The organism is Pseudomonas sp. ArH3a (genome assembly GCF_022648765.1).
GTDB lineage: Bacteria > Pseudomonadota > Gammaproteobacteria > Pseudomonadales > Pseudomonadaceae > Aquipseudomonas.
In genome coordinates this window covers 5,265,732-5,319,327 of record NZ_CP080330.1, presented here as the reverse complement: position 1 = coordinate 5,319,327, position 53,596 = coordinate 5,265,732, and the positions used below count along the sequence as shown (strand labels likewise).

Below are 53,596 nucleotides of genomic sequence, written 5' to 3'. Positions count from 1 at the left end.
GCTCGACCAGGTGATCGACTGCACGGCTGCGTAGCGTCGACAGGTCGCCCAAATGTTCGGCTTGATGATGCTCAAGAAATGCCAGTGCAGCGTTCTGCATGCACTGTTGGTAATCCAGGGTATTTGTTTGCGTGTTCATTGGCCTTTCCCTGTTTTGGCGCGGTAGAGATCGATGGCGGCGTGGACTTCGGTAGTCCGTGCAGCTATGTGCAAGATATGAGCGTTCAGGATCAGTTCGGCTTCATCCTCGGTGATTACGCCGTCCTCAAGCGCCTGGGCAATGATCTGATCAACCGTGCCCTGCTTGGCCGAGGTCTGCATGGCCCGGGCGTACATCTCTACGTTGTCCAAGTTTTCTGGGTGGACGACTGGGACAAACATGCCGCCGTACATCGCGGCAACGTAGTTGGCCAGATGCTGGGTGCCCGTGACTTGTTCCAGGTTGAAAATCTGCACGTCCGTCAGCGGGCGGCAGTTGTTGTTCTCGTAAGCGTGGTTATCAAACTTCTTGAGCGGTAGGCCGATGCTGGCAGCGGCGCGTTCACGGCCACCGTCGAAGGTGCAAATAATTGCGCGGACGACTTCACGGCGGGTTTTTAGAACCTGACTTTTCATCTTCTGCTGTTCCCTCAGATGCTTGGCCATTACTGTGCGATTACGCCGTCTTTGATACCGAGCAACACGGCGGCGCGATGTGCCTCCCCCCGGCGACCTTTGATCCGACCGTTCAATAGGTCGCTGACTAAATTTTTATTCAAGCCGTGCTTACGGCTGAACTCCGCGATGCTCACTCCCTTGTGATCAAGAGCGGCCCGGGCTTGCTCGGGTGTAATGGTGGCGGGCATCATGTCTACTCTGTTTGTTTGTGGTTGTTTCTGTTTGTCTGTGGCAATTCTTGGTCAAATATTTGATCAGGTCAAGCGTGGTGAATAAAAAAATGCTCATAGCTGACGGAGTAGGTGATCGCCTAAGGGAAGAGCGCGAGCGCTTAGGTTTGAATCAAACTGATTTTGGGACGTTGTTAGGAGTTAGCCGTGGGACCCAGAAAAATTACGAGTTAGGGGCGAATTCACTGGACCTTCGTTATGTCTCAGCCTTGACGGAACATAAGGTCGACGCGGGCTACGTACTTTCTGGGCATCGATCCCCTCCACCTGGTCAAGGGCTTGATCCGGTAGAAGCGGATCTGGTCGAGCATTTCAGGCGCCTACCTCCTGATGATCAAAAAACTGTGCGGAGGATCGTTAAGTCGATGGCCGCGGAGGCCGATCAGCAGATCGATTAACTTGTAACAATTTGCGTATCTCCAGCGAAATGGCTGCGTCACGGTGGCGATCATTGCCCAATACCGTCGACAGCAAATGCAATAACGGAGCAGTACGCATGTTGGATCGCAAGAAATTGGAAAGCAGTTATCGCGACTCGGTTAGCAATGAATGGCTGGAACTGACGGCTTTGGAAGTACGCCTTATCAAGCTTTACCGACAGATATCTGAAAAAGACCGTAAACAGTTTCAGCGCATTGCTGGCTATCTCGCCGAACCTTCTGAAGCCGAATGACCGACGTGGCAAAATACTGAAAGCATGCGCCGGCCCTTTCTGGTCGGCGCTTTCGCTCTCATTAGGCTGCGCCGAGCTGGTCGAACAGCTCTCGTTGTTTTGCCCTGGACATATCTCTCAAACGATCAAATAACATTCTTTCGTAGGATTGAGCAGATGGGCTGAGCGTGTGCGAAAACGTCAAATTTGCTACCCAACTGTGCCCGCATGTTGCGTCGAGACACTGGCAATACAGTTTCGCAAAATCCCTTGATAGCTCTTCCCTCGAAGCAATCCGGCCCTTATTTCCACACTTGCAAACAACTCTCATCGTGTCCCTCCCCAGGGCAGCCAATAGCCACTATTCTGCCACAGCTTTTAGTGGTAATAACTGCTCTAGCTTGTAGATTGAGGGTTATCAGCTGCAGATCTAGCCTCTTTCCAGCTGATTATCCTGTCGTGTCGCAGGGTGTCATTCAACTGATTGAACAGCTGACAGATCGGTCTGATCTCATTGCTGGTGTAGACCCGATCTATCTTCTCGATATCACCAAACCCGCCGTTATTTTCCGGGATGATCCCGGCCAGGGCAGGGTTCATCCGCCAGGCAGCGATCACGTCATTGCGGGTGATGTTCTTCACCTTCTCCAATTCATCCTTGGCCTGGAAGTCGCCCACGGGGATGATCTGGATCGCGTTTTCTTTCCCGTTGGGGATGTTGACGAACATCGAGCGGAAGTTGCCCACGCCCTTGCTCGCGCTGATCTGAACGCGCAGATTTTCTTCGTCTTCTTCGGTTAGATCCGGGTCGTTGGTGTAGAAGATGTAACCCGCGTGCGCGCCGTTGCTGTAGTAGCGCCGGCGGAACAGGGTCGCGGCTTCATTGAGCAACAGCGCCTGCAGGCCGCCCAGGTAGTCGGGCACTCCGTAGATGTTCTGTTCCACGTCGTAGTCCAGGACATGTTCGATTTCGTCCTGGTCAAAGTCCATGAATTTGCTATCTGGCAGCAGCATCCTGAAACCGCCGTCGACCTTCACACGCATGTTGATCGCCGGCAGATGCTGCATCTCCAACACTTCGCCAAAGGCGTTGGTATCGCGATAGAAATACGCCTCGCCGAACACCATGTAGTCCAGGCTCGCCCGTCCCATGGTCTGCGTGCTGCAGCCCTCGGACGGGATGAACTCACGCAACAGCAGGTTGCGTTTGAACTTGGGAATGGCGCCATGGTGCGCGTTGGCGCGCAACAACTTGGCCAGACCCGCCCGCGACACCGGCGGCTTGTAGATCTCGCCGTCGTCGCTGAGAAACACGCCCAGGTACTCGCCGATGTTGCCGGACAGCACCTGTTCCGGCTCCCCGAACGTGAACGCCCGCATGGGCTGCTGCTGTCGTACCTGCTGACTGGCTTGGGGCTTTCTGCGTTGTGGTTTGGGCATTGTTTCCGCTCGTGACGTAGCGGCTACGGCGCCGCTTGTTGGTATTCAGGGGTTCGTTGGCCAGGGCGTGCATAACGGCCCAGGCGATATCGGCGTGACCGGTGGCGTCTGTACGCGAAGCGCTGTAGGTGACCTGGCCGCTGTTGGTGGTGCCGCGCTTGATGGTCAGGAATGCCTGGGCGATGTCCGTCCAGCCGGCGTCCCACTCAATGCGGCTGCCCTGGATCGTGTCCTGGGCCTTGAGTACCAGGGTGTTTTTGGTCTCAAGGCTGTAGTGAATCGGCGTTGCCTTCGCGTAGAAGTCGCGCACCAGGTCGAACACGCCATAGCCCACGCCGGTGATATCGATCCCGATGTGTTGGACGTTGAAACGCTCGGTAAGCTTTTTGACCTGGGCGGCTTGGTAGGTGAACGAATGCCCCCGCCAGCTGTGCTTCTCCAGGATTCGAAACTTTGCCCCGGGCTCCAGCGGCGGGGCGACCACCACGCATGTGGCGTCGTCGCGGGTCCGGCTGGGATCGTAGCCAAGCCACACCGGGCTGTTGCCGAAAGGGCGATCCAGTTCCGGGTTGTAGTCCTCCCACAACGACAGATCGGAATAGCACCGCTCCAGATCCTTGAGGCCGAAGGCGCTCTGGCTGCTATCGATGAACTTGCAGTGGAACAACTGCTGGAATTTGTCTTCGTCGTATTCCAGCTGCAACTGCTCGAGGTCGAACAGATCGCAGCCACCGGCGATGGCGTCGTCGATGGTGATGGTCTTGCGCCATTGGCCATCGGGACACAATGCGCCTTGGGTGTACGACGCCTCGGTGGGCCAGGTACCGCCGATCTTTTTACCGCGCTTGCTGTTGCGGAATTCCTCTCCGGACCAGAACGGGTATGCCTGGTGCGACACGGCGCTGGGCGTCGAGAAATAGGTTTTGCGCCACTTCTTGTGGGTGCCCATGGCGCTGGCCACGGTGCTGAGTTTTTCGAAGTCGCGGATCCAGAAATACTCATCCACATACACATGGCCATGGTAGCCCTGGGCAGTGCTGCTATTGGTCGATAGGAAGCGTAGTTCGGCGCCGTTGCTGAGCGTGATCGGGTTGCCGGTCAGCTCGATGCCGAACCACTGCTGGGCAAACTGGATGATGTAGCTACGGAAGATTTCCGACTGCGATCTGCTTGCCGACAGAAACACCTGGTTGTCGCCGCTGAGTACCGCGTCCATGAACGCTTCGCCGGCGAAGTAGTAGGTCAGGCCGACCTGGCGGCTTTTCAGGATGTTGCGGATCCGGCACGTCAGCGGGTTTTGCTTGGCTGCGAACAGCTCCTGCTGATAGCGGTACATCTTGCTGATGAACTTATCCAGGAAGTCGACTTCGGTCAGCTCGCTGATGTCGTTCTTCACCTTCTTTTCGCGCTTCTTTCCTCCGCTATCTCCACGGCCCGATCGTTCGCCACGCGGGCGCTGGCGACCTTCCTGGGGCTCGCCCGCGGATTCCCCGACCGGTGCCGGCGACGGCTTGACCGCTTGCTTTAGCAGACGCTCGCGAACGGTGGTCAGTCGGTCCAGCTCGTTCAGTTCGTCCTTGGTCAGGCTGCTGGCTTTGTCCAGGAGGAGGGTAATCCGCCGGCCAACGGCGGTCAGCGGTTCTTCGTCCGACAACATGTCTTCCCATCCGCCCTGACGTATCCAGTAGTAGACGATGCGGATGTTGGGCAGGTTGAGCTGCGCCTGAATTTCCTTGGCCTTACAGCGGCGTAGAAATAGGCGTTTGGCGGCTTCTTTAACTTCGGTCGAGTAGTACATGGGCCGCAGTCTATGCGGCGAAAACGCTGGAAACGCGGGGTTAAATTCCGCGTTTCTCCTACATCGTGAATATAGGAGAAACGCGCAGGTGAACCGTTTGTTTGAGTGCTGATGGCTCCCTATCTTGGCGGCTCATTCAACCGATTGAGCGCAGTCAACGCACATGCCCCGTTCCCTTGTTTCGTACTGGAAACGTGTCGCCACCAGCGGCACCACCGCCGATGGTCGCGAGATCCTTCCCCAGGAACTGCGCGACATCGCTGAAACCTACAAGCCTTCGAAATATACGGCAGTGATCTGGTGCGACCACGAACGTTGGAGCGGTTCCCACGGCACCGTCTTTGCCGTGCGCTTGTTGGAAGAGGGAGAAGATCTGGAGCCCGGGCAAATCGCTCTGGAGGCACAGCTCAAGCCGAATGATCGCCTGCTTTACCTGAATGATCAGGGCCAAAAGCTGTTCTCCAGCATCGAGATCACTCCCAATTTCGCAGGCAGCGGGAAGGCCTACTTGACCGGGCTGGGCGTCACCGATGAACCAGCCAGTCTGGGCACCCAGGAACTCTACTTTTCAAAGCAGACCCACCAAAACTCCTTCTACGCCGCATCCGTTGAACTGGGCTCCTTTGAGGCAGAACCACAGAGCGAGGTCAGCAAGCTGATCGGCTTGCTCGCCGGCCTGTTCAAGCGCTTTGCCACGGATGTCGAGCCCGCCGAACCCACCACCCCAACCGAGAGCAAACCCCCAATGGATGAAGCTACCGCAACGGCCCTCAAAGCCCTGCTGGAGCAGCTGCTTGTCGTCGCTGCCGGCATTCAGGCCGTGATTGAACCCGCCGCCGCAGATGCACCAGAACCAGACCAGGCACCAATCGACGACGTGAGCGCGGCCGTAGACGAGATCGTTACTACAGCCGAGGAAGAACGTGAGTTCCGCCGTAGCGGTGGTTCGAACAAGGCCGTTCTGGCTCAGTTGGAGAAGCTGCAAAAGCAGTTCTCCGCTCTGCAGAACACGTCGACCGGCCGCCAGTTGCCACGCAACCCCGGCCCGGTGACTACCACCAAAAAGCGGGTGCTCTGACATGGCCCAGCCATTAAGCGCCAAGGGCGCCAAACAGTATGCCGAACTGCAGGAAGCGATCGCCGAGGCCTACGGCGTTGAGCGATCGAGCCGCATGTTCAGCGTGGAACCGTCGATTGCCCAGGAACTGAACGACGCGATCACCGCAAAAGCCGACTTCCTGGAGCGCATCAACGTCACCCCGGTCAGCGAGATCAAAGGTGAGAAGGTGTTCATCGGTGTGAACGGCCCGGTCACTGGCCGCACCAACACCAAGACCACCGATCGCGAAGCCAAAGATGCTTCGGCGCTGGACAACACCCTGTACGAATTGGCCGATACCCAGTCGGACGTGGGCCTGCCGTACGCCAAGATCGATGCCTGGGCGAAGTTTCCTGACTTCAAAGAGCGCTATTCGGCCGCAGTGCAAAAACGCATCGCACAGGACCGGATCGTTATCGGTTTCCACGGCACCCATGCCGCCCCGCAGACCGACTTGGAGAAATTCCCCAAGCTGCAGGACGTGAACAAAGGTTGGCTGCAGCAGTTGCGCGAGCAGGCCCCGCAGCAGGTGCTGAAAGAGGGCACCACCGCTGGCAAGGTCACTCTAGGCGCCGGTGGTGACTACGCCAACCTTGATGCCCTGGTGCACGACACCAAACAGATGGTTGACGAGATCCTGCGCGAAGACGGCGACCTGGTCGCGATCATCGGCACCGACTTGCTCGCTGCTGACAAGGCCAAGCTGTACACCAAGCAGGGCGACACCCCGACTGAAAAAGAGCGCATCGAAAACGCGCAGGTCATCGCGACCTATGGCGGTCTGCCGGCGTTCAGCGTGCCGAACTTCCCGGTCAACGCGGTGCTGGTCACCAGTTGGGACAACCTGTCGATTTACTACCAGGATTCTAGCTGGCGTAAGCAGACGATCGAGAATCCGAAGCGCTCCCGCGTAGAGGATTACAACAGCCGCAACGAAGGCTACGTGATCGAGCAGTTGGAAAAGATCGCGTTCACCGAAAACGTGGAGCTGGTGAAGTGAGTCTGGCCCTGGCGCACAAGCGCCGTATCTTGGCCTTGGGCAGCACTGCAGTGGCGGCACTCGCCGCCGCTGCAGTCCTGGCCTATTCCCCGGCCGATGCCATGAGCAGCCCGGCCAACGCCCGCAAGCACTTGCTGTTGCAGGAAGCGGCATTGGACCAGGATCTGACCCGAATCAGCGCCATCAACGGCCTGGCCGGACGCCAGGCACTCAAGCGTGAAGAGCTGCTGCCCAAGTACCAGGAATACGTCCAGCGCTACTGCGAGTCGGGGCTGAATTTCCCCAACCGCGTTGCGGTGCAGGTGTTGGTTTGGTTGTTCGACACCGCTCAGTTTGATGACGCCCTGGAGCTGGCGGACTTCCTGATCGAGCAGGGCCAGGAAATGCCGGAGCGTTTCAAGCGCCGGGATATCCAGACCTTTGTGGCCGACGCCGTGTGCGAATGGGCCTACGCCGAATACAGCGCGCAGCGCAGCCCTGAACCATATCTGTCCGACATGCTGCCGCTTGTCGATGGCGAATGGAACCTGACGGAGCAGATCCCCAGCAAGTACCACAAGTTGATCGGCATGCGCGCCATGGAGGCAGAGCAGTGGGAAACCGCGCTCAAGCACCTTGAGCGTTCTACCGAACTGTACGCCCAGGCCGGCAACGACACTCGCATCAAAAAGGTCCGCAAGGCTCTGGCAAAACAAGCGGCCGCTACCCCGGCCACCGAATAACCGACTACCCCCCCCAGCGGGGACCTGTGGAAGTGAGCCGCCCATTTATGGACCGTCCCACTGAAAACAGGCTCCCCGCCCTATTTGAGCGGTCAGCATGAGCTTTTCAGGTAAACCCACCACCCTTGTGGAACTGGCGATCGAGAATGACGGCTTTTGGCCGAACCTCGATGTGGCCGAGTTTCAGAAGGGCTATCGCCTGCCGGCGGAATACCTGGTGGAACTGCTGACCGCTGAATTGACCACGGCGATGACCGAGGTCAACCGCGACTTGGCCACGTGCAAAGCGCGTTGGCAGAACCAAGGTGTCACCACCTTGGAATCTGCTGACCCTATGGTGCTGCCCGAGCGTACATTTCAAGCAGCGACTTACAAACGCGCCGTTTACTGCAGGGCCAAAGCCAGCCTTTTGCCCCAGTTCGTGACCATCATCCGCCGCGACAGCGCGGAAAACCTGGGCAAGGAATTGCCCGATCGCCCGGAAACCTTTCTGGCATTCAGCCAACAGGCTGTGCGCTCGCTGCAGGGCCGTGGCCGCATCACGGCGGCGTTGCTATGAACAAGCTGCGCGCCCTGACCACCTACCTGATCGGCCTGAACCTGGTGCTGCCCGAGCAGATCGACAGCTGGGCCGAGCAGGTCAACCTGGATTTGATCTGGAAAGACACCACCCAGGGCCTGCACATGGGCGATATGCGTTATCGCGCCGTGGTGGTGATCGAGCGCTTCGCCGGCAACCCGGCCTTGTTGATGGCGCTCCTGGGCGGCTGGCTGGAAACCAAAGATCCCGATCGGGACGACGACCTGCCGGCGCCGACGTTCGCCGTCGACCAGATCACCCCGGACGAAGCAGATCTGGAACTGACCCTGGAGTTTGTCGAGGCGCAGCACTTGACCGAAGACCCCAACGGCTTGGTCGAGGCGTTCGGCAAGAAGTGGGGCCTGGTCGACTTCGACCTGTGGGTTGCTGAGCAAGGCGAGGTCCGCGGCGGTGGCGCGTAGCACTTTCGAGCTGGACGTACGGGGCCACCTGGGCGTTCGTGAGCAGCTGGCGCTATTGAGTCTGCCCCCGCAGCTGCGCCGGCGTTTGCTCAACAACGTCACCAAGCGCGTGCGCACCATGAGCCGTAAGCGGATCCGCGAGCAGCGCAACCTGGACGGCTCGGCCTTCGATGCGCGCAAGGGCGACGGCAAGGGCAAAAAGAAGATGGAAGCCGGTCTGGGCAAGTTGCTCCAGGTCACCAGCGTGAGCGCGGACTCCGCAACCCTGGGATGGCGTAACGGCCTGACCGGCTGGGTCGCCGCGCAGCAACACCACGGCGCGACCGAGCGCCGTACAGCCGCGCAGATGCGCCGGTGGAGCAAGGTGCCCGAGGGCCTGGCCGCGACGGGCAAACAGGCAAAACGTCTGCGCCGCTTGGGCTTCAAGGTGCGCCAGAAGGGCAAGAAGAGCCTTTCCCGGCCGACCGTGGCATGGATTCAAGAACACGTGAACTACGCCAAGGCGGGCCTGCTGATACGCATCCTGTCCGACGAAAAGGCCGAGGGCAACGGCGCGCAAAGCTGGGAAATCACCCTGCCGAAACGCCAGTTCCTGGGCGTCAGTACCGACCGGGATACCAGCCTGCTGGTTAACCAGGTGCTGGCACAAATCCTCAACTCCCCCAAATAACGAGGCACTGCATGGCACTTGGCAAAGTCAGCGTTAACAATCTCAACCTCGGCCAGGGTGCCGTGACCGAGATCGAGCGCTATTTCCTGTTCATTGGTTCCGGCGCTAAGAGCGTCGGTAGCCTGATCGCTCTGAACACCGACAGCGACCTGGAAGCGGTCCTGGGCCAGCCCGTCAGCGACCTGAAAACCCAAGTCGCGGCGGCCAAGGCCAATGGCGGCGACCGCTGGGCGTGCCTGGCGGCTCCGATTGCTGCCGATGGTGACTGGCTTGTCGCCCTGGAAAAGGCCCAGCAGCAGGGCTTTTCTGTGGAAGCGGTAGTGATCACCAAACCGGTGGCCGCTGCTGCTGAACTCTCGGCCATGCATGACGCCGCGATCGCCGTCAGCAACACCTACGGCCGTCGTGTGTTCGTGATGGCCAGCACCGCCGGCATCACTGCAGAACAGACCTGGTCGGAATACCTGGCCCAGCAAAAGGCGATCACCAAAGACCTGGCGGCACCGCGTGTCCTGGTCGTGCCCCAGTTGCACGGCAATGACCTGGGCGTCCTGGCTGGGCGCCTGGCCAACGCCGCCGTCAGCATTGCTGACAGCCCAATGCGCGTGGCCAGCGGCGCCGTTTTGGCCTTAGGCAGCGTGCCCAAAGACAAAGAAGGCCTGCCCCTGCCGTCGGCCGTCCGATCGGAACTCGACAAGGCACGCTTCTCAGTCTCGCAAACCTACCCCGACTACCCGGGCGTGTTCTGGGGCGACGGCAACATGCTCGATGCGCCGGCGAGTGACTTCCAGGTGGTCGAGTACCTGCGGTTGGCCGACAAGGCCGCTCGCCAGGTGCGACCGCTGTTGATTCTGCGTGTCGCCGATCGGCGCCTGAACAACACGGCCAACAGCATGGCGGCCGCAATCAGCGCGTTTATGAAGCCGCTGCGCGTGATGGCCAAGTCCACGACATTCGCCGGCCAGGTGTTCCCGGGCGAGATCGAATCCCCGAAAGACGGCGACATCCAGCTGGTGTGGCACACCAAAACCAAGGTTGAGGTGTACATCAAGATCAAGCCCCTCAATTGCCCGAAAGACCTCACGGCGAACATCGCCCTGGACCTTTCCAACGACGATTCGGAGTAATCCCGTATGTCCCGTATTGGCGGTAAAAACTTCGACATCAACCTGGGCGATCTGCAGATCCACGTTGAAAGCTGCACCCTGGACATCACCGATAACACTGCCGTGGCGCAATCCCGGGGTGTGCCTAACGGGCACGTCGACGGCGATGTGTCGTGCAGCGGTGAGTTCGAATTCGACACCAGCAACTTCAATCTGCTGATCGAGGCCGCACGCACTGCCGGCAGCTTCCGCCAGTTGGAACCGTTCGACTCGGTGTTCTTTGCCAAGGCCGGCGATGAAGAGCTGCGCATCGAGGCCTTCGGCTGCAAGTTGAAGGTGTCCAGCCTGCTGAGTGTCGACCCCAAGGGCGGCGAGAAGTCCAAGCACAAGGTGCCTTTTGACGTCACCAGCCCGGACTTTATCCGGGTCAACGGCGTGCCGTACCTGGCTGCTGCAGAGATCGAGGGGCTGCGCTGATGGGCGATTGGCTCGACGACGCAAAGAAGATCGAGGAGTTGGAGCGCGAACGGTCGATTCAGGCCCAGCTCGCCCGGCCACGCCCTTCGGGGCCCAGCCTGATCGACTGCATGGACTGCGACTACGAAATACCTGCAGCGCGCCGAGCGTTGGAAGGCATTACCCGTTGCGTCCCGTGCCAATCCGTTTTTGAGAAAGGACAGCGCCGATGACCACACGCGCCAAGCCCAAAGGCACACTGGAAAGCCGCTTCGCTGTGCTTGAACACCGCGTCGGCGACCTGGAAGAACGTCATGAAACCGTGCCCACCCGCGTCACCCGGCTGGAAGGCGAGTTCGAACACATGGCGGTACAGCTCTCGGATTTGAACGATGGCCAGCGCGAGCTGACGGCCACCGTGTCCGACATCGGCACCAAGGTCACCCGCATGTTGGCGGTACTGACCGTGCTGGGTGTGGTCGCGCAGATGGTCGGGCCGGCGCTGTTGCGGATCCTGTTCCCATGAGCCTGCGCGGCAAGATCGCCGCCGGTGGCATCACGCTCTGCAGCTCCGCGTTGATCGTGTTCCTGGGCACTTGGGAAGGTAACGGCCAGAACACCGTCTACGCGGACAAGTTGGCCCGTGGCCTGCCGACCGTGTGCAAGGGCATCACCCGTTACACCAGTCCGTACCCGCTGATTGTGGGTGACTACTGGTCGCCGGCGCGCTGCGCCGAGGTGGAGCAGCTGGTGGTCGAGAAAGGCCAACTGGCCCTGGCTGACTGCCTTACCAATCAGGCGATCGGACAGAAGACCTTCGACGCCCTGAGCAGCCATGGCCACAACTTCGGTACGCCCAGCACCTGCGCCAGTCGCGCCGTGGGCCTGATCAATGCCGGCAAGATCGCAGAAGGCTGTAAGGCCCTCGCCTGGGGCCCCGATGGCAAGAGCCCGGTGTGGTCGTCGGTCACCGATGCCCAGGGCCGCAAGCGCTTTGTACCGGGCCTGCACGCTCGCCGGCGCGCCGAAGCGGCCATGTGCGCGGAGGGCTTGTGATGCTGCGCGAAATCCTATTTCCGCTGCTGCTGTGCGTGGTCGCATTTATCGGCTTCGACATCCTGGAGGGGCAACGCGACACCGCCCGCCAGGAGCGTGACAACGCCCTGTTCGAAGTGACGGGCCTGCGCGAAGCCGCTCGCATCAGCGGCGAGATGCTGGCCGACCGTGACGCGATCGATCTTAAACGAACCCTGGAGCTTGACCATGAACGCGCTTCAAACCTTGAGCTGCAGCGTGCTGTTGACGATCGCCGTCAGCGGCTGCGCATCAACGCCACCTGCAGCGCCGCCGGCACCGAAAAAGCTAGCGCCGGCGGCGTGGCTGATGCAGGCACCGCCGAACTCGCAACAGACGCTCGACCGGATTATTTCACCCTCAGAGATCAGCTTGCCCTCAGTAAGCAAATGATCCTGGGTCTGCAGGACTACGTGCACCAGGTGTGCCTGCGCTGACCTAAACCCCCTTTAAACCAACCACCACAACGGATACGAACAATGAGCCAGACCCAAGCCCGCGAAATCACCCTGGAAGTAGGCGAAAAGGAATTCACCTTCACCCTGACGCCCCAGGACGTGACCAAGTACTTCAATGCCATGACCGCCAACAACAAGGTCGCGCCGTCCTTCAATCTGCTGAGCAGCACCGTGTTGCCCGCTGAAAAGGCCGGTCTGCGCGAGGTGTTGGCCAACCCGGTGATGACCATGCAAATCGCCGGCGCGCTCCTCGAGGAGTACGCGCCTGATGTCGAGATCATCGTAAAAAAGCCCTTGAACACGCTGACCGCCTGACCGAAGACGGCCTGGGCCAGTTGCTGGCCCTGACCAACCGTTGGCTACCTGGTGCCGAGCCCACCATCGAGAACATGGGCACGGCCAAGTGGCTGGAAGACGAACACTGGAAACGCATGGAATTTGCCGTCGCAAGCGGCATTGCCCGTGCGTTGAACGGATAGGAACCACATGGCCGATCGTAGCGCCCGCCTGGACTTCATCCTGGCCCTGACCGACAAGGTCACCGCGCCCCTGGGCAAGGTGAAGATGGGCTTTTCCGAGCTGACCGAGCAAAGCGAAAAGAACATCAAGACCATGGGCATGGGCCTGGCCGGTGTGACGGGTGCTTTTGTTGGCATCAACGAATCACTGCAGCCCGCGTTGGAGATGAACCGCGCCCTGGGCGAGGTCAAATCCCTGGGTGTGGCCGAAGATGCGCTGGCGGCTTTGAATCAGAAGGCCCTGGATTTCTCGGTGAACTATGGCGAGAACGCCCGTGATTTTGTGGCGTCGGCCTACAGCATTGAGGGCGCTATCAAGGGCCTCACGGGCAGCCAGCTGGCGACCTTCACCAACACCAGCAATCTGTTAGCCAAGGCCACCAAATCCGACGCCGAGACCATGGGCGCCTACGTGGGCACCATGTACAACCTGTTCAAAGGCCAGGCTGACGCCATGGGCAAGGGCGAATGGGTTGAAAAGCTCGGCGGGCAGACTGCCCTGGCGGTGCAGCTGTTCCGCACCGACGGCGCCCAGCTCAAGGACGCCTTCAAGGAAGTGGGTTCTATCGCGACCGCTGCCGGCGTTGATATTGCCGAGCAGTTCGCGGTGATCGGCTCGCTGAGCAGCACCATGGAAGGCGGTGACGCCGGCGGGCGTTACAAGGCGTTCTTCGAAAACCTGGGCGCTGCGTCCGAAAAAATGGGCTTGAAGTTCACCGACTCCAACGGCAAGGCACTGCCCATGCTGCAGATCATGGACAAGCTGCAGGGCAAGCTGGGCGACCTGACCAGTGCGTCGGCCAGCGCCAAGCTGATGGAAGCGTTTGGCGGGGAGGGCGCGCAGGTGATCAGCTCCCTGGCCAAGGACACCGACCGCCTGCGCAACGGCATGGAAAAGCTGGGCAAGGTGCGCGGCCTTGAGGACGCGCAGAAAATGGCCATGGACATGGTCGACCCTTGGCAACAGTTCGGGGCGGCGGTCGAAGCGCTGCGCATCGCCTTTGGCCAGGCACTGATTCCGATCCTGACGCCGTTGATGGCCAAGCTGTCGGGCATCGCCGGCACCATGACCCGATGGACGCAGATGTTCCCCAACATCACCCGGGTGATCGGCATTGTCACGCTGACGATCCTGGCGCTGATCGCGGTCATGTCCCTGCTGACCTTCGCCGTCGGCGCCGGCCGTATGGCGTGGCTGGCCATGGTCACCGTCTGGAAAGTGGTGCAGATGATCAGTCTGCGTACCACCGCCGTGTTCCTGCTGCAGAAGCTGATCATGCTGACCTACATCACCGTGGTCTATGGCCTGACCGCCGTACTTGGCCTGGTGCGCGGCGTCATGCTGCTTTGGCAGGGCGCGATCTGGCTGGTCAACGCCGCGCTGCTGGCCAACCCCGTGGTGTGGATCGTAATCGGCGTTATGGCCCTGGTCGCGGCGGTGATCGCCGCCGTTGTGTACTGGGACGAGTGGACGGCCGCGCTGATGAACAGCGAGGCGTTCAAGTGGGTCAGCGACCAGCTGACTGCGCTGTCGGACTGGTTCGCCTCGATGGGCGGCTGGTCTGGGATGGCAAAAGCCGCGTGGGACGGGATCGTGGCGATCTTTCACACGGCAATCAACGGCCTGATCGAGATGCTGAACAAGATCCCCGGCGTCGACATTGAAACCCGCTTCGGCGCCATGCCCGAGGTGCCCGGTACCGACATTGGCGTCAACACCATGGACAGCGCTGCAGCCGCGCAGCGCGCCCAGCAGACCATCAATGCGGCCATTCCAAGCCTGTCACCGGCGCGGCCCAACGCCGTGCCCCAGGGTGGGCTGCTGACGAGCATCCAGAACAACAACAGCAGCCAGAGCAGGGGCATGCATGTGGAGAAAGTCGAGATCCACAACAGCAAGCCTATGACCTCCCTGGAGATGGAAAACATGGTTGCCATGTCGGTGGGCGGATGAGCGAGTACATCGATCTTTTGATTGTTGGCAATGACCTAGTGCTGGATCCGTCGCGTCAGCCGCTGCTGATCGATGACCGGGCCAGCATTGCCCAGGACATCGCTCACATGATCCGCGACAGCGGCCTGTTGGTCACCCTGGTGGCCGAGCGCGATCGGCTCAAGCAACGCGACTGCATCCAGCAACTGGAACTGCTGGTGGAGGCCGACGAGCGCCTGGTACCGGGCACGGCGCAGATCACCCAGCTGCAGCCAGGCCAGTACCTGGTCACGGCAACAACCCTGAAATTCGGCAATATCGAGGTGACTTTGTGAGTGACGTAGATTTCAAGCAGGCGCTGGCCGACGCCGGCATTCCAACCACCGAGGCGGGGCTCCTGCAGGCGTGGGAAAAGGAAGTGGCAGCCCAGGGCAGTAAGTTGAGCAACACCAGCGCCTATTCGCCGTTCTGGCGGGTGGTGCGTGCCCTGGTGACCAAACCGGTGCTGTGGATTCTGGATTTTTTCGTGGCCACGGTACTGCCCAACTTTTTCGTCAAGACCGCTGTAGACGCCTGGCTCGACATGCTGGCCTGGGCGGTCAACGTCGAGCGTAAGGGCGCTACCAAGGCCAAGGGCTTTTTGCTGTTCACCCGCGAAGCTGCCGGCGGCGCCCTGGAAGTCCCAGCCGGAACGTTGGTGCAGTCCGCATCAATCAACGGCCATATCTACCAGGTGGTCACCACCGCCGTGGGTATCTTCGCCGATGGGCTGATGCAGCTGCAGATCCCGGTCGAAGCGGTCGACACCGGCGCCGGTTTCAACCTGGCCCCGGGTTATTACGCGATCTTGCCGGTACCGGTACCGGGCATTGCCCAGGTGGTGAACACCGACGGCTGGTTGACCACACCAGGTGCAGATCCTGAGCCCAACGACGAGCTGCGTTTGCGTACCCGCAACCAGTTTTCAGCGGTCAACCAGTGGCACACCGACGCGGTGTATCGCGCCATGATCTCGGCCTTCCCAGGCGTGCGCCCGGATGGCGTGTATTTCCAGCACGGCGCGCCACGTGGCCCGGGCAGTGCAAATGCCTTTGTGTTGTTCGATGCGGACGTGCCGGCGGCGACATACCTGGAGCAAATCAACGCGCATATCCGCGACCAGGGCAACCATGGCCACGGCGACGACCTGTTGGTGATGGTCATGCCTGAAACCCAGCACGCCGTGAAGTTGGAGATCTGGCCGCGCTCGACATTGACCACTGAACAGCGGGCAACCCTCAAAGACAACGCTGCGCTGTTCGTGCGTGCCGCATTCCGTGACAGCACCGCTACGGATTTCCAGCCAACGCTGACCTACCCGCAGTCGCGGTTTTCATTCAGCCGCCTGGGCGAAGAGCTTCACCAGCAGTTCGCCGGCATCGAGTCATTGCGCTTTGCCAATGCCGACATCATCAGCGAACTGAACATTCCACGGATCCAGAGCCTGGAGGTGTTGTTGCGTGATTAAGATCAACTTGCCGTTCTGGCTCGATGGTACCGAGCTGACCAAGCTCAAGGCTGCCGCCCAATCCTGGTGGGAAAACGTCGAGTGCTGGCTGCGCTGGCCGCTGCTGCAGATGGACGCCGATACCTGTCACCTCACCGTGCTGGACCTGTTGGCCTGGCAGCGCGACATCACCCGCTTCAAGGGCGAGCCCGAGACCTTGTACCGCCTGCGGGTTAAGTACGCCTTTATCAATGCCGTCGACGCCGGCAGCACCGCCGGCATGAAACGCATCCTGGAGCGCCTGGGCGTCGGTTATGTCGAGATCGAGGAGCGACAGGCCGGTCGTGACTGGGACGTGGTGTTGCTGCGTTTCTCTGACTCCCAGCTCTCGCAGAACCCCGAGCTGCTGCGCGTGCTGATTCAGCAGTACGGCCGCACTTGCCGGCGCTATGACTTTTCCACCATCACACCGATCCCGGTGCAAATCGCCCTTGTCCACTTTCACGACGATCAGCAAACGCTGGTCGCCCGCATTTAGGAGCCCCCATGGGAGCCAGTATTACCCTTGCAGGTGAAAGCCTGATCGCGCAGAAGCAAGCCGCCAATGCGGGCTTGAAAGTCAGTCGATTCATCTTCGCCAACGTGCCCGGTTTGAACCCCGATGCGCCCGTGGACCGTGCCGCGCCGAAGCCGGCGGCAGGGCAGATTGTCTACATGCACGAGATCGCGACCGAACATGCGGGCTATGTGAATCCAGACCAGGTGGTGTACAGCGCGCAGATCGGTTCTGACGTTGGTGACTGGGACTTCAACTGGATCGGTCTGGAAACTTCCGAAGGCGTGCTTTTTGCCGTTGCCTATGTGCCGGCTCAGCAAAAACGCCGCAACGTTCCGCCTTTGCAAGTCGGCAACAACCTGACCCGCAACTTCCTTGTTGCTTTCGACGGTGCCCTGGCAGTCACCGGCATTACTATTGATGCAAGCACCTGGCAGCACGACTTCACCGTGCGTCTGGCTGGCATTGATGAGCGTGAACGCCTGAGCAACCGCGATGTGTACGGGCGCGCCTGTTTTTTCGGCAGTTCCCTGCAGTTGGAAAAGGTCGCCGGTGCCTATCAGCTCAAGCCTGGAACCGCTTACGTCGAAGGCATCCGACTAGTACAGACAGCGGCGTTGTCGGTTGTACCGCCGGCGTTGCCTGCCAAAGCCTGGTTGGACGTCGTTTTACAACGCGAACTGAGCGACCTAGTAGCCAGCTGGACGGTGGTTTTCGGTGCCGGTAAGGCCGATTACACGGACGCCTTGGGCGTGAGGCACTACTGCGTAGCCATTGCGGACTTGACCACCGCTGGTGTGACAGACGTCCGGCCTGTGGAAGCAATTAGCGGTCCGCTGGTGCAACAATTCGCCTTGCGTACCGGGGACTACGCACAACTGCGTGCCCGTGCAACCACCAAGGACGATGTGGAGCTGGGCAACATTCCCAATGCCATCAGCGACGATTTTGAAACCAACAGTAGTTCGATCCTGGCCACAACCAAGGCTGTTAAAGCGGCGGCATCAGTTATCTGGACTGCTATCGCAAATATCGTTTCCGGCGCGACAGTGGTGGGGAAAGCCGCAAGGCTTGCAGTTGCTCGCAGGATCACCGTGAACGGCGCCGTTAACGGTAGTGTCGACTTCGACGGCAGCGGCGACGTGGTGCTGACTGTATCGCAGGCGCAGGCATCCGAAGGCGTTGCGGGCACGGCCAGAGTAGCTACCCAGCCAGGGACAGACGCGGGCATCGATGACACAACCTTCATTTCTCCGAAAAAACTGCGCTGGGGGTTTAACGGGAGTTGGACGGTCAACGGTTTTATAGTTTTTCCAACATGGCTGGGCGGCGTGATTATTCAATGGGGCGAAGGAGTGGTGCAGACCGCAGCGGATTCGGTGCAGACCGTGGCTTTCCCGCTGACCTTCCCTAACAGCTGTTTTCAAGTGAATGCCGGAACCTCTGCGACTGGTACGACAGATGATGCGCATTACATTCTTACTGGCAAATCGCTCTCCAACGCCACTTTCAAGCAAGAGTCGGACAACTTTTCGGTCCATAACATCAAACCTACGTTTATGGCGATTGGGCGCTGAATGATGAAAACTTACTTTGCACCATCGACCTATGGCTTTTACCAACAGTCGTTCAATTCGAGTATTCCAAGCGATGCGATCGTGATTACTCAGGACACTTACAGGCAGCTCGCACTGACGCCGCTGCCAGACGGTTTTTCGATCGGTCTTGATGCTGTTGGCTATCCGGCGTTAGTACCGACGATTCCGAATCTTGAAAGCCTTCATGCGCAAAAAAGCGAATTGATAAATCGCAGCTGCGAAAGCGCCATCACTGCCGGGTTTTGGTCCGACGCGTTGGGCGAACCTCATCAATACGGTAGTCAGTTAGGCGATCAATTGAATCTTACCGGGACTATCCAGGCGGGTTTGGACTCCCTATACCCCTGCCGCGATGAGGCCGGTGTAAAGGATTTTAGAAGCCATACGTTCGCGCAGATTCGCCAAGTGGGAGACGATTTTACCGCCTTCAAACTGCAGATACTGCAGAAGGCTAACCAGCTTAAAAAACGGCTCGACCAGGCTTTGGTGGATTTGGATCTGGCCACGCTGGAGTCGTTGACCTGGGAGAGTGAGTCTTGATGACTTGGGCACCGGTGACCATGCGCTGGCCCGAGCAGTCCACCGAGTGGATGGGCCAACTGGCAGCGGCTCAGGATCTCGCCGGCGGCGAGCTGGCCAGCACAGCGAAACGCTTGGCGGGTTTGGACGGCATGACAAGCACCAACCCGGGGCCGGTGGGCGACGCGGCCAAGGACGCGATCGAGGCCGGCCGTGCCGCATTGGCCGGGCAGATGGGCGAGGCACCGGCCTGCCTGGCCGTGACGCCGTTTCAAAGCGGTGTAGGACAGGGCCGTGGTCACCAGCGTTTTCTGTCCGCGCCGAACTTGCTGCAGCAGCTGGCCGCCAAACTGGTCGACGCCACTGATAGCGGCCGGCCGGCTGGCCCTCAATATGCCTTGTCGCTGATGTTCCTGGGCACGCGCCTGGATCAGTTCGCCGAGACCCTGGCACGCTTCAATGCTCTGTTGCCAATTCCTGAACTGGTGCGCGCCGAACGCCGGGCGCGGAACCTGTCGCGCCTGGAGACTGAAAAGTGGGAGATCCCCAGCGCTGGACCATTGCCGCTCTGGTCGTCGCTGCCCTTGGAGCGCTGCACGGTGGTCAAAGCGGCCAAGCAATCCATGGCCGGCCAGATCGCCGTCCTGGAGAGCTACGCAGCCGACAGCTCGCCCATGGGGGACTTGGCGGCGCTGGCCGGCCGTAAAGCTGCCCAGCAGCAGGACCGCGATAAGCAGTTGAACGATCTGAAAGGGCTGCTGGCCGGCGGGAATGCCGATCACAGCATGCGCGCGCGGATCCTGGGCCCAGGCGACAACGGCGAGTTGCGCCGTGCGTTACTGCTGGGTGATGCACCAGGGCATGAGTGGGTGCTGTGCGCCGGCGTGCTATTGGTCGGTTCGCGGGATGGCCTGAGCTTTGTTCGGGAGTTGGTTGGCCTATGACGCTATTACTCGACGGTCAGCAGATCCTGGGCAAACGCCTGAAAATCACGGCCAACCTGCGTATCGAGAGCGACGATCTTTCGGGGCAAACCAGCAACAGCCAGACGGCGCACAAGGGCTTCAAGCCCAAAACCCTGACGGTATCGTTGGCCATCCCCTTTGTTGACCAGGTGCAACTGCGTAGCCTGATGCGCTTGGCCGAGGCCACTGCCGGCGGTGGGCAGCTCCACATGTACCGCATCGTCAACGACACCGCTGCAGCCTTCGGGATACGCGAGGTGCAGTTCTCCGACGGTGTGAGCGCTAGGGAGGACGACATCCTTAATCAGTGGCTGGTGCAGTTCACCCTATCTGAAAAACTGTCCAACCCTGAGCGGGTAGAAAACCGTCGTGCCAGCAACAGCGTTACGTCGCAATCCGGCCCAGGTTCGGCGGTCGGCGGCGCCCCTGGTGGTGACGGCACCGGCGCCCCTGAGGAACTGAGCGGCTTTGAACGGACCTTGAAAAAGGTCGACGACTGGCTGGCCCCCACACCATGAAACTGCACAAGGTACTGACGATCGGCGGCACGCCTTACCCACTGATCAAGGACGAAGTCCGGCTGGACATTAAAAGCCCCGGCCGAGCGACCTTCACCATCCAGGGCGGTACCCCAGTCAAAGGCTTGGTGATGCTCGATGTTGGTTACAACGACGGCCCGCTGCAGCGCCACTTCATTGGTTTTGTTGAGCGCTCGACCGCGATCAACAGCGTGCAGCAGATCCTGGTCTGCCGCGAACTGGCGGCGATCCTGTCGCAGCCTATGCCGTTGAACCTGCGTCACGTCGACCTGCAGGGCGTGCTAGCCGAAGTCAGCGACAAGACTGGCCTGCGATTCCGCGTGCCGAACAAGGCCTATGCCAAGCTCAAGGCCCCGTTTTTCTACAGCTTGGCTGCCGGCTACCTGGCGATGGACAGCCTGGCCAGCGTATTCAGCATCCCCGACTTTATCTGGCAGCAGCAGGGCGACGGAGAAGTGTTTGTGGGCAGTTGGGCCGACAGCTTCTTCGGGATCCGCCCGCCGCTGCAGTTGCCTATCGAACTGTTCGACGGCTACCAAGGCAACCAGAGCGCAATGATCGCTGCCCTTCCAGGACTGCGCCCAGGTGCAACCATCAATCAGGGCGAGAGGATCACCAGCGTGACCCTTGCCGGCAACCAAATGGCGATCAAATGGACGACGCAATCCGTCGCAGCGTAGAGCGGCAATTCCCCGAACTCACCGGTGGCTACCACCTTCCGCGCTTTGGCCGCGTGGTCGCCGTACCCGATGCGCCGACCGCACCTGGTCTGTGCGACGACTTCCGGCCGCGCTTTGGCGTCGATGTGGAAGTGCTGTTGCCTGATGGCGAGCCAGATCCTGACCTACCGATCCTGACCGGCCTGCCGCTGCCAGCGCCGATGGGGGGGCAAGAGGCGGGTATGTTCGGCTTTCCGGAGGAGGGCACCACCGTGGTGGTTAGTTTTGCCTACGGCCTGCCGCATAAGCCCTTTATCACGCAGATCCTGCCGCAAGGCCTGAGTCTGCCCCGGGTGCCGAAGGGGGACCAGCTGTGGCAGCACAGCGAGGCCTGTCAACAGCGTGTCGACGCCGACGGTAACTGGCTGCGCCAAACGGATGGCAAGATCCAGGACAAAGCGATCGAGCGGGAAGTGGAGGCGATGCAGAACACGGAGAGCTTCCAGAGTCACACCAGGACGGTGGATGACCATTCAACCGAGTCAGTGGGTGGGATCAAGAAGATCGAGGCACTGGGCGCGCTCAAGCTGATGTCAGGTGGATCCGCGAGCCTGGCGGCGGTGGATGATCTGCACCAGGCGACCGGGCGGGATTTCAACCTGGTGGTGGGGCAAAAGCATAACGCCACGGTGGGCGGCGACATGCAAGAGCAGATCCAGGGGCTGCGCAAAAGCGTAGCGGGGATCAGTCAGCGCCTGCAGGCGCCCAAGACTTGGTTGGGGTCGGAGTCGGTAAACGTGTTGCAGGTGTTGTGTGATTTGCTCGACCTGGTGCAGCAGATGAACACTCAACTGTCTGTGCATACACATGTACCAGGGCCGACACCAAGTCCTGCAGACGCTAGTCAGTTCACCACTAAAGCAGCCGCAGCAAAAGCGCTTGCGGCTAAACTTAAACCTATTACTGCCTAGCAGTTAAATTGGTACCTCTGCGTTGCCAGAGCGCGCCAGATTACTTCGATTCAGCCAAAACCAATTTTGGGTTAAGTAGTTTTCTCAGTTTGCTTTGCATAGGCAGTTCAAAGAAGTAATAGCTTGCAAAACAGATTGGAATGAGTGTTGCTATAAATACTATAAAGGATAGATTGGTGTAAAAAAAATCGCGATCAAGGCCTAACCATCCAGCAATGATTATGAAAAGTAATTGAAGTGGGAAGTGGATAAGGTATGACGAATAACTTAAGTGCCCGATAAATGAGACTCTGCGGCCCAAAGTGCCTCTGCGTGTTTCAATCAGCGCAAGCGATATAATAGTCATCGGGAACAGAAGGATAGATATCGCATAAATCCAAACTTTGCTGGCGAGTTTAATTACTAGGTCCTGACCTTGCTGTGGAAGTATGTGGCCTAGGATATCAGCAGAGATTTTAGACGGTAGCCCAGATTGAAACTCTAGGATAACCCATACCCACGCCGCCGCTGCAACGAGCCAAAATGTAGGAATCAATCGATCACCCGTAGGTGACTGTCTCAGCCAGTTATAGCCGTGGAAGGCGATCCCGCCAGCAAAGAACGACACAATGCCACGCCCAATTTCGGGGCTAACCTTGGCGACACCCATGCCCAGCAGCACCAGAAAAATTAGCATAGGGATACGTGCTGCTCCCCTGAAGCAAAGTATGAAGAATGCAACGTACAAAAGGACTTCTACCGACACGGACCAGATAGGACCGTTAAAAGATGCACCGTCTTGGAATCCCCAATTGGAAGCCATAAAGATGTTCAAGATTAAATGGAAGGTGTCGTTAGTTTTATATACGAAGAATTCATTATTTGATGAGTGGTAAATCCACTGTCCGACGATCACAATTGTCAGGGTTAGGATGTGCAGTGGGTATAGACGTGAGAGCCGCATCACGAAAAATTTGTACCCGCTAACTTTTCCGTCCGTAATAGACTTTGCATACAACCAAAAGAATACAAACCCGGACAGGGAAAAAAAGAAATCTACGGCGATCCAACCCCAGTGGTAAAAAAAAGACAACTGCTGATAGAAAGGTTGGTCACTCATTCTATAGCTGGCGTCTATCGGGCCTGCGTAAAGGAAGTGCTGCCAGTGCCAAAGTAATACAGTCAAGGCTGCAAGGCCTCTCACTGCATCTAGCGAATAAAATCGGGATGGGATGGGGTTAGGTAGCGGGGACATTTAAACGGGGCTCACTTCAGATCTAAACACGATGGGATGTGATGTCCCATGCATCCTTGTGCATGAAAACCGATACACAATAAAGCCTTTCCGTACAAACCCTAAGCACTTCTTGCTGGCGCCGCGCTATCACCATCGTCTACCTGGGCGAATCGGTGAGCTGTCGGTCGTGCTCTGGAATTTCTGCGCCTCGAAAAAAATTTCCTGAAAAAGCACTTATCCCCCTCCCGCCGACGGGCTTTGTGTCCCTTTTTTGTGCAAACGGCTAGTGGGTGCAAACGAGGCTCCCGCCCAAGTCCGCTGCGGGGTCTGCGGGATGTTTCGCAATTGCACAGAGTGCAAGGCTTTGCAAAAAAGTGCAGTGGCTTTGCGCATGCGTCAGGGGGCGGCAGGGGAGTGGTCACTTAGACGAGGTGCCCGGTTTACGGGGGCTATGGTTGTGAAAACCTGCTGCAGGCGGTGTTTTCGTTTTCGGAACCGCTCATATCAGGGGCCTACCAGCCGCTGTCGAGCCCTACGTAAAAACGACTGTGAGGCCCAGCCTGTAAGGGTTTCCGGCATTCTGAGACATTGCACAGCATCGCCATCAATTTCCGGTTGTCAGTACCCGTCAAGAGCGTGTGGAAAAAAACGCCAAGAAGGTTAGCGCATGGCTATTTTTCAGGCGAGGGGTGGGAAAAGGGTAATTTTAGTAATCGGTAGGTCAGAACGGGCTGTAGCCCTTACAGAACGGGGCTTTCAGCCATTACTTTGGAGGGTAATATAAGGTAACGAGAGAGGTAATATTTTATTCAAGTCCCCATTTTACTGGGTTTGGCGGCTCACTGACATTACTAGCCCTGAAAGTAATTTTCTAACCATTTACTTACCTTATTATTACCTCTATAAAACTATATCAACTACCTGATTTTATTAGGCTTTATCCGATTTTTCGCAGCTCATTACCAAAATTACCTTTTTCCCATGCCTCAACATAAATCGTTCAAAACGTCTGTTGTGACCGTTTTCTGCAACCTGGTGCATTTAAGCCATGGGACTGCCATGGGACAGATCCTGCGCGCACCACCGGGCTGCAGCCCTTATAAACCGGGGGCCTTGGTTCCGAAAATCGAGAACGGGTAGTTTCGAATCTCTCCTTCACCGCCACATTAAGTAAACACAAACCCCCGGTTTTCCTAGAGAAAGCCGGGGGTTTGTGGTTTCTGGCACCTGAAAAAAAGGCCATAAAGGCTCAATGTGGGGACTGGCGGTATTTCTTCTGAACTGTCCTCAGACATGTCTGCGCGATAGGTCCAGAATGGGTTAACAGCCTTCCTTACTTGTTGAGCAGGCTGTCCGTCAAAACTGATTGACCCCCCACCTACACATTCAAGGGCGATTCACACAGCATCGAAATCGTTTGTAATCCATCCGCCTACCCGGACTGCGTAAAATGACCACTCGACCGAAGCCTAAGCTCAATCTACGCATTCTGATTCTTATCTTTGTACTGCTTGCTGCAATCGCGACCCTCGCCAACAGCTTCTGGGTGATGTTCAAGATTCAGAAGCAGGAGTTGATTGAGAATGCGCTGCAAGTGAACAAAGCCTACGCCTCTCGGATCGCCAAGAGTGTCGAACAGGTGCTCAATTCCGACCTCGACAAATTGAAGTATGGCTCAGTCGTCATCGGCAAAGCGTTTGAAGATAAGCACGCTTTGGCAGAAGAAACGCAGCGGTTGTTTGGGCAGGATGCCAGTTTCAACTCCGTACTTGTCGCCGACTCAGCGGGAACTATTATTGCGTCAGCTCCCGAAAGCTTTCGCCTCAATGGCCGGGTTTTGCAACACAAGGAGCCACTCAACCTTCGCGTGCCGAGAATCAGCAACGCCTTTAAGTCCATAGCAGGCAATCTGGTGATCTTTATCAACCAGCCCGTATTTGGCACGAAAGGAGAGTACTTGGGCCTGATAGGGGGCAGTGTTCAACTTGAGCAAAAAAATACGCTCCAGGCCATGATGGACACAAATGTGCGTAAGGATGGCGCGAATGTCTATCTAGTCGACAGCAGCCGTCGGGTGCTTTATCACAGCCGTCCCGAACAAATCGGAAACATCACTGGAAAGAGCGTGATCGCCGATGCGGCACTTAGCCAGGACGCAGGTGTTTTGCAGGCTGCGGATGAAAATGGAGTGGAAATGCTCGCGGGCTTCGCCAAAGTGCCGAGCAGCGGCTGGGGGGTGATCTCGCAGCAGCCACTCGAAAATATACACGCTGTTCTACGTCAGACAATGGTCAAGGTTGCGTTGGGCACAGCCCCACTTGCCTTTTTCGGAATCGTTTTGATCTGGTGGCTGGGAGCGCGGATCTCAGCGCCGCTGTCCAGGCTCGCCGATTGTGCCAAGCGACTGGACACCCCCGACAGCTACGACCTTATCAGTGCAGTACCGGCGCACTATTTCGAGAGTTGGCAGATTCGCAGGGCGTTGCTGCTTGGCGCCACCCTGTTACAGGAGAAGATCGGCAAGCTTAACCTGCAAGCACAAACCGATGCGCTGACCGGGCTGGCCAACCGCCGGGCGATGGAAGATGTCCTGTTGCGTTGGCAAGATGCTGACAGAGCGTTCGCAGTTGTTTCCATGGACATCGACCACTTCAAACGGGTGAACGATACATTTGGCCATGGTGTGGGCGATCAAACGCTGAGGGCTATCGCAGAACTGATGCAGCACAACTCAAGGTCTAACGACTTGCCCTGCCGGGTCGGTGGGGAAGAGTTCGTATTGTTATTGCCCAATAGTTCGCTTCAAGCGGCAACGGATGTCGCAGAGCGGCTGCGTGCCTCGATCGAAGCCGCAGAGATCGTTACTGTCGGGCACATCACTGTTTCGCTGGGCGTCGCGCTATGGCAACCGGGAGGGGATTCGGTATCCGTTGTGCTTGAGAGGGCTGACAAGTTGTTGTACCAGGCCAAGCAGGGCGGTCGTAATCGCGTGGTGGCGCAGCAGCCTTGATGGCGCGCGTGATCTGCAGGGGAGCACGCTGTTTTGGAAAAGCGGCACTATTACCTCTCGACACGACGGCCACCGACTCGCCCGTCTTCAGCAAGAGGCTGGAATGGGTTTGCCGGCAATGGCTGGCCCTCACCATCATCGACTTTGTGCAATGTATCCGATCCATGAAGGACACCTACCGCAAGATGGGTTGTTCGTTTACCGTGGCATTTCCGGTGAGCAGTTCCATAGTAACAACGCTTCGTAGTCTTCTACCGTCGACACATGCGGTAGCCGCTCCAGTACGTGGCGCAGCCACGTATAGGGCTCTTGGCCGTTGATCTTCGCGGTCTCGACCAAACTATAGATCTGCGCACTGGCGCTCGCCCCTTTGGGTGTGTCGCTGAACAGCCAAGCCTTGCGTCCAATAACAAACGGCTTTATTGCGCGCTCTGCCGCGTTGTTGTCGATCGGTAAAAAACCAGCCTCAACGTAACGCTCCAGCCGACTCCAGTTGTTCGCCAGATAATTAACTGCCTTGCCCAGCGCACTTTGCGGCGTCACTTGGGATTGGGTTTTATCCAGCCAGCTTTTCAGTTGGGCCAGGATCGGCAGGCTCTTTTCCTGGCGACCGGTGAACCGCTGTTCATCGCTGATGTCCTTGAGATCACGCTCGACACCGTACAGCTTATTGATCATCGCCAGCGCGATATCGGCACGCCCAGTCTTGCCCTTGGGCTGCACTTTTTGTGCGTCCACGAACTTGCGCCGCGCATGAGCCATACACGCCAGCCGCTCCACACCCGGTTGCAACGCCAATGCGTTGTAACCCGCGTAATCATCAGTCATCAAGTAACCGCGATAACTTTCCAGCAGACGCAATGGCACATCCTGCGCTCGGCTGGAGGTGTAATCAAACAATACGACTTTGCGATACGGCGGGCCGCTGGCTTGTACCCACATCCAGGATTGGCTGGTCGGGTCTCGATCCGGTTCCTTGAGTACCTGGACGCGGGTTTCATCGCAATGGATCACCGGACTTTCCAGTAATCGATCACGCATCAGGTTCAGCAGTGGCTGGAAATGCTCGCTGCACTGGATCACCCAGCGCGCCAAGGTCTGGCGCGGGATATCGATGCCGTGACGGGCAAGGACTTTTTCGAATCGATGCAGGGGTAGGCCATCGACGTACTTGGTCGTCAGCAACATCGCCAACACGCTCGGGCTGGCCATGCTCTTTTCAATCAACTGAGACGGTTTGTCGGTGGTGACCGGGGCCGTTTCGCAGCCACGGCAGCCGTAAACCTTGCGGATATGTTTGATCACCCGGATCTGCCTCGGCACGATATCCAGCTGCTCGCTGGTTTCTTCGCCGATGGCATGCTTGCGGCAACCGCAGGCACAGGTCAGTTCATGTTCGGGCAGGTCATGGATGACTTCGATGCGCGGCAGGTCAGCGGACAGAGGCTTGCGTTTGCCACGGCGTTTCGCCGGGCCGACAACGTCCTCTTCGGTGTCGTCGGTGGCGGGTGCAGCAACATTTTCTGCTTCGTCAAACAGCACCAGTTGTGGTGTCGTCGAATCAGCACTTTGCTCAGACTTGCGCCCGAATAGACGCTGACGAAGCAGCGCGTTCTCTTCTTCGAGAACAGCGACCTTGGACTGCATATAGGCAAGCAATTGCTTGAGCGCAGCAGGGTCATCAGGCAGTTGATCGGGCAGGGAAATCATGCCGCGGATTATACCTGTCAGGCGACAAATCTTGGAGTCACAACCTGATGCGGACGGTTGCGCCAGAGGTCAAAGCCGTCGAGCAACCAGTTCAATTCCTGGACGCTCAATACGATAGCCTCATCGGTGGCCTCTGGAGAGGTTTTGAACCGTTCGGATTCAAGGCGTTTGAGCCAAAGGCAGAAGCCGTTGCGCTCCCAATAAAGGATTTTCACTCGGGTGCGGTGGCGATTCAGAAAAACAAAAAGAACGGGGTCGAATACCGCCACTTTAATATCCAGTTCGACGAGAGCGGCGAGGCCGTCAATGGATTTTCGGAAGTCTACGGGCTTGGGGTAGAGGTAGACTTTTTCGACTTTGGCGTCGGGACGCATCATAGGATGCTGGCTCCTGAAAAGAATCGGGAGGACAGCATCGGCGATCAACTCTGATCTTTGAATGTGGGGATCATGGATCCCTTACTTTTAAATCAACAGCACAGCTTTCCTCAGATCATCGGCGTGCTACTCACTGAATAGTCCCGGATTTTCTAAGCGCTTCCGACACTCAGTTTTTGGCCATTAACTGCCATTCTGGAAAGACAGAAATGTGTCGATACAAGGAGAACGGGGGCGGATTGACTTAATCTTCGTATTTTTGGCGAATTAAATGTATCTGTCGCCTGTTCTGCCTTTTCGGGTCCATTGTTCAGGCGTGCAGCGATAGCTTTACACTATTCACCCGCTCATGGTTTTTGAATTGGAATAAAGCTTATTCCGAATACGTATTGCCTACTGTTAATTTTGACAGGTATATGTTTTTTTTTAGGTGTGTACGTTGTTGTCTCTGTTTTTGATTTTTTCGTGGAGGCGTTATGAAGAATTGGGCGTATTCAGTTTTTTCTGAAAGTGTTCGGGGTGAACCGGTGTTCACAGTGTTAAAGGTAATGCAGTCGGATGCGAAACCTCCGGATACCAGAATATCTTATGACGAGTATAGTTTTCGAGAAGGCTGGGCTGAGTGTCCCCACGATGTGGGGGCGGGATGGATTCTTATGGGGGAGGACAGTTATTTTAATCCTTTATTTTTGGGGCGTATTAAACGTGATGGGTTTTCAGTTTTGCCACAAAGTAAAAATAATGTAAAATTTAAAGTTTACAATTTTTTTGGTATGGATAATTATCGAACGTGTTATGTGAATGTTGATGTTAATAGTCATGGTGTAGATGATGTTGCGAGAATGTTGTTGTCTTATTATAAAGGGGGGTTCAATCTCGGGGTCGGATTCCAAGGGGGGGATCCTGACTCACCCAATCGTTTGTTTAGAAGTATTACGAGATTAACGTATACCAATTTTTCAGCGGTTGAGTATATTGATCGGACGATCCGAAAAGGCGATATGGACTCGCGTCACTTTAAGAACTTACTGTGGGCGGCGGTTGCCGAAAATACCGTGGCTAAAATACCTGCGGCACAAAAAATGGCACTCACCAGCGCGGGTAAAACTTTATCGGAGTATAATCTTGATCCGACCTTTCCAATCGTTGCGAAATGGGCACTTGAGCCAGGTCAGGGGTGGGGTGTAGATTGGGCGGATATTGGTTTGGATTTTGTGTTCGATTTCGTTACGGAGTTGGTTGACGCTGCTGTATAAGTTTCTTGGTGAGTGAGGGGGTTATGCTCCCTCACTATTTTTAGTATTGGTATGGAAAGAATGGGGGCAGATTTATTTAACCTCTAAAGGACCTGTCACTCACAGTGAAATTGTTGGTGTTGAGATTGCTGTCCCCTCTCTTATTTTAATATCATCGACTTTTCGAAATTACACCCATCATGTATTGATTTAAATCGCGCAGATCGTTAATCGTCCAAGCGTGCGGCGGTACCTTCACGCCGTTCTCTCGCAACGTTCTTGGAATCAAGTCTCCATTGGGGCGGAGTATTACCGACGATACAATAACGCCCGGATAATCATTGAGTCGTTTCTTGAAAACAGGTGTTGTCAGGTTAGGTGTAGGAGGGTTGCTCTTATTCGCGAGTGGTCCTGTTCCCTTGAGATCTGCCCCGTGGCACATGGCACACCGGTGTAAGAACAGGTTTTTCCCATTGGCACTGTCCGCGAAGGACAGGGGTGTATGGATTAGCGATAACATTCCCAGCGTGGCGATGAACACTGTTTTCATTTTTATAGGGTCTTGTTGTATGAGTCAGGTCTGAATCGAGGGCAGGCCCCAGCAGGTGTACGCAGGCTAGTGTATAGACGAGCCGTTGAATTCTAAAGCGGGTGCTGTGGCATCAAATGCGAGACAAACAAAACCCCTGGTTTCGGGAGAGGCCAGGGGTTTTGTGATTTCTTTGGTTTGAAAACGTGGTGTTCTTAGATCATGTGCGCGGCATATCCATCCGCCGCGCTATGACATCCAGCAAGTCGCAACCGTCTCGCAGGGGAATTGAACACAGCAGGGCAAAGTCACTGAGCACAACCACATCACTACTTATTTCACTACGTAGTGCAAGATTCTCCATAACCTGAGTAACAGATTTGAACAATCTCGCTCAGATCCACGCAATTCCCTTGAATGATGGGGGGTAGGTGGTCAGCCGGAACCTACAATCGTAGGCATGCGCCTCGATTGAAGTAGTCTCTTTCTGAAACGTCAAAACCACCCCTGTACGCGTCTTACCTCCGCTATGGCGCCTTCTTATAGTCGTGCGCCTCAGTCACTTGGAGGTGCACGCATGCAGGGACCCTACGCATTTATCAATGAACGACCGCAGCCTTATCCGCTGCTCAAACTAAGCCTGGCGCTTGATCCGCATACACAGACCAAATTCGACACCCTCAACCAGCACATCCGTAACACGCTGGTGTTGCCTGGGCAGTTGGTGATCATCGGGGATAGCCGAACTGCCGCTTGCACCGCTGAAGAGGCGCAGCTGATGCGTTCGGCGCTGAATATAAAACTCGCCCTGTTGGCATACTCCGCAACCGACCAGTTCCTGATCAAAAACTATGATCAGTTGCAGGCCATCTTGTCCTATTCGTCCGTTGGTATCGGCAGTGCCAGCAGTGCTTGGAGCAAGCACTTGGCGCAAGTGGAGAAGACCCTTATGGAAATCGAGGATTTGCATCAGCAGTACTTGAGAAAGGGCACCACGGGGGCGCGGGAGGAGTTTCTGGTTAAGCGTAGAGCGCTGTTTGCGAGGTTGGATAGCCAACTCTCGGGGATGGCGCGCTTTGGTACGGGGTTGAGAAACCAAGGTTCGATTAAAAAGATGCTGGGGATTTCCAGTAAAAGCTACTGGCAGCATGGAGAAATTCGGGGGTATGAGGAGCGGGTCAAGCGATTAGCCAAGGCTTCGCAGGTGTTGAAGACGGGGACTTACATTGGTATAGCGCTGGATGTTGGGGCGACGGCGTTGGAGTTATCGGAGGCGTGTTCCACTGGGCGTGAGCAAGAGTGTATGCAGGCGAAGTATGTTGAAGGGGGTAAATTGGTGCTGGGGGTTGGTGGTGCATCCGCGGGCGGGGTGTTTGGTGCTCCTATCGGTGTCGCCGCCTGCATGATTGTTTTTGGCGTACCCACAGCAGGTGCCGGAGCGTTGGCATGTGCCATTGTCGGCGGTGCCGCAGGCGGACTTGCTGGAGGTAAGATCGGAAGCGCCTTGGGAGAAGGCACAGGGAAATTTCTCTATAGGGCTGTGAGGGCTTAAATGGTCTTTGAATATATCGGCATGTGCGCTGGGGTCGTCATGATATTAAGCTTCCCGCTCTTTTTTTGTGCCATGTTCAAAAAGCTCGACGCAGCAGAGCGCTATGTGGAGGGCAGCGCTTACATCGCTGTGCACAGGGATATTATTCGTCATGCTCCCTTTGATGGAAGGCCTCAGCGGCTGGTTGCTATGGGTATCATCATTCTTATTCCAAAAATATTTCAATGGAGGCGTTTAGTACGGGTTGAGGACGTTGAAAAAATCCCACGACATCTCAAGTACTGGATGGTCATACCGACACTGATTAGTTTCACATCCCTTACCGTGATGTGTATCAGCTGGCTTTTTATAGGGAAATAATCCGAACTGTGTAATACGAGCGACGCTCTGTCGCCCTCAATGCCTATGCCGATGATGCACATCTGGAAAATGCGCATGGCTATGCCGCATCACACTATGAACATGCACATGACTATGCGGCTGCGCCGGGTCCCACTCAAACCCATGCTCATGCTGATGATGCTCATCATGCACATGCCGGTGCCCGTGTTCCGTCGCCTCATGCAGATGCTCATGGGCATGCCGCTCCGTCAGGTGCAGCCACACGCCCACGGCCATTAACGCCGATGCAATCCAGAACGCCAGCGTCACTGACTCCCCGAAGGCCAGCAAGGCCACCGTAGCGCCGAGGAACGGCGCCGTCGAGAAGTACGCCCCGGTGCGCGCACTGCCCAGCCCGCGCAGCGCCAGCACAAACATGACCAGGCTGATGCCATACCCCAAAAAACCCACCAGCAAGATAGGCGCGAGCTGCGCCGCGCCCGGCATCTGCGCCCCGAGGTACAGCGCCAAACTGCAATTCACCGCCCCGGCAATCAACCCTTTGGCGCCAGCGATAAACAGCGCGTCCGACGCAGACACTTTGCGCGTCAGGTTGTTATCAACCCCCCAGCACAAACAGGCCACTGCCACGGCAACCGGGCCGATCCAGTCGTGGCTTACGCCGCCGCCGTCGGACCATGACAGCACCACGCCGCCCACTACTATCGAGATCATCCCAAGGACGATGCGCCGGTCGGCGTTTTCTCTGAACACCAGCCAGGCGATAACGGCGGTCAGCACCGATTCAAGGTTGAGCATCAGGGAGGCGGTCGCGCCTGCGGTGCGGGTCAGGCCGAACATCAATGCAACCGGCCCGAGGATGCCGCCGAACGCGATGGCGCCGATCAGCCACGGCCATTCAGATTGCGTCAGCCCGGTGGGTTTCCAGCCGCGATCACGAATAAGGCGCACAGTGGCAAGGCCGATGCCGCTACCGAGGTAGAGCAGGCCCGCGAGCAACACGGGCGAGAGGCCCAGGCCGAGGCTTTTGGCGAGCGGGGTGCTGGCGCCGAAAAGGGCGGCTGCGGCGAGTGCGTAAACAATGCTGAGGTTCATGGGCCGTCCTCGGAAGTCAGGCCCATGATACGTCGCTTGCCAGGGTCAGCGCCCTGACAACTTCCTACTTACTGCGCGTTTTTCAGCTTGATCACATCACCCGAGATCTTGGTGGTGTAACCATTCAGTACCCAGGCCCAGAACCATTTTTCCTGCACTTGGGTGTTGATCAGCGCGTCGCCGCCTTTGGCCTTGATGGCCGCATCCTGGGCGCGCACGAAGCGGCTGTTCTGACCGATCGGGATGATGCCGAGCAACATAACGCCGGTGGCGCTGCCTTCACTGTGGCCCAAAACGGTGTATTGGCTGCTGTCGTACTGCGGGGATTTGATGGCGGTGCCGGTGCAGCCTGCGAGCGCGAAACCGAGAACAGCTGCTGCAACCACTTTACTGACGTACTTCACTGGGTAACTCCATGGGCAAAAATCGAGATCCAATTCTCGAAGGGGCGCCACTCTAATCGCCGTACTGGCAGATTGAAATAAATTACCTGCAAGTTTCATCTTCAAGCCTGCACGTACACCCAAGCCGTCAGGCCCGAAGCCAACGCCACTGACACGCGCTTGTAGTCCGACACTTCATACGCATCCGCCGCCGCCAGTTCCTGCTCGTTGATCTGAAAGACCATGCCTTCAACACTGGCGGCTTTTTCCTCAGTCGGCGCGACAATCGGGTGGTGGGTCTTGCCGCTGGTGGCCAGCACTTCGGGGTCGGTGATTTCTACCCAGCTTTGCGAGTAGCCGAGCATCGCGTCGTGCTGGCCGACTAATTCGCGGCCGAAGTTGGCGAGTTGCACGGCTTTGTCCTGCAGGGTGCCGTAGGAAAATAACAGCACGGGGAATTGGGTGGAGTGTTCCATGGGTATTCCTTGAGAGGGGCTGTGCTGGACGTTAGGCGTTTTACTATATAGCGATGTGATGGCAGAGCCCAACGTTGAAAACACCGAAGAGCACATGTGGGAGCTGGCTTGTTGTGGCAAGCCCGCTCGCCACAACAGGCCTGCTCACACATTTTTGACCGCGTTCGGTCAGTTAGAGGTGCAGCCAGGCTAGGCTGCCTAGGGCCACTGCGACGGTGCCGGCGGTGTAGGACATGCGTTTGAGCCATTCCTTGCGCGTGAGTAACGTAATTGCGGCCAACGAAATCGCGATCTGAATCGCGGTCATCGCCTGGGCCCAGCGGTGGTGCTGGTGCAGGGCTTCCTCGGATTTCTGATCCCACTCCTTGGAGGTGGCCTCAAGCCTCTCGGCCTGTTTGCGCACTTCTTCCTTCTGGCCCTTGTAACGCTCGATCTCATCCTTGTAATGCGCGGCATCCACGCCGGGAATGTGGGTGGCCAGTTCAGCCAGGTTTTGTCGGCTGGATTTGGCCTGGTAGTAATTCCACTGGTTGGCGGCTTCGGTCTTGCTGATGGCGGCGTTGTTCTTGTCCATCGCCGCTTCGCTTTCGGTGGAGCCGGCCTGGTAGCTGAGCATGGCGCCAAGGGTGGCCATCAGGGCGGTCATCACGGCGATACGACTGGCGAAATTGTCACCGCGCCCGTGCGCATGTTCGGTGGTGTGTTCGATGTGTTTTTCGTGGGGGCTGGGGACTTCGAAGGCTTCGGACATGGGGGCGTCTATGAAGGGGCTGAGGGAGTCTGATTCTTCACCAGCGAAGCTGTCTCAAGCCTGTACGTAACGCTGCAAACCTGCCACCAGCGCATCAAAGGTCACGCGGCAGCGCGGGCTGTTGCGCAGGTCTTCGTGCATGGTGACCCAGGTGTCCATCTTGAACGCAAAACCGTCCGGCAATACCCGGTGCAGGCGCGGGTTCTGCTTAGCCAGTTGCACCTGGCAGCCGCCGATACCGGCACCGGCGCGGATCAGCGCCAGTTGCGCCAGGTCGCTGTCGCTGCTGATGGCGAAGGCGCTGCGTTCAAAGCCCTTGATGGCCAGGCTGCGGATGAAAGCGCTTTCCTGGTCGAAGCCGATCACCGAATGGTTAACCAGGTCCTGCATCTGAAGCGGCATGCCATGCTGTTGCAGGTAATCATCGCGGGCATGCAGGCCCACTTCAATCAAGCCGACACGCCGCGCCAGCAGTTGCTCCTGGCTGGGCCGGACCATGCGCACGGCGATGTCGGCTTCCAGTTGCAGCAGGTCGATCAGGCGGTTGGTCAGGATCAGTTCAACCCGCAGGTGCGGGTGTTGGCGGCGCAGTGCGGTGATGATCGGCGGCAGCACTTCCACACCGACCACTTCACTGGCGGAGACCCGCACTACACCGCGCACTTCATCGCCTTGGGCGGAAGCCGCGCGTTCCAGGGCGGCGGCGGTGCGCTCCATGGTTTCGGCATGGGCGCGCAAAGTGTGGGCGACGGCGGTGGGCAGCAAGCCTTGCGGCGAACGGGTGAACAGCACCACGCCCAGCGACGTTTCCAGCGCAGCAATATGCCGACCGACCGTAGGCTGTGTGATGCCGAGCTGGCGTGCGGCCCCCGACAACGATCCTTCCTTGAGTACGCCGAGGAACGACCGGTAAAGCTCCCAACCAATATTCGTTGCCATGCATAAATGTATAGCGGCTGGATGCTCTTCGGTAATTTATCTATAGCAGTGCCGCACACAAAATGGCCTCACCAACAACGTGGGAGAAGGTCATGAGCAAGGTTCTGGTATTGGGTGCAACCGGCGGGATTGGCGGCGAAGTGGCCCGGCAGTTGAGCGCGGCAGGCTGGGAGGTGTGTGCACTGACCCGGAATGTGGACAAGGCTCGCCGTGAGAATGCGGCGTTGTCCTGGCTCAAGGGCGATGCGCTCAATCGTCAGGAAGTGCTCGCCGCCGCCCGTGGCTGTGAGGTGATCGTGCATGCCGTCAACCCGCCGGGCTATCGCAATTGGGCCGAACTGGTGATGCCGATGATCGACAACACGATTGCGGCGGCCATCGCCGAAGGCGCAACCATCCTGTTGCCCGGCACGGTCTACAACTTCGGGCCGGATGCATTTCCTGTGTTGCACGAGGGCTCGCCGCAACACCCTCAGACCCGCAAGGGCGCGATCCGTGTGCAACTGGAGCAGCGTTTAGAGCAGGCTTCTCGGCAGGGCGCGCGGGTGTTGATCGTGCGGGCGGGGGACTTTTTTGGCGCCAGGGTGGCCAACAACTGGTTCGCCCAAGGTTTGGTCAAACCCGGCAAACCCGTGCACGCCATCAGCTACCCAGGCGCGCCCGGTGTGTTGCATCAATGGGCGTACCTGCCGGATGTGGCGCGCACGATGGTCGAGTTGATTGAGCGCCGGGCGACCCTTGAGGCGTTTGCGCGCTTTCATATGGCGGGGCATGAGGACGTGGATGGCGCGCAGATGGTTCAGGCGATCCAGCGGGTGGTGTTGCGTAGGTCTGGCCATCAGCCCCGCGTAGGTCGTTTCCCGTGGTGGCTGATGAAATTGATAGCGCCCTTTGTCGTGACCGTCCACGAGATGCAGGAAATGCGCTACCTGTGGCAAACCCCGTTGCGCCTGGATAACCAGCGCCTGGTGGACACCTTGGGCCGTGAGCCCCACACACCACTGGATCAGGCGGTAGAAGCTACATTGGCCGACCTGGGCTGCCTGCCTACGCCCGCCTGATCAAGCGCACATACACCGCGATGTTGATCAGCAACACCAGCGCCCCAAGTGCCAATTGAATGTTCGGGGTCAGCCCAGCCGGGTAGATCAGCGTGAGGATGTAATGCTCGATAAACCCGCCGCCATAACCGTCTTGCCCTGCGAGGTGACGCAGCAGGTTTTCCCAGCGGGTCAGCGGGCAGGGCAGGTGGAACACTTCCACGGCCACACCCCAGGCTGCAGCGGGCACGTGCAGCCACATGACCGGCCGCCATTTGAGCGCCAGCAATCCGCCGAACAGCACGAACAGGATGAAACACAGGTGAAACAGCACCAGGCTGTCGGCGGCTACGCGATAGAGCATGTGTGGGTTCGCTTTTAAGGTTGGCAGGCGTCAGGCGCCAAGTGGTTCCCGCTGATTTTAACGCGTGGGCAGCGATAATGAGGGCGCCGATTGGCTTGAGTAACGCTATAGCTCCAGTTGAGTGGCGTTGATGCCAAACGCTTTGGCTATCTTTTCCCGCGTTGCCCGGCGAGGTTTGTTCACTGCCTCTTGTTGGGCGAAAGCGGATTGAGAAATGCCCAGGCGTGTGGCGACGTCTTCCTGGGTCAAGTTCAGGTGTTCGCGCCAGGCGCGGATGGGGGTAAATCCATCGATAATCAGGCTGACGACTTGATAGGGAATAAGGTGGTTTCGGCCCTGCTGTGCGAGATATTGCCCATAAGGAATAACTACAAACGCAGGCTTGCCTTCCAGATCGTTGATGACCTGTATGTGGGGGGACGCACTGATCATGTTTTTCCTGCTTAAGCCTCATGAAAGGCTTATTTTTTTATAAGGCTTTAACAAGTGTTTTTGGGCTTTTTTGCAAATACACGCAGTAAGGTGCTTCCCAACGTTAGCCTGTCTCCCGAGGCCCACTGATCGAAGCTGTTGCTGCATGTAAGCTTTACTTCGTAAACGTCTTCGGCGCTCGCCTTTGTCGCGCGCGTTTGCCCACCGCTGCTTTGGCGTAGTTGATCAGTGTGGTTATCAATACCGAGCCGCAAAGGTTGCTTGCAGGTAACCTGGGCCGTTATTGTGCTGAAACCTTTTAGTCCTTCCCCAAGGTTCTGTTGTGATGAATGCACCGCGTACCGCAGTCGGTCCAATCAAGGCCGTGATTTTTGATATGGACGGGTTGTTGCTGGATACCGAAGGCATCTACACCGAAGTCACGCAGATCATCGCCGAACGCTACGGCCGCACCTATGACTGGGGCATCAAGCAGCACATCATCGGGCGTGGGGCCCAGGACTTGGCCGACTACGTGGTCAAGGCGCTGGACCTGCCGATTACGCCGGCTGAGTTTCTGGAAATCCGCGAACCGCTGATGAGCGAGCGTTTCCCCAAGGCCCTGGGCATGCCCGGCGCCGAAGCGCTGGTGCGGCACTTGAAGGCGCATAACATTCCGATTGCGGTGGGCACCAGTTCGTCGCGCAACTCGTTTGGCCACAAGACCACATTGCACCGCGAATGGTTTGGCCTGTTCGGTACCATCGTCACCGCTGACGACCCGGAAGTCGGTGCCGCCAAGCCTGCGCCGGACATCTTCCTGACCGCCGCACGCCGCCTGGGCGTTGCGCCAGAAGACTGCCTGGTGTTCGAAGATTCGCCGTTCGGTGTCACCGCCGCAAAAGCCGCCAACATGACCGCCATCGCCGTGCCCGATGAAGCCATGGCCGACAGCAAATACCACCACGCCGACCAGATCATCCGCAAACTCGCAGACTTCGACCTGGCCGCGTATGGCTTGCCACCCATGGCCTGACAAATGTGGGAGCTGGCTTGCCTGCGATAGCGTCCTCAAGCGCGCCATCGCAGGCAAGCCAGCTCCCACATTGGGTTATGCGCTGAAGCCACCATCAATGGTCAAGCTGGCCCCAGTGATATACCCCGCCTCAGGTCCCACCAGATAAGCCACAAAACTCGCAATCTCCTCCACCTGCCCATAACGCCCCACCGCCATCAACCCGATCAACGTCTCGGCAAACTCACCGCTCGCCGGGTTCATGTCCGTGTCCACCGGCCCAGGCTGCACATTGTTAATGGTGATGCCGCGCGGCCCCAAGTCCCGTGCCAGGCCCTTGGTCAACCCCACCAGCGCCGCCTTGCTCATCGCATACGGCCCGCCCCCGCCAAACGGCATGCGCTCGGCATTGGTGCTGCCGATGTTGATCACTCGGCCACCTTCACCCATATGCTTGGCCGCTTCCTGAGTGGCGATAAATACACTGCGCACATTGATCGCCAGAGTCTGGTCGAAGTCTTCCAGCTTGAAATCTTCCAGTGGCGCGATGGCCAGCACACCGGCGTTGTTCACCAGGATATCCAGGCGCCCAAACGCTTCGACGGTGGCGTTGACCGCATTGCGGATCGCCGTGGCATCCGCGCTGTCGGCCTGGATCGCCAAGGCCTTGCCGCCGGCGCTGATCACGCTGTTCTGCAGCTCTTCGGCTTTTGCGGCCGAGCTGACGTAGGTGAATGCGACGGCTGCGCCTTGCGCGGCCAGGCGCTTGACGATGGCAGCGCCAATGCCGCGGGAACCGCCTTGGATCAAGGCGACTTTGCCAGTGAGGTTGTGTGTGGTCATGTCGATCTCCAAGTAGTTGATGGGTCGAGTATCGACTTCACCCACCCAACCCGGTAGACCGTGATTGCTATAGTCTGTGTAAACCAAAAGTTTAGAATGAGCTGATATGGAAAGCTTTGGCAGTATCGAATGTTTCGTGCGCAGCGCCGAAGGCGGCAGCTTTGCCGAAGCCGCCCGGCACCTTAGCCTGACCCCGGCGGCGGTGGGTAAAAGCGTCGCCAAGCTGGAAGCGCGCCTGGGTGTGCGCCTGTTCCAACGCAGCACCCGACGCCTGACCCTGACCGAAGCCGGCAAGCTGTTCCTCGAAGAAGTCAGCGCCAGCCTCACCACCATCCAGAATGCCGTGGCTAACCTTGCCAGCGCCGAAGGGCGGCCGGTGGGCACGCTCAAGGTCAGCATGGGCACGGTGTTCGGCAATCGTTATGTGGTGCCGTTGCTGGCGGAGTTCATGCGGCGCTTTCCGGATATCAGCCCCGACTGGCATTTCGATAATCGCCAGGTCGACCTGATCGGCCAAGGCTTCGATGCCGCCATCGGCGGTGGTTTTGAACTGCCCCAAGGCGTGGTGGCGCGCAAGCTGTCCCCCGCGCATCGGGTGTTGGTGGCGTCCCCGGATTACTTGGCGCGACGCCTGCCGGTGCACGCGCCCGAAGATTTATCGCGGTGCCTGGGCATCCTGATCCGCTCTCCGCAAACCGGCCGCGTGCGTACCTGGCAGCTCACCGGCCCGGAACGTGAACAACGCCCGCTGGTGCTCAAGCCGCGCATGACCATGAGCGATTCCGAAGCCGCCTGCTGCGCCAGCGCCCAAGGCCTGGGTATCGCGCTGGTGAGCATGCCGATGGCCATGCCGTTCTTCGACAGCGGCGCATTGGTACGGGTGTTGCCCGACTGGTACGTCGACGACGGCAGCATCTCTCTCTACTACGCCGAACACAAACTGCTGCCCGGCAAGACCCGCGCGTTCGTGGAGTTCATCATCGAGCAGTTTGTCGAGCAGAAACTGGGGCAACGGTTCAGCGCGATTTGATCACGGCTGCCTACCGAATCGCGGCCATCGCGGGCAAGCCCGGCTCCCACATCCGACCGCATTCCATGTGGGAACCCGGCTCCCACATCCGACCGCGTTCCCATGTGGGAGCCGGGCTTGCCCGCGATGCAGACGCCTCGGTCTACCTGCCGAACATACCGGGCCAACCAATGACCTTCTTTGGCCTCGGCGCCGCATACGTCCTGATCTTCGACGTCGACAACCCCAGCCGCACCAGCGATTCAGCAATCGTCACCGCCGCCGTCACCCCATCCACCACCGGCACGCCGGTGCGCTGGCGAATCTGCTCATCCAGCCCGGCCATGCCGCCGCAGCCCAGGCAGATCACCTCGGCCTTGTCCTCACGGATAGCCAATTGCGCCTGGCGCACGATGGCTTCCATGGCCGCCAGCGGGTCTTCTTCCAGCTCCAGCACCGCCATGCCGCTGGCGCGCACCGAGGCGCAGCGCTCATACAGGCCGGCAAGTTTCAGCCGGTCTTCGATCAACGGCACGGTGCGGTCCAGCGTGGTCACCACCGAATAGGCATGGCCCAAAAACATCGCGGTGCTGGCCGCCGCTTCGGTGATGTCCACCACCGGCACGCTCAATAACTCCTGCAAACCTTCACGGCCATGTTCGCCATAGCCGGCCTGGATCACTGCATCAAACGGCTGATCGTAGGCCATCACCCGATCCATCACGGCGATAGCGGCCAGGTAGCTTTCAAAATTGCCCTCCACCGACTCGGCGCCAAAGTACGGGGTAAGCCCGACGATCTCAGTGCCCGGCGAGGCCACGGCCCGTGCCTGCTGGGCGATGGTTTCGGTGATGGATTCGGTGGTGTTGACGTTGACCACGAGGATGCGCATGGAATGTCCTTGATTAATGACTGACGTTATCGACTGCAATGCTTTCGCCGCTGACATCGGCGTAGAACGCTTGGCGCTTGGCAATCAGCCGGTACAACAGCCCTGCAATACCGGCGCCAAACAACCAGGAAAACGGTGCCACACTGGCAAAGCCGGGCAGCAGCGCCAACAGAATCGCGATCACTGCCGCAGGCACAAACGCCGCCACCGCGCGCAAATTGACGCCGCGGCTGTAGTAATAAACCCCCTTCGGGTCTTCGCTATACAACTGCAGCACGTCCACCTGATTTTTACGGATCAGCCAGTAATCGACCATGATCACCCCGTACAACGGCCCCAGCAGTGCGCCCAGGCCGGAGAGGAAATACACGATCACCAGCGGGCTGTTGTAGAGGTTCCACGGCAGGATCAGCACCGCCAAGGTGGCGCTGATCAACCCGGCGCGACGGAAGTTCAGGTACTTGGGCGCCAGGTTGCTCAGCACAAACGCCGGGGCAACGAAGTTGGCCATGATGTTCACCGCCACGGTGACGATCAGGAACGCCAGGCAGCCCAGCACCAGGAAGAAGGTGTTGGGGATGGCCGCGATGATTTCGGTCGGGCTTTCGATGACCCGGCCATTGAGCTGGAACTGCCCGCCGCACAGCAGCACGGTAATTGCGGCAAACACCAGGATATTCACCGGCAAGCCCCAGAAATTGCCGACCAGGATGGTCTTGCGGCAGGGCGAGGAGCGGGCGAAGTCGCAAAAGTTGAGGATCAGCGTGCCGTAGATGGTCAGCCACAACGCGCCACCGGCAAAGATATTGCGCCACATCTCGCCGCCGCTCAGCGGCTCGCGTATTGACCAGGCAATGTTGCCGTCGACCTGCAAGTACATCCAGCCGGCCAGCGACGCGACGGTCACTAGAATCACCGGCCCGGCGAACGCTTCATAACGGCGCACCATTTCCATGCCGTAAGCCAGGATCGCCAACTGCACCAACCAGATCGCCACGAAACACGCCCAGCCCAAGGTGGATAAACCCAGGATCGAGTTGTGGTCATACTCGGCAAACCCCGGATGAATCGCCGACAACAACACGCGAAAAACCACCGAGGCCAAGTAGGTCTGGATACCAAACCAGGCAATCGCAATCACCGCGCGAATCAACGCCGGAATCTGCGCGCCGTGGATGCCGAAACTGATGCGGCTGATCACCGGGAATGGCACCCCGGTCTTCTGGCCCATAAACCCCGACAAGTTCATGAAGAAGTACACCAGCGCCGCGCCAATCCCCAGCGATAACAGAATTTGCCAGCCGCCAAGCCCCAATGCATACAGGCCGATGGCAAATGAATAGTTGGCGATGTTGTGCACGTCGTTGGTCCACAACGCAAAGATGCTGTAGCGCCCCCAACGTCGGCCTTCGGTCTTGGTGGGCGCCAGGTCCTTGTTGTGCAGGCGCGGGCTGAGCACCAGCGGGCCGGGGCTTGCCGGCTCGGGGTTCAGGGCGGAGGAGGGCAGATCCAGTGCGATGTTATTCGAGAGGCGTGTACGCATTCCGGCAGGCTCCGGCGCATCTTCGGCAGCGCCTCAGATGGCAAAGTGTATGTATGTTTTGTATTTATTGTATACAAGACGCGCTTCACCTTAAGCCACATGCGTGCCAGTTTTCGGTCTATCAAAACCGTGAGTAATTTCCTTTTTGTTAGATGTTCAAATAACTGACTGAATTAAAAGCGATATAAATTGACCGTTTGAACAGGTATTTATTTTTCGCTGGAAAAGCGCTCTATTCAAGAGGCAAAAAGCATGCGGGGATGGGTGTTACGTTTTGGTGCGAAAGAACATGGATTGCACACATAAATGGCACCGATGGTTACATTGATGTGTACAAGATTTACATCCACCACAAAGCAAATGTGGGAGCGGGCTTGCCCGCGATAGCGGTGTATCAGCCAACTCCTCATTGACTGACACCCCCTCATCGCGGGCAAGCCCGCTCCCACATTTTTACTGCACTCAATCTCAGGCCTTGCTGATGATATTCCCAGCGTGCAACCCGCATTCCTTCTGCGTAGCTTCTTCCCACCACCAGCGGCCCTCACGCTCGTGCTGGTTCGGCAATACCGGGCGGGTGCAGGGCTCGCAGCCGATGCTGATAAACCCGCGGTCATGCAAGCTGTTGTACGGCAACTCGAGCATGCGGATGTAACCCCAGACTTCCTCGCTGGTCATCTGCGCCAGCGGGTTGAATTTGTACAGGGTGCGCTCGGGCGTGGAGAACGCCGTATCAATTTCCAATGCCGCCACCTGGCTGCGGGTGCCGGGGCTCTGGTCACGGCGTTGGCCGGTGGCCCAGGCGCTCACGCCGGACAGTTTGCGTCGCAGCGGTTCGATCTTGCGCACGCCACAACATTCGCCATGGCCGTCCTTGTAGAAACTGAACAGGCCCTTTTCCTTGACGAAAGGTTCCAGCTTGCTCTGGTCCGGCGAAATCAGCTCGATGTCGATCTTGTAAAACTCACGCACCTGCTCGATGAACCGGTAGGTTTCCGGGTGCAGGCGGCCCGTGTCGAGGCTGAACACCTTGACGTTCTTGTTCAGCTTCCAAGCCATGTCTACCAGCACCACGTCCTCGGCACCGCTGAAGGAAATCCACAGGTCATCGCCGAACTGGCTGAACGCCAGCTTGAGAATGTCCTGGGCGGATTTGTTGGCATAAGTCGCGGCGAGTTCAGCGACGTCGAAGGCTTGGTTCATCAGGACGGTTCCTACAGGTCAGTGGCGCTGAGCGCTCTATAGGGGAGCGATGGTATCAAAATCCGCCCTGCGTTGCGGCGGCCAGCTTGAATCGCTAGAGTTCGGCAGTCCTTTTGCTCGCTCAACTAACAACATCTAATGGGAGTGTCTTGTGGAAATTGCCTGTCTCGACCTGGAAGGGGTGCTGGTTCCGGAAATCTGGATCGCCTTCGCCGAAAAAACCGGTATTGAATCCCTGCGGGCCACCACCCGCGACATTCCCGACTACGACGTGCTGATGCAGCAGCGTCTGCGCATCCTCGACGAGCACGGGCTGAAGCTCGCTGACATTCAGGAAGTGATCGCCACCCTCAAGCCGCTGGACGGCGCCATCGAGTTCGTCAACTGGCTGCGCGAGCGCTTCCAGGTGGTGATCCTGTCAGACACCTTCTACGAGTTCTCCCAACCGTTGATGCGCCAGCTGGGCTTTCCGACCTTGCTCTGTCACCGCCTGATCACCGATGAAAACGATCGGGTGGTGAGCTACCAACTGCGCCAGAAAGACCCGAAGCGCCAATCGGTGCTGGCGTTCAAGACCCTCTACTACCGCGTGATCGCCGCTGGCGACTCCTACAACGACACCACCATGCTCGGCGAAGCTGACCGTGGGATCTTGTTCCATGCGCCGCAGAATGTGATTCGCGAGTTCCCACAATTCCCGGCAGTGCATACGTTTGAGGACTTGAAGAAAGAGTTCATCAAGGCGTCGAATCGGGCGTTGAGCCTTTAGAGCATCAGTGCTACTGATGGCCCTATCGCAGGCAAGCCAGCTCTCACCTTGGGATCGTGTTCACACAGTTCAAAATGTGGGAGCTGGCTTGCCTGCGATGGGGCCAGCTCAGGCGCCGCCTAAACCCCTGCCAGCAACCGATCATAAGGAATACTTAAACCTTCATGCAGGCGCTTGATCATCGCCAAGCTCAACTTGCGCTTGTGATTCAGCACTTCGGACACTCGCCCGCTTGTACCTATAAAGGGCTCAAGGTCACGGGCGGTCATACCTAATTGCTCCATGCGAAATTTAATCGCTTCCACCGGGTCCGAAGCCGGCATTGGATAGTGCTCGGCCTCGTACTTCTCAATCAGGACAGCGAGTATTTCCAGCTCGTCACCCTCAGGCGAGCCGATTTGCGCGCCCCATAGCTGCTCGACGCGTGCGAGCGCCGCAGTCAGGTCTTCCTGGGTATGAATAGGTTTGATGTTCATCACACGGTCTCCGCGTTGATCTGGTCGTATTGCACATGGGTTCCCGCAAAACGTATGAACCCCAGCTGTCGCTGATAATCGATTGCCATGACCACTCGATACTTGTTGCCACCCACGTTGAACACCACCCTGCCACCTTTGAGAATACTCGCGGTTCTGAGCTCTGCCTTGAGGGCTTGTGGTGTTTGGTAAGTGGTTTTCTCCATATGACGATACAGCTCGACCATCGGCGTTTTGGCATCGCCATAAGCTGGGTGGCTTTCCCAGAATATTCGTAAGGTAGAGAGAGCGATTATGCGCATCGCTTTAATCTCCCATTTTGGGAGATCATAGGTGCGGTTGGGTGGATATGCAATCGCGGAAATAATTTCTGACGAGTAGGCAGTCGCTTCATGTGATCCTTCACAAACGGCGGGGGGCGGTAGGGGCTGGACGCTATCCTGCAGCCCACGCGTCGTCCACGACCGTTCTGATTCAGGTTTTTTCGGCTGCTCGGTTCTGCGTCTGAAAGTCAGGAAGGGCTGGGTGCTACAAGCCTTCCAAAGTTTGTAACAACACCCGCACCTTCGTCAGCGATTCCTGATACTCCGCCTCCCACTGCGAATCCGCCACGATCCCGCCGCCGCCCCAGCAGCACACCTGGCCATCCTTGACCAGCAGGCTGCGAATCGCGATGGAGCTGTCCATCTCGCCGCGCACGTCCAGGTACACCAACGAGCCGCAGTACAAGCCGCGTCGAGTCGGCTCCAGCTCGTCGATGATCTGCATGGCACGGATCTTCGGCGCGCCAGTGATGGAGCCGCCGGGGAAGCTGCCGGCGATCAGGTCGAGGGCGTCTTTGTCGTCGGCCAAGGTGCCGGTGACGCTGCTCACCAAGTGGTGCACGTTGGGGTAGCTTTCCAGGCTGAACAACTCCGGCACTTTTACCGAGCCGGTGCGGCAGGTGCGGCCGAGGTCGTTGCGCAGCAGGTCGACGATCATCAGGTTCTCGGCGCGGTCTTTGGGGCTGGACAGCAGTTCGGCGGCGTTGGCTGCGTCTTCTTCGGGCGTCAAACCGCGCGGGCGGGTGCCTTTGATGGGGCGGGTTTCGACGCGGCGCTGGCTGATGTGTACAAAGCGCTCCGGCGACAGGCTCAGCACTGCACCGTCGTCCGGCAGGCTCTGGAACCCGGAAAACGGCGTAGGGCAGGCCTCACGCAAGGCGCAGTAAGCCGCCCACGGATCGCCGACGCACGGCGCACGAAAGCGCTGGGCAAAGTTGACCTGGTAGCAGTCGCCGGCCTGGATGTAATCCTGAATGCGCACGATGGCTTGCCGGTAAGCTTCGGCGCTCAGGTCTGGGGCCATGGGGCCGTTCAGTTTGAAACTCGCCGGGAGGTTGGCAGTTTCAGCGTTGAACAGCGCAATCAGGCGTTGTCGCTCGCTGTCAGCAAGCGAGGGGTGAAACACCAACTGGCTGGTTTGCGCCTGGTGATCGCTGATCAGCGCCCAGGCATACAGCCCAAAGCGTGCATCCGGCAGGTGCAGGTCATCCACCGCCAAGTGCGGCATGTGTTCCAGGTGGCGGCCGAAGTCGTAGCTCAGGTAACCGATCAAGCCGCCAGCGAACGGCAACTCATAACCAGCAGGCAAACCCGCTTCACCCAACTGCGTGAGGTTTTCGCGTAGGCGTTGCAGGAAATCACTGCCGTTTTCGTCAGACCGAACCGTTAGCGTTTCCACCGGCCAGGCGCTGAGCAGGTCATAACGACCGCGCTCGGCAGTCGGGCGGCCGCTGTCGAGCAGCACCGCGCCGGGGGCGTGGCGAATCGCCGTAAAATACTCGGCGGGGTTGGCCCGGTAGGGCAGCGGGTGTACAGAACAGGTCGACATGCGGGGTGGATCAGCCGTTGGCACGAGGGAGGCGATTGTAGTCCCCCGTAGGCCTTGGTCCTAGAGGGGATGTCGACGATAGGCAGATTGAGGGCCTGTCGTGAGGGATCGGTTGCTTGTTACAACGCTATCGCAGGCAAGCCAACTCCCACAGGTTGATCGTATTCCAATGTGGGCGCTGGCTTGCCTGCGATGAGGCCTTCAGCCTTCCACGGCCGGGATATGCCCAAACATCGCCTGCACGAATTTAACCCGTTCTTCCGGCGTTTCTGTCACGCCCGCAGCCTTCAATTCTTCCAACCGCGCTTCCACCGCATGGGTACGCAACGTCAGGCCGCAGTCGTTGGCAATCTGGATATTCAGCCCCGGCCGCGCATTCAGTTCGAGGATCAGCGGGCCTTTTTCCTGGTCCAGCACCATGTCTACGCCGATATAACCCAGCCCGCACAGTTCATAGCAACTGGCCGCCAGCTTCATGAAACCGTCCCAGTTGGGCAGTTGCACGCCATCCACGGCGTTGGTGGTGTCGGGGTGTTTGGTGATGATGTTGTTCAGCCAGGTGCCGCGCAACGTCAGGCCGGTGGCCAGGTCGACACCCACGCCAATCGCGCCCTGGTGCAGGTTGGCCTTGCCGCCGGACTGGCGCGTCGGCAAGCGCAGCATGGCCATCACCGGGTAGCCCATCAGCACAATGATGCGGATGTCCGGCACGCCTTCGTAGCTGATGCTCTTGAAGATCTGGTCGGGCACCACGCGGTATTCGATCAGCGCACGATCGCGGTGGCCGCCCAAAGAATACAGGCCGGTGAGGATGCTGGAGATCTGATGTTCGATTTCTTCATGGCTGATGATCTTGCCGGACACCGTGCGATAGCGCCCTTCAAAACGGTCGGCCACCACCAGGATGCCATCGCCGCCGGCGCCTTGGGCCGGCTTGATCACGAAGTCGCTGCGCCCACCGATGATCTCGTCGAGCTTGTCGATTTCCTTCTCAGTGGAAATGATCCCGTACATCTCCGGCACATGGATGCCAGCCGCCATGGCACGTTCCTTGGTGATGATCTTGTCATCCACAATCGGATACAGGCTGCGCTTGTTGTACTTGAGCACGTAGTCGGCGTTACGCCGGTTGATGCCCATGATCCCCCGCGCTTCGAGAGCCTTCCAGGTCTTCCAGAAGCCGAACATTACGAGTCAGCCTTGAGGAAGGCCTTGAAACGCACCAACTCGGTCAGGCGGTAGCCGCGATAACGCCCCATGGCCAGCATGAAACCCACCAGGATCAACAGGATCGCCGGGAAGGTGAACACAAAGTAGATCAGTTCCGGCACGCTCATAATGATGTGCGCCAGCGACGCGGCGAACAGCGTACCAATCGCCACTTTCAGCGCATGGTTGGCGCCGCGTTCTTCCCAAGTGATCGACAGGCGTTCGATGGTCATGGTCAAAATCACCATTGGGAACAGTGCCACCGACAGCCCACGCTCCAGGCCCAGCTTGTGGCTGAACAGGCTGATGGCGGCAATCAGCACCACCACGAAGGTCAGCACCACCGAAAGCCTGGGCAGCATCTGCAGCTTCAAGTGTTCCAGGTATGACCTGAGGGACAGCCCCAACGCCGTAATAATGGTGAACAGCACAATCCCGAAGCCCAACTGCGTCTCTCGGAACGCCAGGGCGATCAGCACTGGGGTAAAGGTGCCGAGGGTCTGCAGGCCGATCAGGTTGCGCAGAATCAGGATCACCAGCACGCCAATCGGGATCATCACCATGATCATGAAGGTCTGCTGGGTTTGCAGCGGCAGGCCGTACAGCGAGTATTCGAGGAAATTGGCGTCGGTATTTTCGTCGGTCAGCTTGGCCAGACGAATGGCGTTCATTTCGCTGTTGTTCAGGCTGAACGTCACCATGGCTTTCTTGCCGCCATCGACCGTGATCAGGTTTTCATCGCCGGTCCACCATAGCAGGCGGTCGGCGGGCAGGCCTTGCTCACCGGTTTCCGGGTTGAAGTACAGCCAGTCATTGCCGTTGAAGCTGCGCAGCCACAGTTCTGGGGTTTGCGGCTGGTCGGCGACGAGGCGGATGGTGTGGACTTTTTCCACCGGCACGTGCGCGATGGACAGCAGCAACTCGACGATTTTGGCTTTGTGTGGCGTCGACGGGTCGCCCGCCAGCAGCAGTTTCACATTGTCGTCGTTGAGGTTGTTGGTGCGCTTGATCGCTTCGGTAATAAACGTCTCGACGTCAGCCGAGTGCTGGCGGATCGGCGCCAGCAGGGCTTCGGCGGCGATCTTTTCCGGGCCTTCCACGGCGATGCTGTCGCGGAAGGTCGGGCCTTTGACTTTGACCTTTTCGCCGCTGTAACGCTTGGTCAGCACCAGGCGGTAATACAGCGTCTGGTTGCCCTTGGCGCGGCGGGCCGACCAGGTGACCTTGCGGTTGCCGTCGGTGCGGTTGACGCTCACGCCGTAGTTATTGGAGATGAAACTCTCGTTGAGGCTGACGAAGTCGCGGCTCAGGGGCGGCACGAACATCGAGACCTTCACCGGGTCTTTGGGGTTGGCGACGAACTCGACTTTGGCGTCGATGTTCCACAGGTCGTCGGTGGCGTCTTCGGTGACGGGAATCCCCAGCACGAAAATCTGGTAGGCGGTGACCGAAATACCCAACACCACCAGGATGGTGATCAGGATTTTCAGGTGCAGGGTCAGAGAGCGCATTCGGTTTACTCGGCGGTATGAGCGTCGGCGGCGCAGGCAGGTTTGCCCGCTGCGTATTTAAGACTGGGGTCGACCAGCGCATCAAAGCGTTTCAAGGCTTCGGAGCCGATCAGCAGCGGGTATTGGAATGCGCTGCGGTCAGTCAAGTTCACTTCGATGCTGCGTAAAGCAGTGCCCATGCAGATGTCCAGGGCGATCACTGGGCGGGCGGTGTAGTTCTTGTCCTCATCGGGGTCGTAGTCACCGGCGCGGCGCTTGATCTTGCTGACACGGGCCAGGGGGCGTTCGATGGGGTGGGAATGGGCGGTGTCGATGGCCAGGTAGAAGCGTACCCAGGATTCACCGTTGCGCTTGAAACGCTTGATATCGCGGGCGCTCAGCGAGGCGGTCTTGGCGCCGGTGTCGAGTTTGGCCGCGACTTCCAGGTCAATGCCCGCCAGTTTCGCGTATTCATTCAGGCCATACACGGTCTTCTCGGCGGCAACGCCAAGGCTCGGTAGGCACATTAGGCAAAACACTAGAAGGAAGGGCTTGAGTCTCATAGATCCTGAGGCGGTGCAGTGCGATGTTTATTCAAGGCGACTGGCATTGCTGCGCAAACTCCCTCGTGCGCCGTTTCATCAAGTGATGTCAGGCAAAAGCGGCGGGCATTCTAACATGATGCTTTTTTGGCGCCAGCGCTGGCAGGCGGCCATGCCCCGATGAGGTGCAGACGGGATTATTAGACGATTGTCGACAATGTGTATTTATTCTTTGACTAATAGGGGCTGATTGGCTAGTTTTTGCCACATTGCTTTTAAAGGTGTCGACAATATGCTGGATCAGCTGGAAACCCCAGTGGTGGCGCAAGACGATTCCCAGACCATGTCCGAGAACGTCTTCCGGCGTATCCAGGCCGCGATCGTCAAGGGCGAGATCGCCCCCGGCAGCAAGATTTCCGAGCCGGAGTTGGCGCGCACCTACGGCATCAGCCGCGGGCCGTTGCGCGAAGCGATCCACCGCCTGGAAGGCCAGCGCCTGCTGGTGCGCGTGCCTCACGTTGGCGCGCGAGTGGTGTCCTTGAGCCACGCCGAGCTGATCGAGCTCTATGAAATCCGCGAATCCCTGGAAGGCATGGCCTGCCGTTTGGCCGCCGAGCGCATGACCGACGCGGAAATCGAAGAGCTGCGCCAGGTGTTGCACACCCACGAACGTGACGAAGCGTTCCAAGCCGGCCTGGGCTACTACCAGCAGGAAGGCGACTTCGATTTTCATTACCGGATAATTCAAGGCGCCGGTAATCGCACCCTGACCCAAATGCTTTGCGGTGAGCTGTACCAATTGGTGCGCATGTACCGCATCCAGTTCTCCGCCACCCCTAATCGTCCACGCCAGGCCTTTGCCGAGCATCACCGCATTCTTGACGCGATCGCCGATCGCGACGGTGAACTGGCCGAACTGTTGATGCGCCGCCATATCGGCGCCTCCAAACGCAATATCGCCCGTCACTTCCCGGACGGTGCCCCCCAGACAGCCACTCAGCGAGGTGAGTCATGAGTTCCAACAATAAAACCACTCCAGGCCAGCGTTTCCGTGATGCAGTCGCCAGCGAACATCCATTGCAAGTGGTGGGCGCGATCAACGCCAACCACGCGCTGCTGGCCAAACGCGCCGGTTTCAAGGCGATTTATCTGTCGGGTGGCGGTGTAGCCGCGGGTTCCCTCGGCGTGCCGGACTTGGGGATTACCGGCCTGGATGACGTACTCACCGACGTGCGCCGCATCACCGACGTGTGCGACCTGCCGCTGCTGGTGGACGTGGACACCGGCTTCGGCTCCTCGGCCTTCAACGTGGCGCGCACGGTCAAGTCGATGATCAAGTTCGGCGCCGCCGCCATTCATATCGAAGACCAGGTCGGCGCCAAGCGCTGCGGTCATCGCCCGAACAAAGAAATCGTGTCCCAGCAGGAAATGGTCGACCGCATCAAGGCCGCCGTGGATGCGCGCACCGATGACAGCTTCGTGATCATGGCTCGCACCGACGCCCTCGCCGTCGAAGGCCTGGAGTCCGCCCTGGAACGCGCTGCCGCCTGCATCGAAGCCGGCGCCGACATGGTCTTTCCGGAAGCCATCACTGAGCTGGAGATGTACAAACTCTTCGCCTCCCGCGTGAAAGCGCCGATCCTGGCCAACATCACCGAATTCGGCGCGACCCCGCTGTACACCACCGAACAGTTGAAATCTGCCGATGTTTCCATCGTGCTGTACCCGCTATCGGCCTTTCGCGCCATGAACAAGGCCGCCGAGAACGTCTACACCGCGATCCGTCGCGACGGCACCCAGCAGAACGTGATCGACACCATGCAAACCCGCATGGAGCTTTACGATCGCATCGACTACCACACCTTCGAGCAGAAGCTCGACGCGCTGTTCGCCGCGAAAAAGTAAAGAACGGCTTCCCTGAATAACTACAAAATTGGAGAAGAACCATGGCTGAAGCAAAAGTATTGAGTGGTGCCGGCCTGCGTGGCCAGGTGGCCGGGCAGACCGCACTGTCGACCGTGGGCCAGGCCGGTGCCGGCCTGACCTATCGTGGTTATGATGTGCGCGAACTCGCCGCCGATGCGCAATTTGAAGAAGTCGCCTACCTGCTGCTCTACGGCGAGCTGCCGACCAAAGCCGAACTGGCCGCCTACAGCAACAAGCTGAGCAAACTGCGCGACCTGCCCCAGGCGCTGAAAGAAGTGCTGGAACGCATCCCTGCCGACGCCCACCCGATGGACGTAATGCGCACCGGTTGTTCGTTCCTGGGCAATATCGAGCCCGAGAAAGACTTCAGCGTGCAACGTGATGTCACCGACCGCCTGCTCGCCGCCTTCCCGGCGATCATGTGCTACTGGTACCGTTTCAGCCACGACGGCCAGCGCATCGACTGCGTGACCGACGAGCCAAGCATCGGCGGCCACTTCCTGCACCTGCTGCATGGCAAGAAGCCGAGCGAGCTGCACGAGAAGGTCATGAACGTGTCGCTGATTCTCTATGCCGAGCACGAATTCAACGCGTCGACCTTTACCGCTCGCGTGTGTGCCTCGACCCTGTCCGACCTGTATTCCTGCGTCACCGCCGCCATCGGCTCGCTGCGCGGCCCGCTGCACGGCGGCGCCAACGAGGCGGCGATGGAAATGATCGAGCGTTTCGGCTCGGCTGAAGAAGCCGTCGAAGGCACCCTCGGCATGCTGGCGCGCAAAGACAAGATCATGGGCTTCGGCCATGCGATCTACAAAGACAACGACCCGCGTAATGAAGTGATCAAGGGCTGGTCGAAAAAGCTCGCTGACGAAGTGGGCGACACGGTGCTGTTCCCGGTCTCGGAAGCCATCGACAAGACCCTGTGGGAGCAGAAGAAACTGTTCCCCAACGCTGACTTCTACCATGCCTCGGCGTACCACTTCATGGGCATCCCGACCAAGCTGTTCACACCGATCTTCGTGTGTTCGCGCCTCACTGGCTGGGCCGCGCATGTGTTCGAACAGCGCGCCAACAACCGCATCATCCGTCCAAGCGCCGAGTACATCGGCGTAGAGCAGCGCAAGTTCGTGCCAATCGAACGTCGCTGAATGGGATGAGCTGAGCACTTTGGCAAATGTGCTGTTCTGTGGGAGCTGGCTTGCCTGCGATCGAATCACCCAGGTGTACCTGTCACACCGCAGTGATGCCATCGCAGGCAAGCCAGCTCCC

64 protein-coding genes and 1 pseudogene (1 of these 65 running past the window's edge) are annotated in these 53,596 nt (G+C 58.3%); 37 read left to right on the top strand and 28 right to left on the bottom strand.

Annotated features, from left to right (window positions below; translation table 11 throughout):
• The 3 genes in view from K0P33_RS24345 to K0P33_RS24335 are tightly spaced (at most 29 nt apart) and all read right to left on the bottom strand, a layout consistent with a single transcriptional unit that may run on beyond the window.
• Positions 1 to 139, bottom strand: the 5' portion of a protein-coding gene (locus K0P33_RS24345) for a hypothetical protein (protein ID WP_242152001.1). Its footprint begins 98 nt before the window's first position; only the first 139 of its 237 coding nucleotides appear in the window; its start codon is at positions 137 to 139; the stop codon falls past the left edge of the window.
• A complete protein-coding gene (locus K0P33_RS24340; protein ID WP_277933798.1) occupies positions 136 to 615 on the bottom strand; it encodes a YmfL family putative regulatory protein in 480 nt (159 codons plus the stop codon). The genes K0P33_RS24345 and K0P33_RS24340 overlap by 4 nt, the downstream gene beginning before the upstream one ends.
• Positions 616 to 644: 29 nt before the next feature.
• Positions 645 to 845: a DNA-binding protein gene (locus K0P33_RS24335; protein ID WP_178963362.1), complete on the bottom strand. Its 201-nt coding sequence runs from the start codon at positions 843 to 845 to the stop codon at positions 645 to 647.
• A 92-nt stretch (positions 846 to 937) separates the two neighbouring features.
• On the opposite strand from K0P33_RS24335, the gene K0P33_RS24330 reads away from it, so the two are divergent.
• Together K0P33_RS24330 and K0P33_RS24325 are read left to right on the top strand one after the other, a co-directional pair.
• Complete coding sequence (locus K0P33_RS24330) at positions 938 to 1,285, top strand: helix-turn-helix transcriptional regulator (protein ID WP_242156110.1); 348 nt, start codon at positions 938 to 940, stop codon at positions 1,283 to 1,285.
• 98 nt (positions 1,286 to 1,383) lie between these two features.
• Complete coding sequence (locus K0P33_RS24325; RefSeq protein ID WP_242151996.1) at positions 1,384 to 1,560, top strand: hypothetical protein; 177 nt, start codon at positions 1,384 to 1,386, stop codon at positions 1,558 to 1,560.
• 61 nt (positions 1,561 to 1,621) lie between these two features.
• Here the strand turns inward: K0P33_RS24325 and K0P33_RS24320 are convergent, their stop codons facing one another.
• From K0P33_RS24320 to K0P33_RS24310, 3 genes are all read right to left on the bottom strand, one after another.
• A complete protein-coding gene (locus K0P33_RS24320; RefSeq protein ID WP_242151993.1) occupies positions 1,622 to 1,870 on the bottom strand; it encodes an ogr/Delta-like zinc finger family protein in 249 nt (82 codons plus the stop codon).
• A gap of 65 nt (positions 1,871 to 1,935) precedes the next feature.
• Positions 1,936 to 2,814: a phage portal protein gene (locus K0P33_RS24315; RefSeq protein WP_242156108.1), complete on the bottom strand. Its 879-nt coding sequence runs from the start codon at positions 2,812 to 2,814 to the stop codon at positions 1,936 to 1,938.
• Complete coding sequence (locus tag K0P33_RS24310) at positions 2,726 to 4,777, bottom strand: terminase family protein (protein WP_242151988.1); 2,052 nt, start codon at positions 4,775 to 4,777, stop codon at positions 2,726 to 2,728. Before K0P33_RS24310 ends, K0P33_RS24315 begins: the two co-directional genes overlap by 89 nt.
• Before the next feature lie 163 nt (positions 4,778 to 4,940).
• Between K0P33_RS24310 and K0P33_RS24305 the strand changes: the two genes are divergently transcribed.
• From K0P33_RS24305 to K0P33_RS24190, 24 genes are all read left to right on the top strand, one after another.
• Entirely contained in the window at positions 4,941 to 5,855 is a 915-nt protein-coding gene (locus K0P33_RS24305) for a GPO family capsid scaffolding protein (protein WP_242151985.1), read from the top strand.
• A 1-nt stretch (position 5,856) separates the two neighbouring features.
• Positions 5,857 to 6,876 carry a phage major capsid protein, P2 family gene (locus K0P33_RS24300; RefSeq protein WP_242151982.1) on the top strand — a complete coding sequence of 340 codons (1,020 nt, stop codon included), beginning with the start codon at positions 5,857 to 5,859 and terminating at the stop codon, positions 6,874 to 6,876.
• On the top strand, positions 6,873 to 7,598 hold the full coding sequence (gpM, locus tag K0P33_RS24295) for a phage terminase small subunit (RefSeq protein WP_242151979.1): 726 nt from the start codon (positions 6,873 to 6,875) through the stop codon (positions 7,596 to 7,598). The genes K0P33_RS24300 and gpM overlap by 4 nt, the downstream gene beginning before the upstream one ends.
• Positions 7,599 to 7,695: 97 nt before the next feature.
• On the top strand, positions 7,696 to 8,157 hold the full coding sequence (locus K0P33_RS24290) for a head completion/stabilization protein (RefSeq protein ID WP_242151976.1): 462 nt from the start codon (positions 7,696 to 7,698) through the stop codon (positions 8,155 to 8,157).
• A complete protein-coding gene (locus K0P33_RS24285) occupies positions 8,154 to 8,600 on the top strand; it encodes a phage tail protein (protein ID WP_242151973.1) in 447 nt (148 codons plus the stop codon). The genes K0P33_RS24290 and K0P33_RS24285 overlap by 4 nt, the downstream gene beginning before the upstream one ends.
• Positions 8,590 to 9,270 carry a virion morphogenesis protein gene (locus tag K0P33_RS24280; protein WP_242151971.1) on the top strand — a complete coding sequence of 227 codons (681 nt, stop codon included), beginning with the start codon at positions 8,590 to 8,592 and terminating at the stop codon, positions 9,268 to 9,270. The genes K0P33_RS24285 and K0P33_RS24280 overlap by 11 nt, the downstream gene beginning before the upstream one ends.
• An 11-nt stretch (positions 9,271 to 9,281) precedes the next feature.
• Positions 9,282 to 10,397, top strand: coding sequence for a DUF2586 domain-containing protein (locus tag K0P33_RS24275; protein WP_242151968.1), 1,116 nt, complete (start codon positions 9,282 to 9,284; stop codon positions 10,395 to 10,397).
• A gap of 6 nt (positions 10,398 to 10,403) precedes the next feature.
• On the top strand, positions 10,404 to 10,853 hold the full coding sequence (locus K0P33_RS24270) for a phage protein (RefSeq protein WP_065909421.1): 450 nt from the start codon (positions 10,404 to 10,406) through the stop codon (positions 10,851 to 10,853).
• Positions 10,853 to 11,065 (top strand): TraR/DksA C4-type zinc finger protein, encoded by a 213-nt coding sequence (locus K0P33_RS24265; protein ID WP_242151966.1) that lies wholly within the window; start codon positions 10,853 to 10,855, stop codon positions 11,063 to 11,065. The genes K0P33_RS24270 and K0P33_RS24265 overlap by 1 nt, the downstream gene beginning before the upstream one ends.
• The gene (locus K0P33_RS24260) at positions 11,062 to 11,358 is read left to right on the top strand and encodes a hypothetical protein (protein WP_242151964.1); all 297 of its coding nucleotides are present in this window, start codon (positions 11,062 to 11,064) and stop codon (positions 11,356 to 11,358) included. The genes K0P33_RS24265 and K0P33_RS24260 overlap by 4 nt, the downstream gene beginning before the upstream one ends.
• Positions 11,355 to 11,888: a lysozyme gene (locus tag K0P33_RS24255; protein ID WP_242151960.1), complete on the top strand. Its 534-nt coding sequence runs from the start codon at positions 11,355 to 11,357 to the stop codon at positions 11,886 to 11,888. Before K0P33_RS24260 ends, K0P33_RS24255 begins: the two co-directional genes overlap by 4 nt.
• The gene (locus K0P33_RS24250) at positions 11,888 to 12,343 is read left to right on the top strand and encodes a lysis system i-spanin subunit Rz (protein ID WP_242151957.1); all 456 of its coding nucleotides are present in this window, start codon (positions 11,888 to 11,890) and stop codon (positions 12,341 to 12,343) included. Before K0P33_RS24255 ends, K0P33_RS24250 begins: the two co-directional genes overlap by 1 nt.
• Positions 12,344 to 12,385: 42 nt before the next feature.
• Positions 12,386 to 12,679 carry a putative phage tail assembly chaperone gene (locus K0P33_RS24245; RefSeq protein WP_242151955.1) on the top strand — a complete coding sequence of 98 codons (294 nt, stop codon included), beginning with the start codon at positions 12,386 to 12,388 and terminating at the stop codon, positions 12,677 to 12,679.
• A 20-nt stretch (positions 12,680 to 12,699) separates the two neighbouring features.
• Positions 12,700 to 12,843 (top strand): hypothetical protein, encoded by a 144-nt coding sequence (locus K0P33_RS24240; protein WP_242151951.1) that lies wholly within the window; start codon positions 12,700 to 12,702, stop codon positions 12,841 to 12,843.
• Between the two features lie 7 nt (positions 12,844 to 12,850).
• Positions 12,851 to 14,836, top strand: coding sequence for a phage tail tape measure protein (locus K0P33_RS24235; RefSeq protein WP_242151948.1), 1,986 nt, complete (start codon positions 12,851 to 12,853; stop codon positions 14,834 to 14,836).
• Entirely contained in the window at positions 14,833 to 15,150 is a 318-nt protein-coding gene (locus K0P33_RS24230) for a DUF2590 family protein (RefSeq protein WP_242151946.1), read from the top strand. The genes K0P33_RS24235 and K0P33_RS24230 overlap by 4 nt, the downstream gene beginning before the upstream one ends.
• Entirely contained in the window at positions 15,147 to 16,322 is a 1,176-nt protein-coding gene (locus tag K0P33_RS24225; RefSeq protein ID WP_242151943.1) for a baseplate J/gp47 family protein, read from the top strand. The genes K0P33_RS24230 and K0P33_RS24225 overlap by 4 nt, the downstream gene beginning before the upstream one ends.
• Entirely contained in the window at positions 16,315 to 16,839 is a 525-nt protein-coding gene (locus K0P33_RS24220; protein ID WP_242151941.1) for a phage tail protein, read from the top strand. The genes K0P33_RS24225 and K0P33_RS24220 overlap by 8 nt, the downstream gene beginning before the upstream one ends.
• Before the next feature lie 8 nt (positions 16,840 to 16,847).
• Positions 16,848 to 18,434, top strand: coding sequence for a phage tail protein (locus K0P33_RS24215; protein WP_242151937.1), 1,587 nt, complete (start codon positions 16,848 to 16,850; stop codon positions 18,432 to 18,434).
• Positions 18,435 to 18,995, top strand: a complete 561-nt coding sequence (locus tag K0P33_RS24210) for a hypothetical protein (protein ID WP_242151933.1) — start codon at positions 18,435 to 18,437, stop codon at positions 18,993 to 18,995. It abuts the gene before it with no gap.
• Positions 18,995 to 19,918, top strand: coding sequence for a hypothetical protein (locus K0P33_RS24205; RefSeq protein ID WP_242151930.1), 924 nt, complete (start codon positions 18,995 to 18,997; stop codon positions 19,916 to 19,918). The genes K0P33_RS24210 and K0P33_RS24205 overlap by 1 nt, the downstream gene beginning before the upstream one ends.
• On the top strand, positions 19,915 to 20,457 hold the full coding sequence (locus K0P33_RS24200; RefSeq protein ID WP_242151927.1) for a DNA-binding protein: 543 nt from the start codon (positions 19,915 to 19,917) through the stop codon (positions 20,455 to 20,457). The genes K0P33_RS24205 and K0P33_RS24200 overlap by 4 nt, the downstream gene beginning before the upstream one ends.
• On the top strand, positions 20,454 to 21,158 hold the full coding sequence (locus K0P33_RS24195; protein ID WP_242151924.1) for a hypothetical protein: 705 nt from the start codon (positions 20,454 to 20,456) through the stop codon (positions 21,156 to 21,158). Before K0P33_RS24200 ends, K0P33_RS24195 begins: the two co-directional genes overlap by 4 nt.
• The gene (locus K0P33_RS24190) at positions 21,131 to 22,108 is read left to right on the top strand and encodes a hypothetical protein (protein ID WP_242151921.1); all 978 of its coding nucleotides are present in this window, start codon (positions 21,131 to 21,133) and stop codon (positions 22,106 to 22,108) included. The genes K0P33_RS24195 and K0P33_RS24190 overlap by 28 nt, the downstream gene beginning before the upstream one ends.
• A gap of 40 nt (positions 22,109 to 22,148) precedes the next feature.
• On the opposite strand, the gene K0P33_RS24185 is transcribed toward K0P33_RS24190, so the two are convergent.
• Positions 22,149 to 23,342, bottom strand: a complete 1,194-nt coding sequence (locus K0P33_RS24185) for an acyltransferase (RefSeq protein WP_242151919.1) — start codon at positions 23,340 to 23,342, stop codon at positions 22,149 to 22,151.
• A gap of 1,432 nt (positions 23,343 to 24,774) precedes the next feature.
• Here K0P33_RS24185 and K0P33_RS24180 point away from each other — a divergent pair.
• Entirely contained in the window at positions 24,775 to 26,334 is a 1,560-nt protein-coding gene (locus K0P33_RS24180) for a diguanylate cyclase (protein ID WP_242151915.1), read from the top strand.
• 198 nt (positions 26,335 to 26,532) lie between these two features.
• Here K0P33_RS24180 and K0P33_RS24175 read toward each other — a convergent pair whose 3' ends face one another.
• Positions 26,533 to 28,044 (bottom strand): IS66 family transposase, encoded by a 1,512-nt coding sequence (locus K0P33_RS24175; protein WP_242151912.1) that lies wholly within the window; start codon positions 28,042 to 28,044, stop codon positions 26,533 to 26,535.
• A gap of 17 nt (positions 28,045 to 28,061) precedes the next feature.
• Entirely contained in the window at positions 28,062 to 28,421 is a 360-nt protein-coding gene (gene tnpB / locus K0P33_RS24170; RefSeq protein WP_242151908.1) for an IS66 family insertion sequence element accessory protein TnpB, read from the bottom strand.
• 476 nt (positions 28,422 to 28,897) lie between these two features.
• Between tnpB and K0P33_RS24165 the strand changes: the two genes are divergently transcribed.
• On the top strand, positions 28,898 to 29,677 hold the full coding sequence (locus K0P33_RS24165; RefSeq protein WP_242151905.1) for a hypothetical protein: 780 nt from the start codon (positions 28,898 to 28,900) through the stop codon (positions 29,675 to 29,677).
• Between the two features lie 151 nt (positions 29,678 to 29,828).
• On the opposite strand, the gene K0P33_RS24160 is transcribed toward K0P33_RS24165, so the two are convergent.
• The gene (locus tag K0P33_RS24160) at positions 29,829 to 30,206 is read right to left on the bottom strand and encodes a cytochrome c (RefSeq protein ID WP_242151902.1); all 378 of its coding nucleotides are present in this window, start codon (positions 30,204 to 30,206) and stop codon (positions 29,829 to 29,831) included.
• A gap of 199 nt (positions 30,207 to 30,405) precedes the next feature.
• A pseudogene (locus K0P33_RS24155) lies at positions 30,406 to 30,567 on the bottom strand (short-chain dehydrogenase); the annotation flags it as partial.
• A 195-nt stretch (positions 30,568 to 30,762) separates the two neighbouring features.
• Between K0P33_RS24155 and K0P33_RS24150 the strand changes: the two are divergent.
• Entirely contained in the window at positions 30,763 to 31,737 is a 975-nt protein-coding gene (locus K0P33_RS24150) for a hypothetical protein (protein WP_242151900.1), read from the top strand.
• The gene (locus K0P33_RS24145; protein WP_242151897.1) at positions 31,738 to 32,097 is read left to right on the top strand and encodes a hypothetical protein; all 360 of its coding nucleotides are present in this window, start codon (positions 31,738 to 31,740) and stop codon (positions 32,095 to 32,097) included. It abuts the gene before it with no gap.
• Between the two features lie 36 nt (positions 32,098 to 32,133).
• Here the strand turns inward: K0P33_RS24145 and K0P33_RS24140 are convergent, their stop codons facing one another.
• From K0P33_RS24140 to K0P33_RS24120, 5 genes are all read right to left on the bottom strand, one after another.
• Positions 32,134 to 33,174, bottom strand: a complete 1,041-nt coding sequence (locus tag K0P33_RS24140; RefSeq protein ID WP_242151895.1) for a DMT family transporter — start codon at positions 33,172 to 33,174, stop codon at positions 32,134 to 32,136.
• Between the two features lie 68 nt (positions 33,175 to 33,242).
• Positions 33,243 to 33,578, bottom strand: coding sequence for a hypothetical protein (locus K0P33_RS24135; RefSeq protein ID WP_242151892.1), 336 nt, complete (start codon positions 33,576 to 33,578; stop codon positions 33,243 to 33,245).
• Positions 33,579 to 33,679: 101 nt separating this feature from the next.
• On the bottom strand, positions 33,680 to 34,033 hold the full coding sequence (locus K0P33_RS24130) for a gamma-glutamylcyclotransferase family protein (protein ID WP_094950323.1): 354 nt from the start codon (positions 34,031 to 34,033) through the stop codon (positions 33,680 to 33,682).
• A gap of 172 nt (positions 34,034 to 34,205) precedes the next feature.
• Entirely contained in the window at positions 34,206 to 34,784 is a 579-nt protein-coding gene (locus tag K0P33_RS24125; protein WP_094950322.1) for a DUF4337 domain-containing protein, read from the bottom strand.
• A gap of 54 nt (positions 34,785 to 34,838) precedes the next feature.
• On the bottom strand, positions 34,839 to 35,723 hold the full coding sequence (locus tag K0P33_RS24120) for a LysR family transcriptional regulator (RefSeq protein ID WP_094950321.1): 885 nt from the start codon (positions 35,721 to 35,723) through the stop codon (positions 34,839 to 34,841).
• A 92-nt stretch (positions 35,724 to 35,815) separates the two neighbouring features.
• Between K0P33_RS24120 and K0P33_RS24115 the strand changes: the two genes are divergently transcribed.
• Complete coding sequence (locus K0P33_RS24115; protein ID WP_094950320.1) at positions 35,816 to 36,784, top strand: NAD(P)H-binding protein; 969 nt, start codon at positions 35,816 to 35,818, stop codon at positions 36,782 to 36,784.
• On the opposite strand, the gene K0P33_RS24110 is transcribed toward K0P33_RS24115, so the two are convergent.
• A complete protein-coding gene (locus K0P33_RS24110; protein WP_094950319.1) occupies positions 36,771 to 37,127 on the bottom strand; it encodes a DUF2784 domain-containing protein in 357 nt (118 codons plus the stop codon). The two genes, K0P33_RS24115 and K0P33_RS24110, sit on opposite strands and share 14 nt — an antisense overlap.
• A gap of 105 nt (positions 37,128 to 37,232) precedes the next feature.
• Positions 37,233 to 37,559 (bottom strand): helix-turn-helix transcriptional regulator, encoded by a 327-nt coding sequence (locus K0P33_RS24105; RefSeq protein ID WP_094950318.1) that lies wholly within the window; start codon positions 37,557 to 37,559, stop codon positions 37,233 to 37,235.
• Between the two features lie 325 nt (positions 37,560 to 37,884).
• Here K0P33_RS24105 and K0P33_RS24100 point away from each other — a divergent pair, with 325 nt between their 5' ends.
• Positions 37,885 to 38,574: an HAD-IA family hydrolase gene (locus tag K0P33_RS24100; protein WP_094950317.1), complete on the top strand. Its 690-nt coding sequence runs from the start codon at positions 37,885 to 37,887 to the stop codon at positions 38,572 to 38,574.
• Positions 38,575 to 38,649: 75 nt separating this feature from the next.
• On the opposite strand, the gene K0P33_RS24095 is transcribed toward K0P33_RS24100, so the two are convergent.
• Entirely contained in the window at positions 38,650 to 39,396 is a 747-nt protein-coding gene (locus K0P33_RS24095) for a 3-oxoacyl-ACP reductase family protein (RefSeq protein WP_094950316.1), read from the bottom strand.
• Between the two features lie 106 nt (positions 39,397 to 39,502).
• On the opposite strand from K0P33_RS24095, the gene K0P33_RS24090 reads away from it, so the two are divergent.
• Positions 39,503 to 40,426, top strand: coding sequence for a LysR family transcriptional regulator (locus K0P33_RS24090; RefSeq protein ID WP_094950315.1), 924 nt, complete (start codon positions 39,503 to 39,505; stop codon positions 40,424 to 40,426).
• Positions 40,427 to 40,568: 142 nt separating this feature from the next.
• Here K0P33_RS24090 and K0P33_RS24085 read toward each other — a convergent pair whose 3' ends face one another.
• From K0P33_RS24085 to K0P33_RS24075, 3 genes are all read right to left on the bottom strand, one after another.
• Positions 40,569 to 41,297 (bottom strand): aspartate/glutamate racemase family protein, encoded by a 729-nt coding sequence (locus tag K0P33_RS24085; protein ID WP_094950314.1) that lies wholly within the window; start codon positions 41,295 to 41,297, stop codon positions 40,569 to 40,571.
• A gap of 13 nt (positions 41,298 to 41,310) precedes the next feature.
• A complete protein-coding gene (locus tag K0P33_RS24080) occupies positions 41,311 to 42,840 on the bottom strand; it encodes an NCS1 family nucleobase:cation symporter-1 (RefSeq protein ID WP_094950313.1) in 1,530 nt (509 codons plus the stop codon).
• Between the two features lie 468 nt (positions 42,841 to 43,308).
• A complete protein-coding gene (locus K0P33_RS24075) occupies positions 43,309 to 44,043 on the bottom strand; it encodes a phosphoadenylyl-sulfate reductase (RefSeq protein ID WP_242151891.1) in 735 nt (244 codons plus the stop codon).
• A gap of 151 nt (positions 44,044 to 44,194) precedes the next feature.
• Between K0P33_RS24075 and thrH the strand changes: the two genes are divergently transcribed.
• Complete coding sequence (thrH, locus tag K0P33_RS24070) at positions 44,195 to 44,812, top strand: bifunctional phosphoserine phosphatase/homoserine phosphotransferase ThrH (RefSeq protein ID WP_094950312.1); 618 nt, start codon at positions 44,195 to 44,197, stop codon at positions 44,810 to 44,812.
• 119 nt (positions 44,813 to 44,931) lie between these two features.
• On the opposite strand, the gene K0P33_RS24065 is transcribed toward thrH, so the two are convergent.
• From K0P33_RS24065 to K0P33_RS24040, 6 genes are all read right to left on the bottom strand, one after another.
• On the bottom strand, positions 44,932 to 45,288 hold the full coding sequence (locus K0P33_RS24065; RefSeq protein WP_094950311.1) for a transcriptional regulator: 357 nt from the start codon (positions 45,286 to 45,288) through the stop codon (positions 44,932 to 44,934).
• Entirely contained in the window at positions 45,288 to 45,590 is a 303-nt protein-coding gene (locus K0P33_RS24060) for a type II toxin-antitoxin system HigB family toxin (RefSeq protein ID WP_094950310.1), read from the bottom strand. Before K0P33_RS24060 ends, K0P33_RS24065 begins: the two co-directional genes overlap by 1 nt.
• Positions 45,591 to 45,816: 226 nt before the next feature.
• Positions 45,817 to 47,160 carry an aminodeoxychorismate synthase component I gene (pabB, locus tag K0P33_RS24055; protein ID WP_242151889.1) on the bottom strand — a complete coding sequence of 448 codons (1,344 nt, stop codon included), beginning with the start codon at positions 47,158 to 47,160 and terminating at the stop codon, positions 45,817 to 45,819.
• A gap of 201 nt (positions 47,161 to 47,361) precedes the next feature.
• On the bottom strand, positions 47,362 to 48,348 hold the full coding sequence (locus K0P33_RS24050; protein ID WP_094950308.1) for an alpha-L-glutamate ligase-like protein: 987 nt from the start codon (positions 48,346 to 48,348) through the stop codon (positions 47,362 to 47,364).
• A complete protein-coding gene (locus tag K0P33_RS24045) occupies positions 48,348 to 49,880 on the bottom strand; it encodes an inactive transglutaminase family protein (RefSeq protein WP_094950307.1) in 1,533 nt (510 codons plus the stop codon). The genes K0P33_RS24050 and K0P33_RS24045 overlap by 1 nt, the downstream gene beginning before the upstream one ends.
• 5 nt (positions 49,881 to 49,885) lie before the next feature.
• Positions 49,886 to 50,422 (bottom strand): ATP-dependent zinc protease, encoded by a 537-nt coding sequence (locus K0P33_RS24040; RefSeq protein WP_242151886.1) that lies wholly within the window; start codon positions 50,420 to 50,422, stop codon positions 49,886 to 49,888.
• A gap of 271 nt (positions 50,423 to 50,693) precedes the next feature.
• Here K0P33_RS24040 and K0P33_RS24035 point away from each other — a divergent pair, with 271 nt between their 5' ends.
• Genes K0P33_RS24035 through prpC form a run of 3 tightly spaced genes read left to right on the top strand, consistent with a single transcriptional unit; the run spans position 50,694 to position 53,475 of the window.
• Positions 50,694 to 51,416 carry a GntR family transcriptional regulator gene (locus tag K0P33_RS24035; RefSeq protein WP_064453641.1) on the top strand — a complete coding sequence of 241 codons (723 nt, stop codon included), beginning with the start codon at positions 50,694 to 50,696 and terminating at the stop codon, positions 51,414 to 51,416.
• Positions 51,413 to 52,306 (top strand): methylisocitrate lyase, encoded by an 894-nt coding sequence (gene prpB / locus K0P33_RS24030; RefSeq protein WP_021491517.1) that lies wholly within the window; start codon positions 51,413 to 51,415, stop codon positions 52,304 to 52,306. Before K0P33_RS24035 ends, prpB begins: the two co-directional genes overlap by 4 nt.
• Before the next feature lie 41 nt (positions 52,307 to 52,347).
• Positions 52,348 to 53,475 (top strand): 2-methylcitrate synthase, encoded by a 1,128-nt coding sequence (gene prpC, locus K0P33_RS24025; RefSeq protein ID WP_094950305.1) that lies wholly within the window; start codon positions 52,348 to 52,350, stop codon positions 53,473 to 53,475.
• The last annotated feature ends 121 nt before the right edge of the window (positions 53,476 to 53,596 follow it).

What these genes read in the sequence shown, in the direction of transcription:
- K0P33_RS24340 (WP_277933798.1), bottom strand. Translation starts at nt 615, where the DNA reads ATGAAAAGTCAGGTTCTAAAAACCCGCCGTGAAGTCGTCCGCGCAATT.
- K0P33_RS24335 (WP_178963362.1), bottom strand. Translation starts at nt 845, where the DNA reads ATGCCCGCCACCATTACACCCGAGCAAGCCCGGGCCGCTCTTGATCAC.
- K0P33_RS24330 (WP_242156110.1), top strand. Translation starts at nt 938, where the DNA reads ATGCTCATAGCTGACGGAGTAGGTGATCGCCTAAGGGAAGAGCGCGAG.
- K0P33_RS24325 (WP_242151996.1), top strand. Translation starts at nt 1,384, where the DNA reads ATGTTGGATCGCAAGAAATTGGAAAGCAGTTATCGCGACTCGGTTAGC.
- K0P33_RS24320 (WP_242151993.1), bottom strand. Translation starts at nt 1,870, where the DNA reads ATGAGAGTTGTTTGCAAGTGTGGAAATAAGGGCCGGATTGCTTCGAGG.
- K0P33_RS24310 (WP_242151988.1), bottom strand. Translation starts at nt 4,777, where the DNA reads ATGTACTACTCGACCGAAGTTAAAGAAGCCGCCAAACGCCTATTTCTA.
- K0P33_RS24305 (WP_242151985.1), top strand. Translation starts at nt 4,941, where the DNA reads ATGCCCCGTTCCCTTGTTTCGTACTGGAAACGTGTCGCCACCAGCGGC.
- K0P33_RS24300 (WP_242151982.1), top strand. Translation starts at nt 5,857, where the DNA reads ATGGCCCAGCCATTAAGCGCCAAGGGCGCCAAACAGTATGCCGAACTG.
- K0P33_RS24290 (WP_242151976.1), top strand. Translation starts at nt 7,696, where the DNA reads ATGAGCTTTTCAGGTAAACCCACCACCCTTGTGGAACTGGCGATCGAG.
- K0P33_RS24285 (WP_242151973.1), top strand. Translation starts at nt 8,154, where the DNA reads ATGAACAAGCTGCGCGCCCTGACCACCTACCTGATCGGCCTGAACCTG.
- K0P33_RS24275 (WP_242151968.1), top strand. Translation starts at nt 9,282, where the DNA reads ATGGCACTTGGCAAAGTCAGCGTTAACAATCTCAACCTCGGCCAGGGT.
- K0P33_RS24270 (WP_065909421.1), top strand. Translation starts at nt 10,404, where the DNA reads ATGTCCCGTATTGGCGGTAAAAACTTCGACATCAACCTGGGCGATCTG.
- K0P33_RS24265 (WP_242151966.1), top strand. Translation starts at nt 10,853, where the DNA reads ATGGGCGATTGGCTCGACGACGCAAAGAAGATCGAGGAGTTGGAGCGC.
- K0P33_RS24260 (WP_242151964.1), top strand. Translation starts at nt 11,062, where the DNA reads ATGACCACACGCGCCAAGCCCAAAGGCACACTGGAAAGCCGCTTCGCT.
- K0P33_RS24255 (WP_242151960.1), top strand. Translation starts at nt 11,355, where the DNA reads ATGAGCCTGCGCGGCAAGATCGCCGCCGGTGGCATCACGCTCTGCAGC.
- K0P33_RS24250 (WP_242151957.1), top strand. Translation starts at nt 11,888, where the DNA reads ATGCTGCGCGAAATCCTATTTCCGCTGCTGCTGTGCGTGGTCGCATTT.
- K0P33_RS24245 (WP_242151955.1), top strand. Translation starts at nt 12,386, where the DNA reads ATGAGCCAGACCCAAGCCCGCGAAATCACCCTGGAAGTAGGCGAAAAG.
- K0P33_RS24235 (WP_242151948.1), top strand. Translation starts at nt 12,851, where the DNA reads ATGGCCGATCGTAGCGCCCGCCTGGACTTCATCCTGGCCCTGACCGAC.
- K0P33_RS24230 (WP_242151946.1), top strand. Translation starts at nt 14,833, where the DNA reads ATGAGCGAGTACATCGATCTTTTGATTGTTGGCAATGACCTAGTGCTG.
- K0P33_RS24215 (WP_242151937.1), top strand. Translation starts at nt 16,848, where the DNA reads ATGGGAGCCAGTATTACCCTTGCAGGTGAAAGCCTGATCGCGCAGAAG.
- K0P33_RS24210 (WP_242151933.1), top strand. Translation starts at nt 18,435, where the DNA reads ATGATGAAAACTTACTTTGCACCATCGACCTATGGCTTTTACCAACAG.
- K0P33_RS24205 (WP_242151930.1), top strand. Translation starts at nt 18,995, where the DNA reads ATGACTTGGGCACCGGTGACCATGCGCTGGCCCGAGCAGTCCACCGAG.
- K0P33_RS24200 (WP_242151927.1), top strand. Translation starts at nt 19,915, where the DNA reads ATGACGCTATTACTCGACGGTCAGCAGATCCTGGGCAAACGCCTGAAA.
- K0P33_RS24195 (WP_242151924.1), top strand. Translation starts at nt 20,454, where the DNA reads ATGAAACTGCACAAGGTACTGACGATCGGCGGCACGCCTTACCCACTG.
- K0P33_RS24190 (WP_242151921.1), top strand. Translation starts at nt 21,131, where the DNA reads ATGGACGACGCAATCCGTCGCAGCGTAGAGCGGCAATTCCCCGAACTC.
- K0P33_RS24185 (WP_242151919.1), bottom strand. Translation starts at nt 23,342, where the DNA reads ATGTCCCCGCTACCTAACCCCATCCCATCCCGATTTTATTCGCTAGAT.
- K0P33_RS24180 (WP_242151915.1), top strand. Translation starts at nt 24,775, where the DNA reads ATGACCACTCGACCGAAGCCTAAGCTCAATCTACGCATTCTGATTCTT.
- K0P33_RS24175 (WP_242151912.1), bottom strand. Translation starts at nt 28,044, where the DNA reads ATGATTTCCCTGCCCGATCAACTGCCTGATGACCCTGCTGCGCTCAAG.
- tnpB (WP_242151908.1), bottom strand. Translation starts at nt 28,421, where the DNA reads ATGATGCGTCCCGACGCCAAAGTCGAAAAAGTCTACCTCTACCCCAAG.
- K0P33_RS24165 (WP_242151905.1), top strand. Translation starts at nt 28,898, where the DNA reads ATGAAGAATTGGGCGTATTCAGTTTTTTCTGAAAGTGTTCGGGGTGAA.
- K0P33_RS24160 (WP_242151902.1), bottom strand. Translation starts at nt 30,206, where the DNA reads ATGAAAACAGTGTTCATCGCCACGCTGGGAATGTTATCGCTAATCCAT.
- K0P33_RS24150 (WP_242151900.1), top strand. Translation starts at nt 30,763, where the DNA reads ATGCAGGGACCCTACGCATTTATCAATGAACGACCGCAGCCTTATCCG.
- K0P33_RS24145 (WP_242151897.1), top strand. Translation starts at nt 31,738, where the DNA reads ATGGTCTTTGAATATATCGGCATGTGCGCTGGGGTCGTCATGATATTA.
- K0P33_RS24140 (WP_242151895.1), bottom strand. Translation starts at nt 33,174, where the DNA reads ATGAACCTCAGCATTGTTTACGCACTCGCCGCAGCCGCCCTTTTCGGC.
- K0P33_RS24130 (WP_094950323.1), bottom strand. Translation starts at nt 34,033, where the DNA reads ATGGAACACTCCACCCAATTCCCCGTGCTGTTATTTTCCTACGGCACC.
- K0P33_RS24125 (WP_094950322.1), bottom strand. Translation starts at nt 34,784, where the DNA reads ATGTCCGAAGCCTTCGAAGTCCCCAGCCCCCACGAAAAACACATCGAA.
- K0P33_RS24120 (WP_094950321.1), bottom strand. Translation starts at nt 35,723, where the DNA reads ATGGCAACGAATATTGGTTGGGAGCTTTACCGGTCGTTCCTCGGCGTA.
- K0P33_RS24115 (WP_094950320.1), top strand. Translation starts at nt 35,816, where the DNA reads ATGAGCAAGGTTCTGGTATTGGGTGCAACCGGCGGGATTGGCGGCGAA.
- K0P33_RS24110 (WP_094950319.1), bottom strand. Translation starts at nt 37,127, where the DNA reads ATGCTCTATCGCGTAGCCGCCGACAGCCTGGTGCTGTTTCACCTGTGT.
- K0P33_RS24105 (WP_094950318.1), bottom strand. Translation starts at nt 37,559, where the DNA reads ATGATCAGTGCGTCCCCCCACATACAGGTCATCAACGATCTGGAAGGC.
- K0P33_RS24100 (WP_094950317.1), top strand. Translation starts at nt 37,885, where the DNA reads ATGAATGCACCGCGTACCGCAGTCGGTCCAATCAAGGCCGTGATTTTT.
- K0P33_RS24095 (WP_094950316.1), bottom strand. Translation starts at nt 39,396, where the DNA reads ATGACCACACACAACCTCACTGGCAAAGTCGCCTTGATCCAAGGCGGT.
- K0P33_RS24090 (WP_094950315.1), top strand. Translation starts at nt 39,503, where the DNA reads ATGGAAAGCTTTGGCAGTATCGAATGTTTCGTGCGCAGCGCCGAAGGC.
- K0P33_RS24085 (WP_094950314.1), bottom strand. Translation starts at nt 41,297, where the DNA reads ATGCGCATCCTCGTGGTCAACGTCAACACCACCGAATCCATCACCGAA.
- K0P33_RS24080 (WP_094950313.1), bottom strand. Translation starts at nt 42,840, where the DNA reads ATGCGTACACGCCTCTCGAATAACATCGCACTGGATCTGCCCTCCTCC.
- K0P33_RS24075 (WP_242151891.1), bottom strand. Translation starts at nt 44,043, where the DNA reads ATGAACCAAGCCTTCGACGTCGCTGAACTCGCCGCGACTTATGCCAAC.
- K0P33_RS24065 (WP_094950311.1), bottom strand. Translation starts at nt 45,288, where the DNA reads ATGAACATCAAACCTATTCATACCCAGGAAGACCTGACTGCGGCGCTC.
- K0P33_RS24060 (WP_094950310.1), bottom strand. Translation starts at nt 45,590, where the DNA reads ATGCGCATAATCGCTCTCTCTACCTTACGAATATTCTGGGAAAGCCAC.
- pabB (WP_242151889.1), bottom strand. Translation starts at nt 47,160, where the DNA reads ATGTCGACCTGTTCTGTACACCCGCTGCCCTACCGGGCCAACCCCGCC.
- K0P33_RS24050 (WP_094950308.1), bottom strand. Translation starts at nt 48,348, where the DNA reads ATGTTCGGCTTCTGGAAGACCTGGAAGGCTCTCGAAGCGCGGGGGATC.
- K0P33_RS24045 (WP_094950307.1), bottom strand. Translation starts at nt 49,880, where the DNA reads ATGCGCTCTCTGACCCTGCACCTGAAAATCCTGATCACCATCCTGGTG.
- K0P33_RS24040 (WP_242151886.1), bottom strand. Translation starts at nt 50,422, where the DNA reads ATGAGACTCAAGCCCTTCCTTCTAGTGTTTTGCCTAATGTGCCTACCG.
- K0P33_RS24035 (WP_064453641.1), top strand. Translation starts at nt 50,694, where the DNA reads ATGCTGGATCAGCTGGAAACCCCAGTGGTGGCGCAAGACGATTCCCAG.
- prpB (WP_021491517.1), top strand. Translation starts at nt 51,413, where the DNA reads ATGAGTTCCAACAATAAAACCACTCCAGGCCAGCGTTTCCGTGATGCA.
- prpC (WP_094950305.1), top strand. Translation starts at nt 52,348, where the DNA reads ATGGCTGAAGCAAAAGTATTGAGTGGTGCCGGCCTGCGTGGCCAGGTG.